The organism is Lentzea sp. CC55, from assembly GCF_021056325.1.
Taxonomy (GTDB): domain Bacteria; phylum Actinomycetota; class Actinomycetes; order Mycobacteriales; family Pseudonocardiaceae; genus Lentzea; species Lentzea jiangxiensis.
On the sequence record NZ_JAJCXE010000009.1, the window covers coordinates 1 to 56,533 of the forward strand.

Here is a 56,533-nt window from a genome sequence, read left to right on the forward strand (position 1 = left end):
CCGATGGCCGCCGGTGCCCCCGCGGCGGGCGGCCGCGACGACTCGCGGGAGCACAAGGCCGCGAGCTACCTGGAAGAGGACGACAACGTCTTCGGCCTGGACCGCAAGGCGGCCCCGCCGGTGATCGGTCAGTGAACGAACGCCAGTTCACGGTGAGCTCGCAGGAGTTCTTCCTGCTGTGGCAGGCCGTGCACGGCGAGGACCGCGTCGTGCCGCTCGGAACGCCCCACGTCGGGGCGACCCGGGCGGCGCGGCAGCGCCTCGTCGAGGAGAGCTCCCGGACGCTGCACGCTCGTCGTCTGGGCACGATCCAGCGTCCCGACCCCGACCTGAGGGCACTGGTCAGCGGCCTGGGCGAGTTCGACCGCGCATTGGAGATCGCGTACTTCAAAGGCACCGAACTGGCCCGCGGCATCGCCTGCGCGGGCTGGGGCGGTGCCTTCGCCGCCCGCGTGAACGACCAGGTGCACCTCTACCCGTTCCGGGCGAACGCGCTGGCCGCGGCCACGGTGTCGTCGTTGCCGGGCCTCGCGCCGGGGACCGGCCGTTCGGTCAACGTCCGCTGGGACGACTACGTGCGCGCGGGCCGGGCGGGGGAGCAGGAGGGCAAGCAGGCGTTCCTCGACGTCCTGCGCGACGCCGGCATCCGCGAGCCCGAGGCGCACAACCTGATGCGCATCGTCACGTCCCGCATCGGCGGCGGAGAGCTCGGCCTGACCGCCCGCAACCGCGACGGCGTGCCGCGCCCAACCGGTCGTTCGGTGTCGTGGCTCGACACGCGGGAGGGCCGGTACCTCCTGCGCAAGCAGGACGGCTGGCTCGTGCTGGCCCCGGCGGACGCGGCACGGCTGACCACCGCCGTCGACGAGTTGATCACCGCCGCGTAGGTCCACACCGGCGGGCTCGCGCAAGTCCGCCAATCACACATGGACGTGCGGTTGTGCCTCGATTAGACATTGGGGCATGACCGACACCGACGTCGAACTGCTGTGGCGCCCCGACCCCACGAGGGACAACGGGATGACCGCCTTCCGGACGTGGCTGCGCTCCGAACGCGGCCACGACTTCCCCGACTACGAGTCGCTGTGGGAGTGGTCCGTCTCCGACCTCGAGGGGTTCTGGGGCGCCGTGGCTTCGTACTTCGACGTCCGGTTCCACTCGGCCCCCGAGCGCGTGCTGGGCTCCGCGGACATGCCGGGCGCCCGGTGGTTCCCCGGCAGCACGCTCAACTACGCCGAGCACGCGTTGCGCCGTGGTGCCGACGACGACCTCGCCGTGATCTTCCATCGCGAAGACGGCATCGCTTCTTCTTTGACGTTCGGTGCGCTGCGTTTACGCGTGGCCGCTTTCCGGGCCGCGTTGGCCGCCCAGGGCGTCTCTCAGGGCGACCGGGTGGTGGCACTCGTCCCGAACGCCCCCGAGGCCCTGATCGCCTTCCTGGCGGCCGCCTCGCTCGGCGCCACGTGGTCGTCGTGCTCGCCGGACTTCGGCGCACGGGCCGTGGCCGACCGCTTCACCCAGATCGAGCCCGTCGTGTTCGTCGCCGTCTCCGGCTACGTCTACAACGGACGGTCGTTCGACTGCCGCCCGGTCGTCGAGGAGATCCGCTCGCAGCTGCCGGGCCTGCGCGCCACGGTCCTGATCGACTACCTCGACAACGGCGCCACCCTGCCGGACACCCTGTCGTTCTCCGAGCTGCTGGCCGCGCACGAGGGCGCTCCGCTGGAGTTCACGCCGGTGCCGTTCGACCACCCGCTGTGGGTGCTCTACTCGTCCGGCACCACGGGCCTGCCCAAGGGCATCGTCCAGGGCCACGGCGGCATCGTCCTGGAACACCTGAAGATGCTCGGCCTGCACAGCGACCTCGGCCCCGGCGACCGCTTCTTCTGGTTCACCACCACCGGCTGGATGATGTGGAACTACCTGGTGGGCGCCCTGATGGTCGGCACCACCATCGTCCTGTACGACGGCAGCCCGGCCTACCCGTCGTTGAACGCGTTATGGCACTTGGCAGAACAGCACCGCGTCACCTACTTCGGCACCTCGGCCCCGTACGTCCAGTCGTGCCTGAAGGAGGGCCTCGAGCCGTCGTCCACCTACGACCTGACGGGCCTGCGCGTCGTCGGCTCGACCGGCGCCCCCCTGACGCCGGAAGGCTTCCGCTGGATCGCCTCCGCCGTGGGCGACGACGTCCAGATCGCCTCGGTCTCCGGCGGCACCGACCTCTGCACGGCCTTCGTGGCCGCCTCCCCGGACCGCCCGGTCTGGCTCGGCGAGCTCTCCTGCCGGGCCCTGGGCGCCGCGGTCCACGCCTACGACGAAGCCGGCCGGGCCCTGGAGGACGAGGTCGGCGAACTCGTGATCACCAAGCCGATGCCGTCCATGCCGGTCTTCTTCTGGGGCGACGACGACGGCTCCCGGCTGCGCGACGCGTACTTCGACACGTACCCCGGCATCTGGCGCCACGGCGACTGGATCCGCATCACCCCGCGAGGCTCCGCGGTGATCTACGGCCGCTCCGACTCGACCCTGAACCGCGGCGGCGTCCGCATGGGCACCTCGGAGTTCTACCGCGTCGTGGAAGGCGTCGACGGCGTGGTCGACTCCCTCGTGATCGACACCTCCGGCGTCACCGAGGGCGAGCTGCTGTGCTTCGTCGTCCTCGACGGCGTCTCCCTGGCCGACGTGGAACCGTTGCTGCGCAGCGAACTCCGCTCGTCCCTGTCCCCGCGCCACGTCCCGAACCGCTTCGTGGCCGTGGCCGAGATCCCGAGGACCCTGAACGGCAAGAAGTGCGAGGTCCCGGTCAAGAAGATCCTCGCCGGCGCCGACCCCGACAAGGCCGTGAGCAGGGGCGCGCTGCGCAATCCGGAGTCCCTCAGGCCCTTCCTGGAACTCGCCTCGGAATGATCTAGGTCACTCCGTTCGCGCCGACCAGGCGTTTAACGCCCTCTTCCGGCCCTCTGAACATGCTCTGACCAGCACGTTTCGGGTTAGGAGGGGGGCGTTTTGCAAGTCGGTTGAGGACCTGTGTAACCTATGTCCCGTGGCCAAGGATGGTCCCGGGAGGCTTCGCCTAGTCTGGTCTATGGCGCCGCACTGCTAATGCGGTTTGGGGTAACCCCCCATCCCGGGTTCAAATCCCGGAGCCTCCGCAAGGCCGAGCCTCTAGGGGATCGGTTACAATTGAATAGCTTGCGCTCGTAGCTCAACGGATAGAGCATCTGACTACGGATCAGAAGGTTACAGGTTCGAATCCTGTCGAGCGCGCTCCACAAATCCCGCCGGACATCAGTCCGGCGGGATTTGTCGTGGTGGAGCGTTTTTCTCGTCCTCAGACTTCAGCAGCCGGGTGCTGGACTTGTGAGAGCGACCTCACAGTTCGCACCGCGATCGCAGCGAGCCGTCGTCTGCGCGAGTTGAAGGCATCCCAGCCCCGTGCAGCAACGGGACCCGCCGTCGCCGGATCAACCGGCCGTCCCGGGGTATCCGCCCGGATGCGCATCATGCGGGCGGACAAGCTCCCGGTCCACGAAGCCGTCACCCAGCTCCACGACAGAGCCGTCAACTACGACGTGGACGAGATCCGCGGATCCGAGTGGCACTTCGACCACCACCGGTTCGTGCTGGGCACCGACCCGCCGGGCCGTCCGCAGGAGGGCTCGGTGTGGTGGCACGCCTACAAGGAGGTGGCGGCGTACGCCTTCACGCCCGCCGAGCTGTTGCGCGCCCACTACCTGCGCGAGGCGCCGTTGCTCGGCAAGGACCTGCTGCTGGTGGGCCGGTTCGCCCTGGCGCGGTTCGTGATGGGGGTGCGGATCACCGAGACCGGGTTCGACGAGGACGGTGTGCGCTACTCGTGGGGCTGGAGCTACGAGACGCTGCAGGGGCACATCGAGCGCGGGCGGGTCGACTACCGGGTCGTCAAGGAGCTCGAGTCCGGTCTGGTGACGCTGGAGGTGAACAGCTACAACCAGGTCAACCCGCGCGCGCATCCGCTCATCAGGCTGGGCTGGTCGGTTTTCGGCCGGCGAGCGCAGCACCGGTTCTACCGGTCCGTCGGGGAGAACCTGCGTCGGCTCGCTCAGCAACCCGAGGTCACCGACACCCGGACGGGCACCGAGGACGTCGTCGAGGTGCCTCGCGGCATCGGTTCGGGCAAGGAACCGTTCTGGGCCATCGCTGTTCTCGACGGTGCGAGGGACCCCGACCGAACGCATACCGCCCCCTAGCCCGGGTACACGGCCCGGAACGGGGGACCAATGCGAGAAGAGGTCGATGGTGAAGGTTGTGATCACCGGGGCGTCGGGGAACGTCGGCACCGGTCTGGTCCGCGCTCTGGCGGCGGACAGCCCCGACCACGAGATCGTCGGCGTGTGCCGGCGTCCACCGCCGGCCGTGGCGCCGTACGACTCGGTGACGTGGCAGGCGTGCGATCTGGCGGCTGATGACGCGCCGGACGTCCTCGAGGACGTCATGCGGGGCGCCGACGCGGTGGTGCACCTGGCGTGGATGTTCCAGCCCGTCCGGGACGGGGCGCGGTTGCAGCGCACGAACTTCAAGGGCACCGCGGCGGTGCTCAGGGCGGCTCGGCGTGCCGGTGTCCCGCACGTCGTGCACGCGTCGTCGATCGCGGCCTACGGGTCCGCGCCGGCTTCGACCGTCTCCGAGGAGGCGCCGACCACGGGAATCGCCGGTTCGGCGTACGGGGAGGGCAAGTCCGAGGTCGAGGCCGAGGTGGCGCGGTTCGCCGCGGAGAACCCGGACATCGCGGTGGCGGTCGTGCGGCCCGCGCTGGTGGCCCAGGCCGGCGCCTCGGCGAGCTTCCTGGCGCTGTTCCTCGACCCGGTGGTGCCCCGGCAGGTGTTCGGCCTGATGCGTCGCGGACGGCTGCCGCTGCTGCCGTTGCCTTCGCCGCTGAGGGTGCAGCTGGTGCACGCCGACGACGTCGGTGACGCGATCGTGCGAATCCTGCACAGGCGCGCACGCGGGCCGTTCAACGTCGCCGCCGACGCGTTGGAGCTGGATGACCTCGCCGCCGCTGCCGGCGCGCGGGCCGTGCCCGTGCCCGTGCGGGCGGTGAAGGCGGTGGTCAGCGCGTTGTGGAGGCTGCGCGCCCTGCACATGTCGCCGGGGTGGTTCGACGTCGGCACGAAGTCTCCGCTCATCGACACCACCCGAGCCCGCGAGGAGCTCGGCTGGGCGCCGCGGAAGACCAGCGCGGAGTGCGCGCGCGAACAGATCGGCGGCATCGCCGACGCGACCGCGCTGCCCAGTCCCGTGCTGCGCCGCGACCGCTTCAAGACCGAGCCGACGGCCTCCGGCTCCCGGCGACGGGTGCGTCTCACGAGCCCGTGACCTCGTAAAACCAGTCGACTCCCTGCCTCGTCGAGGGAGGGCAAGGGTTCGTGGTCGCCGTGTCACGGCGGTGGCGCGCGCCGGAACGGGCGTAGCGCGAGTGGCACCGGGACCGGGCGGAGAACGACTTCGGGCTTGTGCCCGCATCGGGTGCGGGCTCGCCGGCGGCAGGTGGGAGCTGGTCGAGCCGCTCGTCGCGAAGGCGCTGCTCGTGCGGGACATCCCGACCACGGTGTACGACTTCGACTGACGCCGTTGGGGTGTCGGGAGGTGACGCGGCCACGCCCACGAGGCAGAGTGGCGGCGTGGACCAGCGGGAGATCATGCAGCGGGCGCTCGGCGTCCTCACGCTCACCTACGACGGCGCCGGGTCGAACGACTACCTGCGCATGGCCCTCAAGTCGTTGCAGGAGGGCGTGTTCAGCTACGAGGTCAAGGTCGACGGCGAGCTGAACGAGGCCGGTGCGCAGGCTCTCAAGCAGGCGATGGACCAGGTGTTGTCGCAGTTCGGGTGGTTCACCGCCGGCCTGCTGTACGCCTTCCACGGGGTGGCGCAGGCGTACGAGAACGACTACGAGGACGCCGACGTGCAGGAGATCCTGCGGCAGCTCGCTCTCAGGCTCGCCGACTGACCAGTTCCGCGCGGACGCCGTCGGAGAACGGCGTCCACGCCTCGACCGCCCACGGGCCGAAGCGCAGGTCGGTCAGGGCGACGCAGGCTGCGGAGATCTCCGGGTCGACCCACAGGAACGTGCCGGACTGGCCGAAGTGGCCGAAGGTGCGCGGGGAGAACGAGTTCCCCGTCCAGTGCGGCGATTTCGTGGAACGGATCTCGAAACCGAGACCCCAGTCGTTCGGCTTCTGCATTCCGTAGCCGGGCAGGACGCCGTTCAGGCCCGGGAAGACGACCGACGTAGCCTCGGTGACCAGCTCGGGCGAGACCAGCCGGGGGGAAAGCAGTTCCGCGGCGAAAAGTGCGAGATCGGCCGCGGAGGATTCGGCGCCGGCGCCCGCCGAGCCGACCAGGGCCGAGGATTTCATGCCCAAAGGCGCGAAAACGGCTTCGTGCAGATAAGTCGCGAACGGCATTTCGCACGCCTCGCCCACGAATGACGCCAGCACGTCGAAGCCCGCGTTCGAGTAGATGCGGCGGGTGCCGGGAGCGGCCTGCACCTCGGGCCTGTCGAACGCGTAGCCGGCGGTGTGCGCGATCAGGTGCCGCACGGTCGAGCCGGCGGGGCCGCAGGGCTGGTCCCACTCGACCGCGCCCTCCTCGACGGCGACCAGGACGGCGTACGACGTCAGCAGCTTCGTCACCGAGGCGAGCGGGAACACGCGCTCCTGGTCGCCCAGTGCGCCGACCACGCCGTCCGGGGACGACACGACGGCCACCGCCACGTTCTCGACGGGCCACGACGCTGCCACTTCGACGCTCTGCATGGGACAGACGTTAACGTCAGGGTGTGACAGTCCGGGAACTGATCGTCCTGGGAACGGCCAGCCAGGTGCCCACGCGCCAGCGCAACCACAACGGCTATCTGCTGAGGTGGGACGGCGAGGGCTTCCTGTTCGACCCGGGCGACGGCAGCCAGCGGCAGCTGCTCAGGTCGGGCGCGGCTGCGAGCGACATCACCCGGCTCTGCATCACGCACTTCCACGGCGACCACTGCCTGGGCGTCCCCGGCATCGTCCAGCGGCTGTCCCTGGACCGGGTCCCGCACACCGTCCACGCCCACTTCCCGAAGTCGGGCGCGCACTTCTTCGAACGCCTCCGGTACGCCAGCGCCTTCTACGACGCCGCGGACATCTCGGAGGAGCCGGTCGAACGCGACGGTCTCCAGGCCGAGGGGAGGTTCGGCAGGCTCGAGGCCTTCGCGCTCGACCACGGCATCGACAGCTTCGGCTACCGCCTGGTCGAGCCGGACGGCCACCGCATGCTGCCCGAGAAGCTGAGGGAACACGGCATCCAGGGCCCGGCGGTGCGCACGCTCCAGACGCAGGGCGAGCTCGACGGCGTCAGGCTGGAGGACGTCAGCGAGCCGCGGAAGGGCCAGCGGTTCGCGTTCGTCATGGACACCAGGCTCTGCGACAACGTCTACGAGCTCGCGGACAACGCCGACATGCTCGTCATCGAGTCGACGTACCTCGCGCGCGACACCAAGCTCGCCGGGGACCACGGCCACCTCACCGCCCAGCAGGCCGCCCGCGTCGCCAGGGACTGCCGGGTGCGCAAGCTGGTCCTCACGCACTTCTCCCAGCGCTACGACGACCCTGCCGAGTTCCACGCGGAGGCCGCCGCGGAGTTCGACGGCGAGATCGTCATCGCGAAGGACCTGGACCGGGTGCCGGTGCCGAAGCGCGCCACTGGTCGGTGACGATCTCGGTCAGCGAGGACGACCTCGGCTCCCAGCCCAGCGCGCGCAGCTTCGAGGCGTCGGCCCGCTGCGCGCGGACCTCGCCGGCGTGCGCGGGCTTCCAGTCGACGTGCACGGGCCGGCCGGTGACCTCCGCGACCGCCGACAGCACGTCCTGCACCGAGGCCGCGGTGGCGCCGACGTTGTAGACCGACGACGTGCCCACGGTGCAGGCCTCCAGAGCCACGACGAAAGCAGCAGCAACGTCGCGCACGTGCACGAAGTCGCGTACGGCCGTGCCGTCGCCGTAGACCTCCATGCCCGGCACGGTCCCGGCGGCGCACGCCACGGCGCGCGTGATCACCCGACTGGTGTCCGTGTCACCACCTCCAGCGACGTTGAACAAGCGGAGAGTGGTCGCGCCGATCCGTCCCGACCGCGCCGTCCACGCCACGAGGTCTTCGGCGGCTGCTTTCGAAGCGGCGTACGGGGAAGAGGGTTCGCGGACGGACTCCTCGGTCAGCGGGGCCTGTGACGGCCGGTAGACGGTGCCCGTCGAGGCGAGCAGGAACCGCTGGCCCCGCAGGGCTTTGAGCAGGTTGAGCGTCCCGCCCACGTTCGTCTCCCAGTAGGGCAGCGGGTCGAGGAACGACTCCCGGACGCGGGCCGCGGCCGCCAGGTGGATGACGGCGTCCACGTCGTGCAACTCGAACGGCTCGGAGAGGCGTTGACGGGACGGAACAGGCTCGTGGCCGTGAATCTGCAGCTCACGCACCACGGCACGACCGACATAGCCAGTGGCACCGGTCACCAGAACTCGCACGAGTTGACCCTAAAGGTCGATGTTGACTCGGCCGATAACACACGAGTGAGTTACCCCCATCGCGCTGTGCACACGAGCATCGCCGAGCTTCTGCACGACCACGCCGTGCACGAGTTCAAGCGGCAGGAGTTCCTGCGCAACGTGGCTGACATCGTGGGAGCCGCACCCGCGCCTCAGCCCGCCCCCGCCGGACTCACGGCACCGCTGCCCTCGATCAACCCCAGGCGCAGCTTCCTCAACCGGGTCGACCAGGTTCTCCGGGACGCGTCGCGCGCCCTCTGATCAGCGAGTTCGCCCGCTGATCCACCTGCCGCGGGACTCGCGCCGACAGGCCCGCCGCAAGATTCATCCGGCTGTTGCCGGACCGTGCTTCGACACACGTACCGGGTGGCTCTACGCTACGCGTCACCCGGCGATCGCCGGTCGCATCCTTCTGCTTCTCTCAAAGCGGGTTCTCGGCGATGAATCATGTTCTCGCAGCGCTCAACGAGCGCCTCGGCAGGTTGTTCGGTGACCGGCTCGTCGTGCTGGCCGGTGGCACGCGTCTGGCCAAGCGCGCCCAGGAGCTCCATACGCTCGGCGCTCGCCATACGCTCGTGCTCGATACCGACGATCATGCCCCGCTGCATGATTCCGTGATCGCCCGATGGGTCTCGCTGGGCATCAAGGGCGGCTTCGTCGCCGTCGAACAGCGCCGCCTGGGCAAGCTGCTGACCAAGCCGGGCGCCGAGGTGAGGGAGATCCTGCGGGACTTCGACGCCGACGGCGAAGCGGTCGTGATCAGCACGCCCTACAACGAGATCGGCACCTTCCAGGGCCGCCCGGTGATCAACGCCCGGCAGCACTCGTGGGTCGAGCTCGAGAACAAGACCACGATCGACGCGCTCTGGGACGAGCTCAGCGCCCGCCGCGCGCCCGCGATGGTGTTCGACCTCGACTTCGAACGCCTCTGGGGCGCCTCGGAGATCCTGGACCGCGGCGCGGGCGTCGTCTGGTCCGGTGACGGCCCGGCGATCAACGGCGGTGCCAACTTCGTGCGCCGCGTGCGGTCGTACGAGGAGGCCAAGCAGGCCTTCGACGTGCTCGCGCCCAAGTGCGAGCAGGTCCGCGTCATGCCGTTCCTGGAAGGCATTCCGGTGAGCGTGCACGGCATCGTCTTCCCCGACGGCACCGCGGTGCTGCGCCCGATCGAGATGGTCGTGCCGCGCCGCCAGGGCCAGGCCAAGTTCCTCTACGCGGGCTGCGCGTCGTACTACGACCCGCCCGTGTGGATCCGCGACGAGATGCGCAACCTGGCCCGCCGCGTCGGCGAGCACCTGCGCGAGACCGTCGGCTACCGCGGCACGTTCACGCTCGACGGCATCGCGACCGAGGACGGCTTCCTGCCGACCGAGATCAACACCCGCTACGGCGGCGCGATGGTCTGCTTCGAGGACGCCGTCCCGACGCTGCCGCTCGCGCTCGTGCAGGTCGCCCTGGTCGCCGGCTGGGACCTCGGCATCTCCTCGATGGAGTTCGAGGAGCTCGTCCTGCAGGCGGCGGACAACCACCGCGCCGGTGCCGTGGGCGCCAACGTGCGGGCCGTGCAGCCGACCGAGGTGGACGAGCGCCGGGTGATCTTCACCGGCTGGGCGTGCCGCCTCGCGCACCCCGAGGAGCCCGCGCACGCGACGCTGCGGCTCAGCCCGTCGCCGATCGGCGGCAGGCTGGACCTCGACCTGCACCGGGAGAACATGCCCGTGGGCGCTCCCGTGGCGGCGCTGACGGTCGCGGCGTTCGCGCTGGCGGACCAGGAGTGGGGGACGGGCCTCGGTGCCCTGGAGCCCGCCATCGCGGTCGAGGACAGCGTCCAGGCCGAGGAGACCTTCGAAGAGGCCGTGATCGCCTAGAGAGGCCTACCAGGCGCCCTCGTCGCCGTACGCGGAGATGAGGGCGAACCGGTAGCCCATCAGGGCGGCGGCGACCTCACGGGGCTGGTGCGCCGGGCGCACCAGCCCTTCGCCGAGCACCTTCGGCCGCGGCACGTCCGGGCCGAGCAGCTCGGGTGTTCCCTTCAGCAGCGCCACGGCGATCTCGGCGGCGTCGGCGAGCATCTCCTCGCCCGGCAGGTCCGTCATCTCCTGCATGAGCCCGTGCACGAACGCGGGCAGCCTCCCGGGCACCGCGCAGGCGAGGGCGACCAGGCACGCGACCCGTTCGGACGCGAGCGCCTCGAAGATCTTCGGCGCGCCCTGGGCGACGGCGTGCCGGGTCTGCGTCAGCCAGTCCGGTGCGGTGCGGGGCAGTTCGCGGCCGAGGGCGTTCCAGCGGCGGTGCGTGCGCCGTCCGTCCTCTGTGTACCCCTTGCCCGCCAGCGCGATGGCGGCCAGCAGGAAGACCACCCGGTCCCGCACGTCGCCGGCGACCTTGTACGAGGCCCCCAGCTCCACCAGGAACGGCACGGCGCAGAACGACGCCTCGGAGACCGTGTCGTCGGTCAGCAGCCGGTCGGCGAGCGAGCTGAACGCCTCCAGCCGGACGTCGGCGGCGGGGTCCACCAGGGAGCGCAGCAGACGGGGCACGCGACCGGCGCCACCCCGGCCGTCGTAGACCTCGCTCCAGGAAATCCTGTCGAGTCCGCGCAACGGGTCAGGCCGTTGCCAGGCACGCGGCAGCTCCATAGGCGGGAAAGGTACGGGATGTCAGGGAAAGCGCCTCGGCGCCTCGCCCGTACGATCTCGCCGTGTCCTTCTCGGTGGCCGACCTCTTCTCGGGTGCGGGCGGCATGAGCTACGGCTTCCACGCCCACCGCGACTTCCGGGTCGTCGGTGCCGCCGACGCGCAGATCGGCAAGCCCAGCTCGAAGCTCGGTTCGTTGCGCTGCAACGACACGTACCGCGCCAACATCGGCGTCGACCCGCTGGAGGTCGACCTCGCGAGGGTCTCGCCCGCGGCGTTGCGCGAGGTCTGGGGTCTGCGGCGCGGCGAACTGGACGTGCTGCTGGCGTGCCCGCCGTGCTCGGGCTTCAGCCGGATCACCTCGCAGAACCACCTGCGCGACGACCCGCGCAACTCCCTCGTGGGCCGGATCGCGGTGTACGCGCAGGAGCTGCGCCCGAAGGTCGTGCTGATGGAGAACGCCCGCGAGCTCGTCAAGGGCAAGCAGCGCCACCACTTCGACAGCCTCGCCGAAGAACTCACCCGAATCGGTTACAAGGTCTGGGGCGGCACGCACATGCTGTCCCGGTTCGGCCTGCCGCAGCTGCGCGAGCGGACGCTGATGGTCGCCGTCGACGGAGGGCTGCCGCTGCTCACGCTCGACGACCTGTGGGAGGGCAGGGTCGTCCGCCCGTCCGCCATCACGGTCCGGCGCGCGATCGGCAAGCTCCCGGTCGTGGAGCCCGGGGCCGCGGACCCGGACGACCCCATTCACGTCTCGCCGACTTTCTCGCAGGACCGCAGTCTCGAAAGAATGCGCGCCATTCCGGCAAATGGCGGATCGTGGGCTGATCTGCTCCGGTCACCGGAGACGGCCCGGTTGCTGAACCCCGCGCAACGCAAGATCGTCGAGCAGCAGAACTGGGGTTCGCACCCGGACGTCTACGGCCGGATGTGGTGGGACGAACCGGCCAGGACGATCAAGAGGGAATGCGGTCACGTCGGGAACGGGCGCTATGCCCACCCGGTCCAGCACCGGCTCTGCACCGTGCGCGAGATGGCGCTCCTGCAAGGGTTTCCACGCCAGTTCAGGTTCGACGTCTCGATTCTCGGGAACGCGTACCGGCACGTGGGCGACGCCGTTCCGCCGCTGATCGCCTACCAGCTGGCCGGACTCACGCGGTGGATTCTCACCGGTGACCGCCCCGAGCCGCGGGACATGTGCCTGCGCGGCACTTCACTGCGTCCGGGAGACATTCGTCCGGCAGAAGTTGTGGAATTGGTTGCCTGAGCGTTGAACCGCTCGTGGCGTTCATCCGTAGCGGGACGCGTGGACAGATAACTGTTCGGCAACGAATTTAACGTCACCTGACGGAATGAATGCATCGCAGCCCTATCCACTGTGGACACCCTGAGTGTGTTTGCGCTGTTCACGGTGGGTGTTGTGGGACTCCATACCTCACCCGTACGTGTGTCACCCCATCGGATAACGTCCCGCTCGCTTCCTGTCGGTTCAGTGTCGACGTCCGACGTGCCGACCGCCCCGACGGATGACTGACTTCCCGCCGCGTTCGGGCTAACTTCAGTGAGCAAGGAGACCCATGGCTTCCCGGTTGAGGATGGGCGCGGCGCTGCTCGGCGCCACCGCCCTTCTGTCGTTCTCGGCCCTTCCGGCCCACGCTGACGTGATCATCAAGCCGGACCGCGGCGGCCAGGAGGACGGCCACGACGTCCACCTCATCAACGGCGACCACCACCACCGCCAGAACACCGCGGTGATCAAGCTGCGCATCGAGGACGACGCCGAGCGTTCGAACGTCCTCACCTACTGCGTGGAGCTGCCGACGCCGCTCGAGGACCGGGACGCCCTCAAGGAGGTGCCGTGGGACAAGCACCCGAACCCGAAGACCAAGTTCAAGGTCAACGCGGGCAAGGTCCTGTGGATCCTCACGAACTCCTACCCCGGACAGCCCATGGACAAGGTCCAGGCGAAGTTCGGCAAGCAGTTCGACAAGAAGGAGACGATCGCCGCCACGCAGGCCGCGATCTGGCACTTCACCGATGAGGCCGAGCTCGACAGCAACAAGACGAACGCCGACGTCGTCAAGCTGTACGAGCGCCTGGTGAAGGACGCCGCGGCGAACGAGATCAAGGAGCAGCCGAAGCCGACGCTGGAGATCGAGCCCGCCTCGAAGTCCGGCAAGTCCGGCGAGAAGATCGGCCCGTTCAAGGTCACGACCACGGCTTCCGAGGTCAAGCTGACCGCGAACCTCCCCGAGGGCGTCACCCTCACCGACAAGGACGGCACGCCGCTCGCCCTGCAGAAGCAGGGTGACAAGGTCGCCGCCAAGTCCACGGGCGACAAGGTCTCCGAGTTCTTCGTGAACGTCCCGGAGAAGGCCCCGGCCGGCAACGCCGCGATCAAGCTCTCGGCCGAGGCCGAGCTCGCGATCGGCCGCCTGTTCGTCGCGCACAACAAGGACAAGGAAGACGTGGCGCAGTCGCTCGTCGTCGCGCAGCCGCAGAAGGCCAAGGTCGAGAAGGAGGCCAAGGCCGACTGGAAGGCCGGCGTCGTGCCGACCACCACGACCACGGCTCCGACCACGACCACGGCCCCGACCACCACCACGGCGCCGGAGACCACCACTCCGAGCACCACCTCCACCACGCCGGCCGCCCCGGCTCCCGGTGGTGGCGAGGACCTCGCCCAGACCGGTGCGTCGATCCTGTGGCCGCTCATCGGCGGTCTGGTCCTCGTCGGCGGCGGTGCGGCTGCGCTGTTCGCGGTCCGTCGCAAGAAGGCCGGCGCCTGATCTGAGGTAGCCGCCACCCAGACGAACGCCCCCTGGTTCCGCGCCGGAGCAGGGGGCGTTTGCCTTGTCCGGACCCGGTCAGCGGCGGCTGGTGCCCGCCACGCTGATGTCGCCGTCGGCGATGGCCACGTCCCGGTCGGACGACGCTCCGGAGAAGATCGCGCGGGCCGGGTCGCGGAAGTTCTCCACGACCTCGACGCGCTGCACCGGCTTGGCCGTCGGGATGACGGTCTCCGGCGTCCAGTGGCGACCGAACCGCACCAGGTAGGTGTTCACGTTCGGCTTGCCGTCCTCGGTCGCGTACACGCGCCAGGTGATCGGGTCGACCGGTTCGGCCTCACGGGTGCGCAGACCCCGTGCGACCTCCTTGGTCTCCCACGCGCGACCGTTCCACGTGGACAGGTGGTTGCGCAGCGGCCCGCCCGCCTCGTCGCCCGTGAACCACAGCACGAACGGCTTGCCCAGCGTCGTGCCCACCTGCTGGATGTAGTCCGGGGACTTCACGCCGTTCGGCACGGTCAGCGGGGTCTCGGCGACCTTGAGGTGCGCCTCCTGGTCGGCGTCGTCGACCTGGGTGCCCAGATCGCGGCCGGACGCCGAGTGGAAGTGCCGGGTCCGCGGGTCGAACCACGTGTAGTAGATGTTGCGGTGGTACCGGTCGTGCTTGTTGCCCTCGGGACCGCCGCCCGCGAGCGTGTAGACGATCCGCACGCGGCCGTCGTCCTCCTGGCGGAGCTGGCCGATGTAGATCTCGTTCATGTTGTCCGCGCGCGAGGTCGACCCGATCGCGAACCGGTCACCGGTCAGTTCGGTGGAGGTTTTCCACGTCCTGCCGTTGTCGTTCGACACGACGTACAGCATCGGACGCGTGTCCGTGGGCGTCGTGCCGTCGAGGTCGCGGGTCGTCTCCCGGTAGAAGACGTAGATCGTGCCGTCGCGCGTGACGAACGGCATCGGGTACGTGGCCGCGTTCTTCGAGATCAGCGTCTCTTCCCAGACGCCGTCCGCAGAGTGGGGCTCCGGCGAACGGGACATGCGCAGCTCGACGTTGTGCATGCCGCGGAAGACCAGCAGGTGCCCGTCGCGGGCCTGGACCACGGTCGGGTAGTTGTGCGCGTCGGAGTCGCCGTCGGCGATCCGGTTGGGCGCGGACCAAGCGGACTCGCGGTGGTCGTACGTCTGGACGTAGCTGTCCTCGTGCCGACCGGCCCACGAGATGAAGGTCTTCCCGGCCTTGCGGTCGTGCACCCCGCCGGCGACGGGCCGCCGGTCACTGCGAGCGGCGACGTTCGTGGCCGTGGTCGTCACCGTGAACTCCGCTTTCCCCCGCGAACCGGCCGTGGCGTTGGCCGGGGGGACAGCGACGAGCGGCAACAGCAGCACTGCGGACATAACTCCACGCAGGAGCCGTGTCATCGACTTCCTCCTGGTTCTGACCGCGTCGGCGGCCGACCCAGGCGGCGGCAGGGCACATCTTCGTCGTCGCCGAGCCGGCCTGTCCAGGCGGAAGAAGCGTGATCGCGGCTATCACCACGCGGGGCCTGCTCGGGTACCCTGCGTCAGGGACGAAGGAGCACCACATGAACTTCGACGAGATCAAGAGCAAGGCCATGGACCTCGCCGAGCAGCACCACGAGCAGGTCGACAAGGGCGTGGACGCCGCGGCGGACTTCCTCGCGGGCAAGTTCGGTCACGAAGAGCAGGTCGACTCGGTAGCCCAGAAGCTCAAGGACATCCTTCCAGGTGGATGAGTGAACTCCTCCAACGCCACTGACGCCGGGCGGGTCACCTCCGGGGAGACCCGCTCCACTTCTGCCCGCAAGCCGGAGATGTTCACCTGGCAGGGCATCCACGAGCCGCGGCTCGAGCAGGTCCGCCTGCTCATGTCGAGCGACCAGCGCCTGCGCGCCTCCGGTCGTCTCGTCGCCGCCGGCCCCGACGAGCAGTTCAACGCCTCGTTCGAGGTGTCCGTCGGCGAGAGCGGCCAGGTCACCAGGCTGCTCCTGCGCACGGCCACCGTGCTGGAGGAGCGCCAGTGCTCCCTCTCCCGCACCGAGGACGGCGCCTGGCTCGTCGACCACGGCCAGGGCAGCAAGCGCGAGACGTTCAACGACGCCCTCGACGTCGACGTCCAGTTCGCCGTGCTGTTCAACGCCATCCCGATCCGCCGCCTGGGCCTGCACCGCGAACCGGGCGAGCACGCCCTGCCCGTGGTCCGGGTGTCGCTGCCCGACCTGTCCGTCCGCGCCGTCACCCAGACGTACAAGACGGTGTCCGTGGCCGACGACGTCTCGGTCGTGCGGTTCAAGAGCGGCGGCTTCGAGCAGAACATCAAGGTCGACGCCAACGGGTTGGTCGTCGAGTACCCGCTGATCTCGAAGCGGATTTAGAGCCCGTCCAAGAAGTACTTCCTTCGTGGCGAGTCCCCGTCCGGCGGTGGAAGCGACCTGGCGCGGCCCTCTAGCGTCCGACCATGCCGAAACGGTTCTCGAGCGTGGTCGGCCGCTCGTTCGGTGATGGCGTCCGCGATGCCATCCAGTCCACCGGGATGACGCAGCGGCGGATCGCGGAGCTGCTCGACTGGGAAGAGGCCAAGGTCTCGGACCTGGTCAAGGGCAAGGGCGGGGTCACCGAGGTCGAGGTGGCGACGCTGCTCGGCCTGTGCCGGACGGAAGCGGGGGAGCTCCGGCGGTTGCTCGCGCTGTTCAAGGAGACGCGCGAGAAGGGCTTCCTCCAGTTCTACGAAGCCGGACTGCCAGGCCAGATCTGCACCTTGGCCGAGCAGGAGCGCCTCGCCACCAAGATCTTCGTGTGGTCGGCGACCTTGGTTCCCGGCCTGCTGCAGATCGATCCGTACATCCGCGCCGTCGTGGCGGCCACCCCGCTGGTGAAACCGGACTACCTCGATGAGGTGGTCGCGGCGAAGGCCGGGCGGAGATCTGTCTTCCACCGCAGCCGTGAGTTCACCTTCTACATCCACGAACAGGCGCTTCGGCTTCCGGTCGGCGGCCCTGCCGTGATGAGGGAGCAGCTGCGCCACCTGCTCGCGATGCTGGTGCGTCCCTACGTGACCATGCGGGTCGTGCCAACCAGGATCGGTGCGCACGGCGGCCTCGGCGGTTCGTTCACGCAGCTGAGGTACGAGAAGCACGAGCCAGCGGTGTTCGCGGAGACCGCCGATCCGGGCCTGGTCGTCGAGGACAAGGGTTCCGTCGCCGCTTACGACCTCGTGCTGGCGCAGCTTTCCCGGGAAGCCCTGGACGAGGTCGAGTCTCGGGAGTTGATCGCCGACCTTTTGGCGTGAGCCGAACTGTCAGACCTGCTTGAGACGATTGGAGTGGGGGCGCGCGTCCCCCTGGGGGCCGTCCAGCCTGTATCGATTCCGGGCCAAGCACGCGCCGACCGCCCCTGCCGGTGGCGGCAAAGGACGGCCGGCGATGCACCGATCGAGCTAGAGCATTTCTCCCAGCACCTCCGGGTCGATCAGGATCGGCGCCGGCCGGTACGCGGGCGGCTCGACCCCCATCAGCGTGCGGACCAGGAAGTCCCAGGCCTTGGTGCGCACGTACGTCATCCGGTCGATGAACAGGTGCTCGCACCCCGGCACGACCACCACCTCGCAGTCCTTGCCGGCCGCGATCACCGCGTCCGCCAGTGCCAGCGAGTGGTCCGGGTGCACGGTGTCGTCCAGCTCGCCGTGCACCAGCAGGAGCTTGCCCCGCAGCTGGTCCGCGATCTCGACGTTCGAGGCGCGCTGCCAGGCCTCCGGGTTGTCGGCGCCGTCGACGTTCTCCGCCCAGCCGAGGCCGATGTACCGGGCGTCGTGCGAACCTGACAGGGCGACGCCGGCGCGGTAGGTCTCCGGGAAGGCGAGCACCGCCCGTCCTGCCGCGAAGCCACCGCCGGAGTGGCCCATCACGCCCACTCGTCCCAGGTCCATCCACGGCCGTGACGACGCCAGCTGGTGCAGTGCCGCCACGTGGTCGACCAGGCCGCCCGCGTCGGCGAGGTTTCCCGCGAGGAACTCCGCCGAACGGCCCGGGGTGCCGCGTCCGTCGAGGGCCACCACGACGAAACCGAGTGCTGCCAACGGTTCCGCGTCGAGGCCCATGCCGCCGGGGTCGAAGCACGGGTCGACCCTCGTGACCTGCGGGCCGGGGTAGACGTTGTCCACCACGGGATAGCGTGAAGACGGGTCGAAGTCGTGTGGCTTGTAGAGCACGCCGTAGACGTCCGTGACGCCGTCGGCCGCCTTGACGCGGAAGCGTTCCGGCGCGGTCCAGCCCGTCGCGACCAGACGGCTGATGTCGGCAACTTCCAGTGACACCAGCACTTCGCCCGTCCACGAACGCACGGTCGTCACCGGAGGGGTGTCCACAGTGGATGCCGAGTCGACGAAGTACGAGCCGCACGGGGACACCGTGACGACGTGGTCCGAGGAGTCGTCCGTGACGACGGTGAAACCGGTGCCGTCCAAAGAAACCCGGCAGACGGTGCGGCGGTACGGGTCCTCGGCCACCAAGCCCGACGCGGTGAAGTGGACGACCCCGTCGGCGACGTGCAGGATTTCGCGGACCAGCCACTCGCCCGACGTGACCTGGCCCAGCGACTCGCCGGTGTGCAGGTCGTAGCGGTAGAGGTGACCCCAGCCGTCGCGTTGCGAGAACCACAGCACCTCGTCACCGACGACCCGCACCAGCGGCGGGCCGTACATGAACTGGTTGGGGCTCGTGCGGCCCGTTCCCGTCTCGGTCACCACGACGCGCACCTCGCCCGTGACGGAGTCCATGCGGTTCAACGTCAGGGTGCGCTGGTCGCGGGGGCGGGACAGGAAGTAGACGGCCGTGCTGTCCTCCGACCACCACGCCCAGCCCGCCGTGACCGGCGAGAACTCCGGCATCAGCAGCGGTTCGGCCGCCGCGAAGACCGTCGTGCCGGCCTCCACGTCGAACACGACCAGTTCGGCGAGCGGCACGGAGGGGTCGCCGGGGTAGGCGTAGTGCTGGGTGTGGGTGACCGGGCCGCCGCCACCGGCCGGGCGTGACTCGACCAGGTGGGTCTTGCGGACGTCGCGCTGGTCGGTGCGGTGGGCGAGGACCTTGGACGAGTCCGGGGACCACGCCAGGGCGGGCGGCAGGTGCGGCAGACCGAACTTGCGCATCAGCGTGCCGTAGCTCGTGGAGTCCGGGCCGTAGCCGTAGCCCAGGCCGGGAACGCCGTCGGTGGTCAGCGCCCACTCGCGGTCGCCGGAACGTGCCCACAGGTCGTGACCTCGGCGGGAGACGGCGGCCTCGCCGTCCGGCGACGCGACCTCCAGGGGGTTGCCCGGTGCCGCGATGAACGGCGTCGGGTCGAAGTCCGGCGTGCGGGTGCCCGCGGCCGGGTCGACCACCACGAACCGGCGGGAAGCGCCGTCGCGGACCTGGTACCAGAACCGGCGGCCGTCCTCGATCCACTGTGGACGGACCCGGTCGCCGACGACGAGCTCGCCGGGGGCGGCGGGGCGGCGGAGGAGTTGTTCTGCGGCTCGGTAAGCGGCGTCGGTGGTCATGGTGGTCTCCCCAGAGGTCGAGTGGTCAGAGGCCGCGGGCGGTGATGTCGCCGTACGACGTGGTGGCGCGGATGGTCACCGCGTCCGAGCCGTCGTTGCGCAGCGAGTTGGTGATGCGGCCGCAGGTGGTGCCGGCGTCGAGCGAGGCGGAGCGGTCGGTGGCGACCGTGATGTGGCCCTTGAGCGTGGTGATCTCGGCCGAACCGGTGAGGCGGCCGATGGTCACGTCGCTGGCCTGCGTCGACAGCCGGACGTGCGCGGCCTCGTCGATCTTGATGTCGCTCTGCGCGGCCTCGAAGGCGATGTCACCGAGCCGGCCGACGCCGCGGAACTCCGCGCTCGCGGCCTTGGCCTCGACCCGCGACCCGGCGGGCAGCTGGACGGTGATCTCGACCGCGCCGGACGACCCGAGGAGCTTGCCGCCGGAATCGGCCTCGATGCGCAGGACCCCGTCGGCGAACGCGACCGAGACCTTCTCGGCGGCCTTCACGTCGCGGCTCTTCGAGGCGTCGACCGGCAGGACCTCGACGGCGGCGTCGGCGCGGTCGGAGGCGATGAACTGGACGCGCCCGGCGGGGAGGTCGAGCAGGGCGGCGATCGGGGCGGTGGTGGCGAAGGTCTGCATCTCTGGCTCCTGTGGCTCGTTGTTTCCGATGAGGGAAAAGCTACGTTGCGTTTCCATATTCGGCCAACAACTTCGTTGCGTAGAAGTCGAGTAATCGCAGATCAAACCACCAAAATCGTTGCAACCGCATCTGAATCTAACGCAACGCTTGTTGCAATGAACTGAAGGTGAAGGCTATGCTCGCGGCATGCCAGGAGGCCGGCTCACCCAGCAGGAACGCCGTCAGATCGCCCTCGGCCTCGCCGACGGCCTCGCGTACGCGGAGATCGCGCGGGGCCTCGGCCGGCCCACCTCGACGATCACCCGCGAGGTCCTGCGCAACGGAGGTCCCGCGGGCTACAAGCCCGACATCGCCCAGCTCTCCACCGAACGCCGGGCACAGCGCCGCAAGCCGGCGTCACCGAAGGGCCGCCGGGCCGCCGAACGCACCGACGGGCGCGACCCGGAGGCCGTGCGGGAGTTCGAGGAGGTGTTCTCGGGCATCTTCATGGGCCAGGGCCTGCCCAGGATGACGGCGCGGACGCTCGCCAGCCTCTACGCCACCGACTCCGGCAGCATGACCGCGCAGGAACTGGTGTCGCACCTGCAGGTCAGCCCGGCCTCGGTCTCGAAGGCCGTGGCGTACCTGGAGGGCCAGGGCCTGATCGGCCGCGTGCGCGACGAACGCCGCCGCGAGCGCTACGTCGTCGACGAGGGCGACATCTGGTACCGGTCGATGATCGCGAGCGCGCAGGGCACGACGACGCTCGCCGGGGCCGCGCGCCACGGCGTCAGCAGCCTCGGCCCCGGCACGCCCGCGGCCGTCCGGCTGGAGAACATCGCGCGGTTCCTCGACTTCGTCAGCGAGGCCATCACCCGCGCCGCCGAACAGGCGCGGGACGTCCTGCACACCAAGCCCTAGACGCGGACCGCGACCGCCACGCCCTGGCCGACGCCGACGCACGCCGCCGCGATGCCCACACCGCCACCGCGCGCCCGCAGGTGGCGGCACAGGTCGATGATCACGCGCGGCATCGAGGCGCCGAGCGGGTGCCCGTAGGCGATGGCGCCGCCGTGCACGTTGACCTTCTCCCTGTCGATCCCGGGGAGGTGGTGCACGACCGACAACGCCATCGCGGCGAACGCCTCGTTGATCTCCCAGAGGTCGACCTGCTCGGCGTCGAGGTGCAGGCGCCGCAACAACTTCCGGATCGCCGGGACGGGCGCGACCGTGAACCGGTGCGGCTCCTCGCCGGTCGTCGCGCTGCCCAGCACCTCGCCCAGCGGCTCGACGCCCAGCTCCGCCGCGATCGCCTCCGTGCCGAGCAGGGCGGCCAAGGCGCCGTCGTTCATCGGTGACGCGTTGCCCGCTGTCACCGACCCGTTCTCCGAGAACGCCGGCTTGAGCTTCGCGAGCTTCTCGATGCTCGTGTCCGCGCGGACGTTCTCGTCGCGCCTGACCGCCGTCCCGTCCGGCAGCTGCACGGGAAATGCGAAACCCTCGTGCACGCCCGCGTCCCACGCTGCCGCGGCGCGGCGGTGCGAGCGCAGCGCGAAGTTGTCCATCTGCTCGCGCGTGATCCCCAGCTCGTGGGCCACCTTCTCGGCGGCCAGTCCCAGCGGAACGGTGTAGTGCTTGGGCATGCGCGGGTTCACGAGCCGCCAGCCGAGCGCCGTCGAGACGGTCTCCAGGCGGTCCGGGAACGCCTTGTCCGGGCGGGCCGTCACGAACGGCGCCCGCGACATCCCCTCGACACCGCCCGCGACGACCAGGTCCGCGTCCCCGGTGATCAGCGCGCGGGCGGCCTGGATGATCGACTCCCCGCCCGAGGCGCACAGCCGGTTCAGCGTCACGCCCGGCACGGAGACCGGCAGTCCCGCCAGCAGCGCGGCCATGCGGGCCACGTTGCGGTTGTCCTCGCCGGCGCCGTTCGCGTCACCCAGCAGCACGTCGTCGATGCGGGCCAGGTCGAGCGACGGGTAGCGGCGCAGCAGGTCGACGATCGGCAGCGCGGCGAGGTCGTCCACGCGGATGCCGGAGAGGCCTCCGCGGTACCTGCCGAACGGCGTGCGGGCGGCGTCGATGATCAATGCGCGAGCCATGCCCCCATCTTGGGCCAATCAGGGCTTGAGCAAAAAAGGAATGTAACCCGTTTCGGGGTGCACTCCTTGATCGGTGCTGAACGCCTTCACCTCGACCGCGTGGGCGCCGGGGCTCAGCGCCGCCGTGTTGAGGGAGATCCGCCACCGGCCCGCGGCGGCGGGACCGTCGGCCGTGGTGGGGACGGTGGCGATGTGCGTGCCGTCGAGCCTGACCTCGAACCCGGCGAGGCCCGCCACGGTCGCGTCCAGGGCGTTGACGCGGACCTCCAGCACCACGCGGCCCCGGTTGAACGCGGCACCGTTCCCGATGGGCTGCCCACCGGCGTCCAGGACCTCGGGGACGGGATCGGCGAGCGCCGGTTTCGCGTCGACCAGAGGGGTCGAGTCCTCGCGCTGGGCGATGCCCTGCGGGCCGGTCAGCTCGACGTCGGTGTGGGTGACCTGGATGCGCTCCTGCGTCACCAGCCGCACGTCCACGGTGTCGGTGAACGCCTCCCGCGGCAGGTCGGCGACGGCCGGGTACTCCGCGCCGGGCTTCCACGGCGTGCCCTCGACCGCCGGCCTGATCGGCACCTCGACGCCGTTGACCCTCACCGCCGGGACGGGCGCGCCTTCGCGGGACGGGATGAGCGCGAGGCGCAGCTGACCCGCGGTGACGCCCGCCAGGGGGCTCGCGCCGGTGCTCGCCGGGCCGTCCACGCGCACCTGCGGCGTCGGGCCCGTGGGCGGGGCGTCGGCCCTGGCGGTCCGGTAGCCGATCAGGTCGACGCCCGCGCGGATCCGGTCGCCCGCGAGCGCCGCGAAGCCGACCAGCGCCGTCGCCTCACGCCACTGCGGCACGAACGACGAGGTGGCGACGACGTCACCGTCGCGCACGACCTGGACGCCCGCGGAGGTCAGCACGACCTCCCAGCGCACGGTCACGCCCGGCAGCGCGGGCGGGAGCGGCTTGGCGGCGGCGCCGTTCGGCACCAGTTCGACGACCGAGTTGCCGGCGACGTCGGTCGAGACCGTGGCGCGGACGGTGTTCGGCGGCACCGGGTCGCCCTGGACGCTGACCGGGCCGGGCACTAGGTCGAGCAGCAGCTTGCCGCCGGTGCTCGGAGCGTCGGTCTCGACCACGAGCCGGCTCTCGTCGTCACCGCGGACGAACGGCGTGCGCGCCCTCAGCGTCACGGCGCGGGTGCCGCAGCTGCTGCCGACCACGAGCCGGTCGTGGTCTTCCCCGTCGCCCGAGGTGGCGCGGGCGCAGTCGGTGCGCTTGGAGAGCCGCCACCGCCGCGGGTCGGGTTCGGCGGGGCTGTCGAACCGGTCGACGAACGTGTACGGGGCGTTGTCCGCGCGCGGGGTCGCCCTGGTCCTCGCGGGCTGCGACCGCTGGCCGAAGGAGTCGACCGCGCGGATCTCGACCTCCTGCTCGCGGTCGTTCGCCAGGCCGTTGAGCTGCGTGCCCGGCCGCGTGACGAGCTTGGTCTTCTCGCCCCACCGCACCTCGTACGCGGGCGCGTCGCCGGACCAGGTGAGCTGGATCCGGTGGTGGCCGGCGCGCGCGACCACTTTCGAGGGCGTGCCCGGACGGCCCTGCGGGCCCGACACCAGCACCTGCTCCGCCGCGTACGCCCTGAGCTTCGTCGGCGGCGGGGGAGCGGTGGGCAGGGTCGAGTCGCTCCCGCCGGTGTCGCGCAGCACGAGCACGCCCGCCACCAGCGCGAGGCCCGCGACAGCGAAGGCGACCCGCTTCATAGCGGTCACGCTAGGGCGTTCACCCCAGTGCGAACACGGTTTCCGCGATAACGGGTTCGCCACCGTCCGCCGGAAGGACGCCGAGCCTGAGCCGAGCGCTCGACCCGATCCCCAAGGCCGCGGTGTCGAGCCAGAACTCGTGCCTGCCGGGGACCGCGGAGCCCTGCTCGTCGGTGGGCAGCGCGGCGATCCGCTTCCCGTCCAGCTCGAGCTCGATGCCGCGGTGCCCGATCGCGTTCACCTCGGCGGTGACGAGGACACGGCCCTTGCGCGGCAACGGCTGCGGCGGCTTCGTGCCGTCCTCGTGCACCACGTGCAGCCGTGGCGCCCCGGTCTTCATGCCGCCGGAGCGGTCGGAGAGCCGGGGGAGGGCCTGGGGACGGCTCTCGGGCTTGCGGATGACCACGAGCCGGGCCCGCTGCGCGGCGGCGACCTTCCCGGTGGTCAGGGGCAGGTCGGAGACCGTGACCTGGCGGCCGGGCACCGACGAGACGAGCTTCGCCGCGACGGCGTCCGGCGGCAGTTCGACGTCCTCGTCGAGCGGGATGACCTCGGTGGGCACGACCCGTTCCGGCACGCCGCCGACGCCGAACGCGTCGAGGAACCCGCCGCCGTCGATGCGGATCCGCGGGTGCACCAGCCGTTCGGTGATCGCGACGGGCTCGTAGGCGACCACGACACCGTCCCGCAGCGCCACGACGGCGTCCGGCAGCACCCGCATCTCCCACCGGTGCCGCACGCCCGCGACGAGCCCGGTCGTCTGCGAGTCGCCGAGGGTGATCTGCCTGCCGGTGCGGGGCAGGTCCGGGTCGGCGATGATCCGCGTGCCCTGCGTCGTGACGTCGAGGCTGACCGAGCCCCTCGGCTGCGCGTCGGTCTCCTCCAGGTACTGCCACGGGTCGGGCAGCAGCGTCAGCCGCACGTGGCTCGACTCGACCGCGCCCGCGACGCTGACGACCGCGCGGCCGGTGGCGCCGTCCGCGGCGGGCATCCCGAACCGGACGGGCGTGTTCGACTGGAAGGCCGCCGTCGGGCAGTCGACGTCGATGCGCCTGGCCTGCCCGAACGGCCGCAGCCCGAGGCACTCCGGTTCCGCCTGGACCCGCCACTTGCGCGGGTCCAGCGCCTCCGGTCCGTCGAACCTGTCGACCTGGCCGACGAGCTGGTCGTCCCACCGGTCGTCGTAGAGGTCCCCGGGCGTCGCGCTGATCAGGAGCGGCTCGGACCGCCTGCCGGTCGCGCTCACCGCGCGGACCTCGACGGACGTCTCCGCGCGGGGGTCCAGCCCCGGCAGCTCCACCTCGGGGGTCGGGACGAGCTGCACGTTGCCGTTCCAGCGCACCTCGTACGCCGACGCCGAGCCGTTCCAGGCGACCTGCAACGCGTCCACGTCCAGCGCCCGCGTCCGCGGGTTGGCGGGCTTCACCGGCTCCTGCGACGCGACGACCTCGACGCCGTCCGCGATCTCCCGCTCGAGCGTGCCCGGCGCGTCAACGGTCCGGAGCGCCACCACGGCGGCTACGACGAGCGCGAGACCACCGAGCCCACCGGCGAGGGTCCGTCGATCCACCCGGAGACCCTACGACGTTTCCGCGACGGCGGTGCTGCCGTCCAGCCCAACCACGCGCCCGCCGCGCGACCCGAGGTTCCGCAACGCCGCCAGTGCGCCCGGCTTGGTCAGGTCGATCGTGACGCCGGTCCGCCGCGGCTGGTCGACCAGCGCGTTCCTGCCCTCGTGACCCGCCTCGATCGTCTTCGCGAGGCCACCGGTCGACGCGAGCGAGCCGCGTGCCGCGCCGAGCCTGCCGAGGGCGTCGTCGACGGCCATCAGCAGCGCGTCCCTGTTGCCCTCGCACATCGCGCGGACCAGTTCCGGCCTGCTCCCGGCGACGCGCGTGCCGTCCCCGAAGCTGCCCGCCGCGAGGGCCATCGCGAGAGGTCCGCCGTCGGCCCCGACCGCCGCGAGGACCGCCGCCATGATGTGCGGCAGGTGGCTGATCCGCGCCACCGCCTCGTCGTGCTCCTCCGGCGTCGTGGGCACGACGTGCGCTTTCAGGTCGAGCGCGAGCCGCATGACGTCGTTGAGGTGGTCGTCGGCCTCCTCGGGCGTGACGACCCAGGCGGCGTTCTCGAACAGCGTGGCGCTGCCCGCGTCCCAGCCGCTCCTGCTCGTGCCGGCCATGGGGTGCCCGCCGACGAACCGCGCGTGCGGCGCGTACCGGTGCACGGCGTCGTGGACGGGGCCCTTCACGCTCGTGACGTCCGTGAGCCGCGTGCCCGCGGGGACCTTGCGCAGCAGGTCCGGCAGCGCGGGCAGCGGCACGGCGAGGACGACGAGAGCTTCCCGGTTGCGGCCGAGGGCCTCGTCCACCGTCGTGATGTCGAAGCCCTCGGCGCGCGCCTTGTCCGCGTCTTCCCTGCTCGCCGTCGCACCCCACACCGTGCGCCCGGCAGCTTTGGCGGCCCGCAGCACGGAGCCGCCGATCAGTCCCAGTCCGATCACGCACACGTCTCGCACGGCGCTCATCATTCCGTGCCGCACGTGTGCGGCGAACTACCGGAGGGCGTCCAGCGCGAACGCCGCGTACATCGCGACCCCGTGCTCCATCGCGGCCTCGTCGAACAGCACCCGGTTCGAGTGGTTCGGCGCGGCCTCCTCCAGGTCGATCCCGCGCGGGCACGCCCCGAGGAACGCCATCGCCCCCGGCACCCTCTGCAGCACGTACGAGAAGTCCTCCGCGCCCATCAGCGGGTACTCCATCGGCTCGCTCCACGAGGCGCCCATCGCCCGGGCCGCGAGGTCGACCACGTGGTTGCCGACGGCGTCGTCGTTCACCGTCACCGGGTAGCCGGGGACGATGCTGACCTCGGCATGGCACCCGTAGGCGGCGGCCGTGTGCTTCACGGCCTGCTTGAGCTCCTTGTGCACGAGCGCGCGCGCCGCCTCGGACAACGTCCTGATCGTCCCGTCCAGGGTCGCGACCTCGGGGATGATGTTCGTGGTCGTGCCGGCGTTGATCTGCGCCACTGTCACCACCGCGGGCTCGTGCACGCTGATCCGCCGGCCGAGCATGGTCTGGATCGCACCGACCATCGCCGCCGCCGCGGGCACCGGGTCGAGCGCGTTGTGCGGCATCGCGCCGTGGCCGCCGCGGCCCTTCACGTGCACGTGGAACGTGTCCGCGGACGCCATCATCGGGCCGGGCCGGCACGTCACCACGCCCGACTTGAGCGTGGACGTGATGTGCAGGGCGAACGCCTTCTCCACGCCGTCGTCGAGCAGGCCTTCCTCGATCATGTACCGGGCGCCGTGGTGGCCCTCCTCGCCCGGCTGGAACATGAAGAGCACGCGCCCCTTGAGCGCGTCCCGCCGGTCCGCGAGCAGCCGTGCGGACGAGGCCAGCATCGCGACGTGCGTGTCGTGGCCGCAGGCGTGCATGTTGCCGTCCACTTCGGACGCGTACGGCAGCCCGGTGTCCTCCTGCAGCGGCAGCCCGTCCATGTCGCCGCGCAGCAGCACGGTCGGCCCCGGCTGGTCGCCCTCGAGCACCGCCACGACGGAGGTCGTCGACTCGCCCGTCGTGACCTCGAGCGGCAGCCCGTCCAACGCGTGCAGGATCGCCGCCTGCGTCTTGGGGTTCTGCAGGCCCTGCTCGGGGTGTTTGTGGATCTGACGGCGCAGCGCCACCGTGCGGGGCTGGAGCGCGCGCGCCCCTTCGAGCAGTCCGGCGAGACGGGGGTCCGGCGTAGTTGTGCTCATCCACCGATGGTGCCACCACCTCGGCTACCGGGAAGGTCGTCTGGGCCCTACGGTGTGCTCATGACACAGCAGGAGCCGGTCAACGGCTTCGCGGTCGCGGTGGTCCGGGAGGACGGCCGCTGGCGGTGCAGCAGGATGGACAGCTCCGCGCTGTCGGAACTGGACGCGGCGATCACGGAGCTGCGCCGGCTGAGGTCGACGGGAGCCGTGTTCGGGCTCCTCGCCGTCGACGACGAGTTCTTCATCATCCTCAGGCCCGTGCCGGGCGGCGTGGCGCTGCTGCTCTCGGACGCGGCCGCCGCCCTCGACTACGACATCGCGGCCGACGTGCTCGACCTGCTGCGCGTCGACCCCCCGGACGAGGAGGACAACGAGCTCTGGCCGGAAGGCGACCTCGGCGTCCTCTCCGACCTCGGCATGCCCTCGCACGAGCTCCAGGTCATCGTCGACCAGGTCGACCTCTACCCGGACGAGCAGCTCCAGATGATCGCCCAGCGCATCGGCTTCATCGACGAGTTCACGAAGCTGCTCGACACGATCGAAGCGTGACCACCTCGGAGGACATGGTCCGCGCGGCCCTGCGCGCGGCCTCGGCGTCGGGCGCGGACGTCCCCATCGGCGCCGTCGTCTACGCACCGGACGGCACGGTGCTCGCCGAGGCCTGCAACGCCCGCGAAGCCCTGGGCGACCCGACCGCCCACGCCGAGGTCCTGGCCCTGCGCGAGGCGGCCTCCCGCCACGGCGACGGCTGGCGCCTCGACGGCTGCACCCTCGCGGTCACCCTGGAACCGTGCACGATGTGCGCCGGCGCGCTGGTCCTGGCACGTGTCTCCCGTCTCGTCTTCGGCGCCTGGGAGCCCAAAACGGGGGCCGTCGGCTCGCTCTGGGACGTCGTGCGCGACCGCCGGCTCAACCACCGCCCCGAGGTCCAGGGCGGCGTGCTGGAGCAGGAGTGCGCTGACCTGCTGGAACGCTTCTTCCGGACCCAGCGTTAAGCCCGTGGATCGGGCTGTGTATTGTTCTTACCGGTGGCGTGTCCGAGCGGCCGAAGGAGCACGCCTCGAAAGCGTGTGAGGTGCAAGCCTCCGTGGGTTCAAATCCCACCGCCACCGCTGCTCAGAGCCCCGGTTGCCGATCATGGCAACCGGGGCTCTGACGTTTCGTGGCATTCGTGGCGGCGATCAGGCCTGCCGGGCGCAGCAGCGGAAGCTCTCTCGCGCAGTACCTCTCCTGAGATGAGAGCCACGACCGGTTCACCCACATCGACGACAGCGGCCGCGCGCCGTTGCGGGAGAAGTCGATCTCCGGAAGTCTGTCGCGCAGCACCGAGGCGGCCCAGCGGTGGACGGTGCCGAAGTGGCCGAGCGGCCGGTTGAGCGTCCAGTCCAGGGCAACGGCACCTGAAAGCGCAGGTCAGCAGGGGATCGGGGCGGACGCGGGCGGCGAAGTCCGGTTGACGATCTCGGCGCAGCGGCGCTCGTGGCCGGAATCCCCACTCCGGGAGTTGTAGGGACGCCGGCCGGTGCCTGGGAGGGGCCCACAGGCCGGCGTTCCGAGATCGAGCATACACCATGATCGAACACTTGTTCGAGTGATGATTGATGGGCCAACCGGTTAACCGTTAGTAACAACGGCTACCAAAGCTCACACGATCGGGGAAAGATGCGTCGGTCCGCCGCATCCCCTGGAGGAAGTTTTGAGACCCACCCTGCCGGTCGTCGGCACAGCGGTGGCGGCACTCGTGCTCGCCGCCGCCCCGGCCGTCGCCGCACCCAGCACCGACGCGTTGATCTCCGAGGTCTACGGAGGCGGCGGCAACTCCGGCGCCACGCTGACGCAGGACTTCGTCGAGCTGGCCAACAAGGGCGCCGCCCCGTTCGCCCTCGACGGCTTCAGCGTCCAGTACATCTCGGCGAGCCCCGGCACGACCACGCAGTGGGGCGTCACGCCGCTGACCGGTTCGATCGCGCCGGGCAAGACGTTCCTCGTCGCTCAGGCCAAGGGCACGGGCGGCACGGTCGAGCTGCCGGCCCCGGACGCCACCGGCACGATCGCCATGAGCGGCGCCAACGGCACCATCGCGCTGGTCAGCGGCACCGCGCCGCTCACCTGCAAGACGGCCGCCGACTGCGCCGCCGACACGCGGGTCAAGGACCTCGTCGGCTACGGCTCGGCCGCCGTCCGCGAGGGCACCGCGACGGGCGCCCTGGGCAACACGACCTCGGCGTCGCGCAGCGCGGGTGACACCGACGACAACGCCGCCGACTTCACCGTCGGCGCGCCCACCCCGACCAACTCCAAGGGCGAGACCCCGGGCGGCGGCAACCCGGATCCCGACCCGGACCCCACGCCCGGCGACAAGCGCATCCACGACGTCCAGGGCGTCACGCGCGTCTCGCCGCTGGTCGGCCAGAAGGTCACCAACGTCCCCGGCGTCGTCACCGGCACGCGCGCCACGGGTGACCGCGGCTTCTGGATCCAGGACGTCACCGGCCAGGACGACGACCCGCGCACCAGCGAGGGCGTCTTCGTCTACACGGCCGGCGCCGCGCCGACCGTGGCCGTCGGCGACAGCGTGCTCGTCAGCGGCACGGTCGCCGAGTACCGGCCGGGCGGTGAGACGGGCTCCAACCAGACCCTCACCGAGATCACCTCGCCCACCACGATCACCGTGTCGAAGGGCAACCCCGTCCCGGCGCCGGTCGTCGTGAAGAACGTCCCGGCCGGCTACCTGCCCGCTCCGGGCGGCAGCATCGAGCAGCTCCCGCTGGAGCCCGCCCGGTACGGCCTCGACCACTTCGAGTCGCTCGAGGGCACGCTGGTCCAGGTCGACGACGCCCGCGTGGTCGGCCCGAGCAACTCCTTCGGCGAGGTCTGGGTCACGGTCAACCCCGACCAGAACCGCAACCAGCGCGGTGGCACCACCTACACCGGCTACGACCAGCCCAACAGCGGCCGCCTGAAGATCAAGGCCGTCGGCACGCTGCCCGCCGCGAACGTCGGTGACGTGTTCGCCGGCGCGACCGTCGGTGCGCTCGAGTACACGAACTTCGGCGGCTACACGCTGGCGGCGCTCACGCTCGGCACGCACACGTCCTCCAACCTGCAGCGCGAGATCACCGCGCAGCAGAGGCAGACCGAGCTCTCGGTCGCGACCTACAACGTCGAGAACCTCGACCCGTCCGACCCGCAGGCGAAGTTCGACCGCCTCGCGGACGGCGTCACGACCAACCTGCGCGGCCCGGACGTCGTCGTGCTGGAGGAGATCCAGGACAACAACGGCGCCACCAACGACGGTGTCGTGGCGGCGGACCAGACGCTGCGGAAGTTCTCGGACGCGATCGTCGCCAAGGGCGGCCCGCGCTACGAGTGGCGCCAGATCGACCCGGAGAACCTCAAGGACGGCGGCGAGCCCGGCGGCAACATCCGCGTCGGCTTCTTCTTCAACCCGCAGCGGGTGTCCTTCGTGGACCGCCCGGGCGGCGACTTCAAGACACCGGTCGAGGTCGTGAAGAAGAACGGCCGTGCGGCGCTTTCCGTGTCACCCGGCCGGATCGACCCGCTGAACGACGCGTGGGCGAACAGCCGCAAACCGCTCGCCGGCGAGTTCAAGTTCCGCGGCCGCACGGTCTTCGTCGTGGCGAACCACTTCAACTCCAAGGGTGGCGACGAGGCGATCCACGGCCGCAACCAGCCGCCGAACCGCTCGTCCGAGGTGCAGCGCGGCAAGCAGGCCGCGGCGCTGAAGGCGTTCACCGAACAGATCCGCGCGGTCGACAAGGGAGCCAACGTCGTCCTCGCGGGCGACCTGAACGACTACCAGTTCTCGCCGGCGCTCAAGACGCTCACCGGCGACGGCAACCTCAAGGCGCTGATCGACACGCTGCCCGCCACCGAGCGGTACAGCTACGTCTTCGAGGGCAACTCGCAGACGCTCGACCACCTCGTGGTGAGCAAGAACATCACGCGCTTGAGCTACGACGTGGTCCACATCAACGCCGAGTTCGCCGACCAGGCGAGCGACCACGACCCGCAGATCGTCCGCGCCCGCCCGTCCACGGGTGACGCGAACGTCGACCGGGTCGTGTTCGCCCTCGAGGACATCCTCGACTGCCTGGAGAGCTGACGGTTCGACCGCTGCCGTCGCCGCGTCAGCCAGACGACGCGGCGGCGGCAGCCGCCGTCGCGGCCACCACCCCGGCCCCGATCGCCTCGACGGCCCTGCGCACGGCGTCGCCCGCCCAGTGGCCGGCGGAGATCTCCTTGGCCCGTCTGGTCAGATCGCGCTTCTCGCCCTTGACCACCTTGTGCACGGCCTTCACCGCGTACAGCAACGTGATCAACGACCCCATGCGCGCATCCGCACCCCGGTACCCGAGCGCGACCTCGCCGACGGCCTTGCGCACCGCGTCGGCCCCCGGCTCGTCGGTGATCACGTAGCTCTTGCCGGGGAAGATCCCGAGCACCTTCCGCGGTTCGACCCGCACGGCACCACGGCTCTCCAGTTGCGCGATGACGTTGTCGCGCACCTTCTTCCGCAGGCGCTCGACCGCCTTCTGCGGCTTCATCGGCTTGTCGATCCTCGCCAGCGACTCCCGCAACAGCGGGTCCCGGGGCGGCGTCGGGTCGACGACCTGGAGCTTCTTGCCGTTCGGCTCGAACGCGATACGCCCCGAGTTCACCAGCTCGATCAGCACGGCTCCCGCGAGCGCGTTCTCCGCCGACGCCGAGTCGACGTGCAGCTTTCCGTTCTGCTGGTTGATGAACAGCAGCATCAGCTCTTCGGGCAGCATCATGCAACGGTAACGCCAGAAGGGCGCCGAACGGTGAACGTTCGGCGCCCTTCGAGCGAGCGGAGGATACGGGATTTGAACCCGTGAGGGGGTGAACCCAACACGATTTCCAGTCGTGCGCACTAGGCCGCTATGCGAATCCTCCGTGGAGAACCTTACCGGACGGGTGTTCCGGGGCCCAAAACGGGGGTCGCCGGAAAAAGTCCGGCGGCCGTGTCGATCTGGCGGGGACCCGCTCGTCGTGATCCCGTAAGACCGAACCCAGGAGGTAACCGTGAAGTACATGCTGTTGATCCACGCGGCCGCTGACCAGCAGTCGAGCTGCACCGTCGAGGACTGGATCTCCTACGAGAAGGAGATGAGGGACGCGGGGGTCCTGGTGTCCGGGCACTCGCTCGCCGACCTCGTCACCGCGACCACCGTCCAGGTCGGACCGGACGGCAGGCGGACCGTCACGGACGGGCCGTTCGCCGAGACCCGCGAGGTGCTCGGCGGCTACAACGTCATCGACGTGCCCGACCTCGACGCGGCGCTCGAGTGGGCGGCGAAGTGCCCCGGCTCGCGGGACGGCGGGGCTGTCGTCGTGCGGCCGATCGCCGAGTTCGACTTCTGATCCCGTGAACGTCGAGCAGGTGTTCCGGGAGGAGCGCGGCAGGCTGCTCGCGACGCTGGTCAAGCGCTTCGGCGACCTCGACCTGGCCGAGGAGGTCACCTCCGACGCGATCGAGGCGGCGCTGCGGCACTGGCCGGTGGACGGGGTGCCGGACCGGCCCGGCGCGTGGTTGCTCACGACCGCGCGCCGCAAGGCCGTCGACCGCCTGCGCCGCGACCGGGTGTACGCGGCGCGGCTCGCGTTGCTGCAGGTCGAGTTCTCGCGGGCGGACGCGCCGGCGGGGGAGTCGTTGCCGGACGAGCGGCTGGAGCTGTTCTTCACGTGCGCGCACCCGGCGCTGGCGGAGGAGGACCGCGGCGCGCTGGTGCTGCGGTGCCTGGCCGGCTTCACGACGCCGGAGGTCGCGCGGGCGTACCTGGTGCCGGTCACGACCATGCAGCAGCGGATCGTGCGGGCGAAGAAGAAGATCAAGCAGGCCCGCATCCCGTTCCGCGTGCCGGACCCGCACGAGCTCCCGGAACGCCTGCCCGGTGTGCTGCAGGCCCTCTACTCGATCTTCACCGAGGGCTACGCGGCGCAGCGGGCCGACCTCGCCGACGAGGCGGTCCGGCTGGCGAGGATCCTGCGGAACCTGTTGCCGGACCGCGAGGTCACGGGTCTGCTGGCGTTGATGCTGCTCGTCCACGCGCGCCGGGACGCCCGTCCCGCGCTGCTGGAGGACCAGGACCGTTCGCTCTGGGACCGCGACATGATCGCCGAGGGCAGCGCATTGGCCGAGCGCGCACTAACGGGTGGATACGGTCCGTACGGCGTGCAGGCGGCCATCAACGCGTTGCACGACGAGGCGCCGGACTTCGCCGGCACCGACTGGCCGCAGATCGTGGCGCTCTACGACGTGCTGGCCGGGCTGACGCCGTCGCCCGTCGTCGCGCTCAACAGGGCCGCCGCGATCGCCATGCGCGACGGGGCGGCGGCGGGGCTCGCGCTGCTCGACGCGCTGGCCGACGAGCCCAAGCTCCGCGACTACCACCCGTACCGGGCGGCCCGCGCCGACCTGCTGCACCGCCTGGGCCGCGACGCCGAGGCCGCGCAGGCCTACCGCGAGGCCATCGCGCTCGCGGGCACCGGCACCGAACAGGACTTCCTGCGCCGCAGGCTGGCCGCCGTCGAAGGGCGATCATGATCATGAAGTGGCTGGAGGCCGAACGCCTGGGCGTCGCCGACCTCCTCGACGACCTGACCGACGACGAGTGGCGCCGGGAGACGCTCTGCGCGGGCTGGACCGCGCAGGAGATGGCCGCCCACCTGACCACGTCGACCCGCACGGGCTGGCGCGACGTGCTCACCGGGGTGGTGAGGGCGCGCTTCGACTGGGAGCGCATGGAGGACACCAGGGCCCGTGAGATCGCCGCGCGGTTCACCCGGCAGGAGCTGATCGCGCGGATCCGCGCGACCGCCGCCTCTCCGAAGCGCGCTCCGATGGCGTCCCCGATCGACCCGCTGGTCGACTTCCTCGTGCACGGCCAGGACGTCGCCCGCCCGCTGGGCCGCGTCCGCGAGATGCCGCCCGAACCGGCCGAGGCCGCCCTGGAACACGTGCTGAAGAGCCCGTTCTGGGGAGCGCGCAAGCGTTTTCGGGACACCGGAATCCCCGATCTACCGGTCGCCGACCTGCTGATGCTCGCCACCGGGCGGAAGTTGTCCACAGGTGGGGACAACGCTGTGGGTAGATCGAACATGCGTTCGAAGTAGAGGGTTCGCTACACTTGCGTCGGACCTCGTGCGGCACACATCTCGCGAATCTCCCCAGGGCCGGAAGGCAGCAAGGATAAGCGGGCTCTGGTGGGTGCACGGGGTCCCCTTTTTGTGTCGGGGTCCACCGGTACTGTCTGCGGCGTGGCGCTCGCTCTGTATCGCAAGTACCGACCGGCCACGTTCTCCGAGGTCGTCGGCCAGGAGCACGTGACCGACCCCCTGCGCACCGCGCTGGCGGCGGGCCGGGTGAACCACGCGTACCTGTTCAGCGGCCCCCGGGGCTGCGGCAAGACCTCGTCGGCCCGCATCCTGGCGCGCTCGCTGAACTGCGCGAAGGGCCCGACCCCCGACCCGTGCGGCGAGTGCAACAGCTGCATCGGCCTCGCTCCCAACGGCAGTGGCAGCGTCGACGTCGTCGAGCTCGACGCGGCGTCGCACGGCGGTGTGGAGGACGCCCGCGACCTCCGCGACAAGGCCTTCTACGCCCCGGCCGAGTCCAAGTACCGCGTCTTCATCATCGACGAGGCGCACATGGTCACCACGCAGGGCTTCAACGCCCTGCTGAAGATCGTCGAAGAGCCGCCGGACCACCTGATCTTCATCTTCGCCACCACCGAGCCGGACAAGGTCCTCCCGACCATCCGCTCGCGCACGCACCACTACCCGTTCCGCCTGATCCCGCCCGGCGTGATGCGCACCCTGCTCGAACGCAACTGCGCCGCGGAGGGCGTGGCCGTCGAACCGGCCGTCTTCCCGCTGGTCATCCGCGCGGGCGGCGGCTCGGCCCGCGACACCCAGTCGGTCATGGACCAGCTCCTGTCCGGCGCGGGCCCGGACGGCGTGAAGTACGAGCGGGCCATCACGCTCCTCGGCGTCACGGACTCGGCTCTGATCAACGACGTGGTCGACGGCCTCTCCGCGGGCGACGGCGCGGCGGTCTTCGGCACCATCGACCGCCTGGTGGACGCGGGCCACGACCCCCGCCGCTTCGCGAGCGACCTCCTGGACCGCCTCCGCGACCTGGTCCTGCTCTGCGCCGTCCCGGACGCCGCGGACCGCAACCTGGTCAGCGCCCCGGAGGACGAGCTGGCCACGATGGCGGCCCAGGCGGAACGGATCGGCCCGGCGACGCTGACCCGCTACGCCGAGATCGTGCACCAGGGCCTCGTCGACATGCGAGGAGCCACGGCCCCGCGCCTGCTCCTCGAACTGCTCGTCTCCCGCATGCTCCTGCCGTCGGTGAGCCAGTCCGAAGCGGCCCTGCTCCAGCGCCTCGAACAACTGGAACGCCGCCCCCCGGCCGCCATCGCGGCCGGTTCGGGCGACGGCGCCGCCCCCGCCGGCGGCCCGGTCTTCACCCGCAGGTCCCAGCAGGCAGCGGAACCGGCACCCGCGGACCCCCCGAGGCAGCCGGAGCCGCAGCGCCCGGCGCCCCAGCCCGCCGCCGTGATCCCGGCCCCGGCCCCGGTCCCGGCCCCGGTGGCAGCCCCGGTGCAGGCACAGCCGACCGCGCCGGTCGCCACCGCCGCGCCTTCCACGCCTTCCGCTCCTGTCGCGGCACCCGCTCCGGCCCCCATCGCGGAAGCCGGTGCGATGGACGCGACGGCGGTCCGCCGGATCTGGTCCGAACTGCTGGCCGCGGTCCGCGCCAGCAGCCGGAGCACCGAGGCGATGCTGACCAACGCCGTGGTCAGCGAGGTGGACGGCAACGTCGTCACCATCACCCACACCTCGGCCCCCCTGGCCCGCCGCCTGGCGGAGCCGCGCAACACCGAGGCCATCGCCGCGGCCCTGTCGACGGTGCTGGGTGGCACCTGGCAGGTCCGCTGCACCCACGGAACCCCTGGCGCCACCCCCCAGGCCGCTGCCCCGGCCAAGGCGTCCCGCCCGGCCCCGGTCCGCCCGAGCCAGGCGCAGAACGCCCGGCAGCCGGAACCCCGGCAACGCCCGGCACCGCGCCCGCCGGTGGACGACGTCCCACCGCCGCCGGAACCGCCCGAGCCCGACGACCCGCTGCCGCCGGAACCGGACGACGAAGAGGCGATGCTGGCCGAGGCCGCCCGCCCGGCGGACCCGGACAGCACCCCCGAGGCGAAGGACCCGGAATCGGTGATGCTGAAGCTCCTGGCGGACGAGTTGGGCGCCCGGCCGCTCAAGAAGGCCTGACGGCCCGAACGAGGCCGCCGGAGCGATAGCCGTGCCATCGACCCGGCGAACGGCACCCGTACGCTGGACGCGACCCACGGAAGACCAAGTACCACCCACCGAGAGGACCAGCGGTGCAACCCGGTCAGTTCGACATGCAGGCCCTGCTCCAGCAGGCCCAGAACATGCAGCAGCAGATGGCAGAAGCCCAGCAGCAGCTGGCCGAAACCGAGATCACCGGCAACGCGGGCAACGACCTCGTGAAGGCCACCGTCACCGGCGGCGGCGAGCTCGTGAGCCTCACCATCGACCCGAAGATCGTGGACCCGGAGGACGTCGACACCCTCCAGGACCTGGTGATCGCCGCGATCAAGGACGCCAACACCAAGGCGCAGCAGCTGGTCGAGCAGAAGCTCGGCCCGCTCGCCCAGGGTGGCCTCGGCGGACTGCTCGGCTAACACCATGTACGAGGGCCCGGTACAGGACCTGATCGACGAGCTGGGCAGGCTCCCGGGCGTCGGCCCGAAGAGCGCGCAGCGGATCGCCTTCCACCTCCTCGCCACGGAACCCGCTGACATCGAGCGGCTCCAGCACGCGCTGCAGAAGGTCAAGGAGGGCGTGGTCTTCTGCGACGTCTGCGGCAACGTCTCCGCCGAGACGAGGTGCCGGATCTGCCGGGACCCCAAGCGGGACCTGAGCCTGGTCTGCGTGGTCGAGGAGCCGAAGGACGTCCAGGCGATCGAGCGGACCAGGGAGTTCCGGGGGCGCTACCACGTCCTGGGTGGCGCGCTCGACCCGTTGAGCGGGATCGGGCCCGACCAGTTGCGCATCCGGCAGCTGCTCAACCGGATCGGCACGGCGACCGACGGGGTCGACATCTCCGAGGTCATCATCGCCACGGACCCGAACACCGAGGGCGAGGCGACGGCCACCTACCTGGTCCGGATGCTCAGGGACTTCCCGGGGCTCACCGTCACGCGGCTCGCCAGCGGGCTGCCGATGGGCGGCGACCTGGAGTTCGCCGACGAGCTCACGCTGGGGCGTGCGCTATCTGGTCGCCGCAGCATGTGACAGCGGCCCCACCGCGGCTGGGCGGCACACGCCTGGTCGCGGTGGACGGCCCGTCGGGCGCGGGCAAGTCGACGTTCGCGAGGCAGCTCGCCGAGGAGATCGGCGCGCAGCTGATCAGCACCGACCACTTCGCCACGTGGGACGACCCGACGACGCGGTGGTGGCCCCGGCTGTGGCGGGCACTCGACGCCGTGGCGAGCGGCTCACCCGGCCGCTACCGGAAAACCGACTGGTCCCAAGGGTTTCCGTGCATCGGCGAAGGCGACGAAGTCACGATCGCTCCACACGGGACGGTCATCCTGGAGGGGTTCTCCTCGGCCAGGAAGGCGAACACCCGCCTGAGCTGCGCGATCTTCGTCGACCACCCCGACGGACGGGTGAGGCTGGAGCGGGCCGTCGCCCGTGACGGCGAGGAGCACCGCGAGCACTTCGTGCGCTGGCAGCAGTACGAAAGGGGCTGGTTCGCGGTCGACGAGACCAGGGCCAGGGCTGACTACGTTGTCACGTCGAGCAGCTGAGCCCGCACGACGGAGGCTTCGGGCGTCCCGATCGCGCTGAACACCTCCAGCGCGGAGGACCAGTGCGCACGGGCGGCGGCATAGTCGCCCAGCGCGGAGGAGGCGTCGCCGGCCAGCTGCAGGGCGCGTCCGAACACCCACCGGTGGCCTGAGTCGGATCCGGCCGCGGCGGCACGCAGCGCGCAGTCGAGGGCGGCGGACACGTCCGAGGTGTCGAGGTGGGTGCGGCCGAGAACGAGCAGCACCTCCATCTCGGCCAGGCGGAACTGCGACCGGCCCGCCTCGTCCAGCGCCGAGGTGGCCGTCGCCAGGGCTTCCTCGTAACGGCCGAGAGCGCGGTACGTCGACGCGAGGCCGCGGCGGGCCGAGCAGATGCCCCACGAGTAGCCGGTCTCGACCGCGATGGTGAGCGCCGACGAGAACTGCTCCAGGGCCTCCTCGTGGCGGCCGGCGCCCTCCAAGGCGCGGCCGAGCAGGTTCCGGGCGTCGCAGACGCTCTTCACGTTCTCCAGGTCCTGCGCGATCCGCATGGCGGCGGACGCTTCGACGGCCGCCTCCTCGTAGCGGCCGCGCATGATCAGCGTGATGGCCATGCCCTCGTGCATGGTGTGGCCGAAGTTGCGGGCTGCCGCACGTTCGTACAGCTCGCTCGCGCGCACGAAGTACGACGCACCCAGCTCCGGCTCACCGCGTGACGCGTAGACCTCGCCGAGGGCACGCATCGAGTTCGCCTGCGTGATCCACGAGTCGATGCGCGTGCCGGCTTCCAGTGCCTCCTCGAACGTCGCGGCGGCGCGGTCGAGCTGGCCGAGCTGCATGTAGACGCCGCCGAGGTTGAACAGGGCGTTCGCGAGCACCTGCAGCGCACCGACCCGGCGGGCGATCACCAGGGCGCGTTCGAGGTGGTCGGCGGCCTGCTCCAGCTCGCCCAGGTCGATGTGGACGCTGCCCGCGTTCGACAGCACGGCCGCCTCGGCCTCCGGCAGGTCGATGCTCTCCTGCAACGCGATGGCCTGCTGGTAGTGGCCCAGCGCGTTGCGGTGCCGGCCGGTCACCCAGTACAGCGTGCCGAGCGACGACTGCATCGCGAGCTGGCCGAGCTCGTCGCGGGGCGCGCGGGCGCCGAGCAGGCCCGCCTTGGCCGTCTCACGCCACTCCGCGGTGAGGCCCTGCGTGTAGAAGTAGCCGCGCAGGGCGTCGGCCAGCTGCCACGGCGAGTTCTCCGGGTCGCGCTCGACGCAGTGGGCGACCAGGGCGACGAGGTTGGCGCGCTCGCAGTCGAGCCAGGCCAGGGCCTCGGTGCTGGTGCTGAACGTCCGCGGCACCACGCCGTCCAGCGGTGCGGGGCGCGGGAACCGGAAGAGCGTCGACTTCATCGCCGCCGTGGCGTTGTCGACCGACCGCACCGCCCAGTCGAACAGCCGCCGCAACGCGAGCAGCGAGTCGGCGCGGCCCTCCTCGAACGCCAGGCGCTCGGCCGCGTAGTCGCGCAGCAGGTCGTGGAACTGGTAGCGCGACGGCGCGTGGTTCGAGATCAGGTTCGCGGTGGCCAGGCGGTCGAGGCGCCGGCGGGCGTCCTGCGTGGTCAGACCGGACAGGGCGGCCGCCATCTCGGGCGTGAAGTCCGTGCCGGGAACCAGCGACAGCACCCGGAACATCTGCGCGAGCTCCGGCTTCAGCGCCGTGTAGGAGAGGTCGAACGCCGCGTGCACCGCCACCCGTTCGTCGCCTTCGACGGCCAGGGCGGCGAGCCTGTTGCCCGCCCTCAGCTCCTCGACGTAGTCCGCGATGGACAGTTCGGGGCGCGACACGAGGTTGGCCGCTGCGATACGCAAAGCCAATGGCAGATGGGCGCACAGGGCCGCCAGCTCCAGCGCGGCGTCCTCTTCGGACGCGACTTCGTCCGCACCCAGGATGCCTGCGAGGAGTGACTTCGTCTCGTGCCAGTCGAGGACGTCGAGCCGCACGTTCGACGCCGCGTGCGAGACGGCCAGGCCGCGCAACGTGTCCCGCGACGTCACCAGCACCGCGCACCCCGGCGACCCCGGCAGCAGCGGCCGGATCTGCTCGGCGGACGACGCGTTGTCGAGCAGCAGCAGCACGCGCTGGCCGGTCAGCGTGGACCGGAACATCGCCTCCTGCTCGTCCTGGTCCAGCGGCACCTGGTCGGGCTCGGTGCCGAGCGCGCGGAGGAACCGCGGCAGCACGTCGACGGCGCTGAGCGGCGGGCCGGGGGCGTAGCCGCGCAGGTTGACGTAGAGCTGGCCGTCCGGGAAGTCCGCGCGCATCCGGTGCGCCGCGTGCACGGCCAGCGCCGTCTTGCCCACGCCCGGAGGCCCGGCCAGTGTGACAACCGGCACACCCTGCGCGGTCCGCAGCAGCGCCACGATCAGCGACACGGCCTCGTCGCGGCCCACGAAGTCCGGGATGTCCGCCGGGAGCTGCGACGGGACCACCCGTTCGGGCTTCGCGGCGACCGGCACACCCGAGACCGCCGTGGTCACCGCGCCGATCGAGCCGGACAGCACCTGGCTGTGCACGCGCCGCAGCTCGTCGCCGGGGTCGATGCCCAGCTCGTCGCCCAGGAGCCGGGAAACGCGCTGGTAGGCGGCCAGCGCCTCGCTCTGGCGGCCCGAGCGGTACAGCGCCACCATCAGCTGCGCCCAGAACCGCTCGCGCAACGGGTGGTCGCTCGTCAGCCGGGACAGCTCCGCGACGAGCTCGCCGTGCCGGCCGAGCTCCAGGTCGACCTCGACGCGGCGTTCGAGCACGTGCAGGCGGCGTTCGTCGAGCCTCGGCACCTCGTCGCGGTGCAGGACCTCCGACGGCACGTCGACCAGCGCCGGGCCTCGCCAGAGCCCCAGCGCGGCGGTGAACGCGGCCGACGCGGCCTGCAGGTTCCCGGCGGCGCGCTCCTGTTCGCCCTGGTCGATCAGCGGCTCGAAGCGCATCAGGTCGATGGTCTTCTCGTCGACGTCGATCAGGTAGCCGTCGGGCACGGTCCTGATCGGCACGGACGGTCCGAGCAGCTGCCGGAGCCTCATCACGTACGTCTGGAGGGTCGCGCGCGCCCGAGCGGGCGGATCGTCTCCCCACACGTTGCCGGCGAGCTCGTCCACGGACACCGAGGTGCCGACGCGCAGCAGCAACGACGCCAGCAGCGCGCGCTGCCGACCGGCCCTGACCAGCAACGGGTCGGAGTCGAGGAGGACCTGGAGGGGGCCGAGCACGCGGAACTCGACCTGCTTGCCCATACGACCTCCTCCGCGTGTCGTTGTCGTTTCTACAGCCTAGGAGAGCGTCCGACCCATCTGCCGTGCTCACGTTGGGTCAGCGGCCGTGCGCCGGACGTATCAGAATGCCTGGTCTAGTGGCCGGATCGTGACCTGAGTAACCCCGGACGGGGTATCTACAACGGTTATGGTCGGCGACCACACCGTGAGATGTGCGGATTGTCCAAGGGGTGTTTGATGGTCCACTCAGTAACGGCTCGCCGCCGTTGGGTTGCCGCGATCGGCTTCCTCAGCGTCAGCGCGCTCGCCCTGTCCGGTTGCGCGCAATCCCAGCGCGACTCAGGCGGCGGCGGCAAGGAAGGCGGCACGCTGACCTTCGGCGCCGCCGGCGCGCCGAAGCTCTTCGACCCGTTCTACGCGACTGACGGCGAGACCTTCCGGGTCTCCCGCCAGATGTTCGAGGGCCTGGTCGGCTTCAAGCCGGGTACCGCCGAGGTCGAGCCCGCGCTCGCCACGAAGTACGAGCCCTCCGCGGACGGCAAGACGTGGACGTTCACCCTCAAGGAGGGCGTGAAGTTCCACGACGGCACGGACTTCAACTCCGAGGCCGTCTGCTTCAACTTCAACCGCTGGTACAACCAGAAGGGCGCCGGCCAGTCCGACGCCGTCTCGCAGTACTGGCTGGACAACTTCGGCGGGTTCGCGACCACGCCGGACAAGCCCTCGCTGTACAAGTCCTGCACCGCCAAGGACCCGAAGACCGCGGTCATCGAGCTGAACGAGGTCACCTCGCAGTTCCCGTCGGTCCTCGGCTTCACGTCGTTCTCCATCTCCAGCCCCGAGGCGCTGAAGAAGTACGACGCGGACAACGTCCAGGCCGCCGGTGACGCGTTCACCTACCCGGCGTACGCGAACGAGCACCCGACCGGCACGGGCCCGTTCAAGTTCGGCAAGTACGACAAGGCCAACAACACCGTGGAGCTCGTGCGCAACGACGCCTACCACGGCACCAAGGCCAAGCTGGACAAGATCGTCTTCAAGATCATCCCGGACGAGACCGCCCGCAAGCAGGCGCTCAAGGCCGGCGACATCGACGGGTACGACCTGCCGAACGCCGCCGACTGGGCGGGCCTGAAGCAGGACGGCTTCAACGTCGCGATCCGCCCGGCGTTCAACGTGTTCTACCTGGGCATCAACCAGAAGAACAACCCGAAGCTCGCCGACCTCAAGGTCCGCCAGGCCCTGATGTACGCGATCAACCGCGAGCAGCTCGTCAAGTCGCAGCTGCCCGAGGGCGCCAAGGTCGCGACGCAGTTCATGCCGGACACCGTCAACGGCTACAACAAGGACATCAAGGCCATCGGCTACGACGTCAACAAGGCCAAGTCGCTGCTGGCCGAGGCCGGTGCCTCCGACCTGACGCTGAAGTTCTACTGGCCGTCCGAGGTCACGCGTCCGTACATGCCGTCCCCGAAGGACCTGTTCGGCGCGATGTCCGGTGACCTGCAGGCCGCCGGCATCAAGCTCGAGGTCGTCACCAAGCCGTGGAACGGCGGTTACCTGACCGACGTCGACCAGGGCATCCCGGACCTGTTCCTGCTCGGCTGGACCGGTGACAACGGCACCGCGCACAACTGGGTCGGCACGTTCTTCGGCCGCACCGACAACCGCTTCAACACCGGTGTGTCGGCGTGGGGCAACACCCTGAAGGACGACCTGGCCAAGGCCAACTCCGAGCCGGACGAGGCCAAGCGCACCAAGCTCTACGAGGACGTCAACAAGCGGATCATGGAGGAGTACCTCCCCGCGATCCCGATCTCGCACTCCCCGCCCGCTCTGGTGTTGAAGTCGGACATCAAGGGTGTCGTCCCGAGCCCGCTGACCGACGAGAGGTTCGGCCCGGCCTCGAAGGGCTGAGCTCGAACCAGCTCCCACCACAAGAGAACAACGGGGTAGCTCAAAGTGCTCCGCTACACCATTCGACGGCTGGTCCAGCTGATCGGCGTGGTGCTGGTGCTCTCGATGTTGCTCTTCGCGTGGTTGCGACTTCTCCCAGGAGGGCCGGTTTCGGCCCTCCTGGGAGAACGCGCTACGCCGGAGTCGCGCGAAGCCCTCACCAAGCAGCTCGGCCTCGATCAGCCGATCTTCGTCCAGTACTTCAAGTTCCTCGGTCGCGCGGCGACCGGTGACTTCGGCGTCTCCACCGGTGTCCAACCCGGTGACTCGGCGCTCGACATCTTCCTCCAGCGGTTCCCCGCGACGATCGAGCTCAGCTTCTTCGCGATCCTGATCGCGATCGCGGTCGGCGTCCCGCTCGGGTACCTCGCCGCGAAGCGCCGCGGCGGCTGGTTCGACAACCTCAGCGTCATCGGTTCGCTGATCGGTGTCGCGGTGCCGGTGTTCTTCCTGGCCTACCTGCTCAAGGACGTGGCGTCGTCGGCGCTCGGCCTGCCCTCGCAGGGCCGCCAGGACGCCATCGACGCCACCCGCGTCACCGGGTTCTTCACCCTCGACGGCCTGATCACCGGCGAGATCGACGCGACGATCAACGCGCTGGAACACCTGATCCTGCCGGCGATCGCGCTCGCCACCATCCCGTTCGCGGTGATCTTCCGGATCACCCGCGCCGCGGTGCTGGACGTGCTCGACGAGGACTTCGTGCGCACCGCCGAGTCCAAGGGCCTCACCGCACCGGTGATCCGCCGCCGGCACGTGCTGCGCAACGCGATGCTGCCGGTCGTCACGACGATCGGCCTGCAGACCGGTGCGCTGCTGTCCGGCGCGGTGCTCACCGAGAAGGTGTTCTCCTTCGCCGGTGTCGGCCAGGCGCTCGCCATCGGGTTCGAACGGCGTGACTACCCGGTGCTGCTGCTGTTGATCATCATGGCCACGATCGTCTACGTCGTCGTGAACCTGCTGGTCGACCTCTCGTACGCGCTCATCGACCCGCGCATCAGGACGAGGTGAGCCCGGTGGCACTCGGAGTTTCCAAGAAGGAAAAGATCGACGGCCTCGCCGAGTCCGCGGGCGTCTCGCTCGCGGCGAGCGCGTGGAAGAGGCTCCGCCGCAGCCCGGTGTTCCTCACCGGCGCGGTGATCATCGGCATCTTCATCGTGCTGTCGCTGCTGTCGCCGTGGCTCGCGCCGCAGGACCCGTCCGTGCCGATGCTGATCGACCAGGTCGTGAAGGCGCGCAACGAGATCCCGCCGCCCCAGCCGGGCCACCTGCTCGGTGGTGACCTGCAGGGCCGCGACTTCTTCTCGCGCCTGCTCGTCGGTTCCCAGCAGACGCTCATCGTGGGTGTCGGCGCGACGATCATCGGCCTGACCGGTGGCCTGATCCTCGGCACGCTCGCGGGCGCGCTCGGCGGCTGGGTCGACTCGATCGTCATGCGCATCGTCGACGTCATGCTCTCGCTGCCGTCGCTGCTGCTCGCGTTCTCGATCGCGGCGATGTTCGCGCGGCCCAGCCAGTTCACCGTGATCCTGGCGGTCGCGATCGTGCAGATCCCGGTGTTCGCGCGGTTGCTCAGGGGCTCGATGCTCGCGCAACGGCACAGCGACCACGTGCTGGCGGCGACCGCCCTGGGCGTGAAGAAGGGCGCGATCGTGTTCCGGCACATGCTGCCGAACTCGCTCAGCCCGGTGATCGTGCAGTCGACGCTCGTGCTGGCCACCGCGATCATCGAGGCGGCCGCGCTGTCGTTCCTCGGCCTCGGCAACCCGGACGACCGGCTGCCGGAGTGGGGGCAGATGCTCGGTGACGTGCAGAACGTCTTCGACACGCACCCGCACCTCGCCGCGTGGCCCGCGATCTGCATCATCATCGTCGCGCTCGGTTTCACCCTCATGGGCGAGACGCTGCGCGAAGCCCTCGACCCGAAGAACAGGCGGTGAGTCGTCGTGGCACTGCTCGAAGTACGTGACCTCACCGTCGTGTTCCAGCGCAAGGGCGAGGAGCCGTTCCACGCCGTCGACGGCGTCAGCTTCGACGTCGAGCCCGGCCAGACGGTCGGCCTCGTCGGCGAGTCGGGCTGCGGCAAGTCGGTGACGTCGCTCGCGATCATGGGTCTGCTGCCCAAGCGCGGCGCCAAGATCAGCGGCACCGTCACCTACGACGGCACGGACCTGCTGAAGCTGTCCGACAGGGAGATGCGCGACCGCCGCGGCCGCGACCTCGGCATGGTCTTCCAGGACCCGCTGTCGTCGCTCAACCCCGTCGTCCCGATCGGCCTGCAGGTCACCGAGGTGCTGGAACGGCACCGCGGCATGCCCCGCAAGGAGGCCATGATCGAGGCGAAGGACCTGCTCGACAAGGTCGGCATCCCGGACCCGAACCGGCGGCTCAAGGAGTACCCGCACCAGCTCTCCGGCGGCATGCGGCAGCGCGCGCTCATCGCGATCGCGCTGGCGTGCCGGCCGAAGCTGCTGATCGCGGACGAGCCGACGACGGCGCTGGACGTGACCATCCAGGCCCAGATCCTCTCGCTCATGAAGGAACTGGTGCAGGACCTCGGCACCGCGCTCGTGATGATCACCCACGACCTGGGTGTCGTCGCGGGCCTGTGCGACGAGGTGAACGTGCTGTACGGCGGCAAGGTGGTCGAGAAGGCCATGCGGCACAAGCTCTTCGCCGAGCCGCGCCACCCGTACACGCACGGCCTGCTCGCGTCCATCCCGCGTCTCGACGCCCCGCGCGGCGAGAAGCTCACGCCCATCCGCGGTTCCGTCGCGGACAACATCCCGTGGACGAGCGCCTGCGCGTTCGCCCCGAGGTGCCCGAACGCGCTGGACGTCTGCCGTGCGGAGACGCCCGCGGAGGTCGACAAGCTGGGCCGCCTGCTGCGCTGCCACAACCCGGTGGTGCCGGGAACTCCCGCCGCCGAGGAGGTGCAGGTATGAGCGAGACCCTGGTTTCCGTCCAGGACATGAAGGTGCACTTCCCGATCAAGCGGGGCGTGTTCTTCGACCGCACCGTCGGCCACGTCTACGCGGTCGACGGCGTCGACCTCGAGATCAAGCGTGGCGAGACGTACGGGCTGGTCGGCGAGTCCGGCTGCGGCAAGTCCACCCTCGGGCGGGCGATGCTGCGGCTCAACGAGCCGACCGACGGCAAGATGATCTTCGACGGGCAGGACTTCTCGACCCTGAAGGGCGAGGAGCTGCGCAAGATGCGGCGCCGGATCCAGATGGTGTTCCAGGACCCGCTGTCGTCGCTCGACCCGCGCCAGTCCGTCGAGTCCATCCTGGTCGAGGGCCTGCGGGCGCACGACCTGGACGAGGGCAAGGAGTCCACGGCGAAGCGGCTGCGCGAGCTGCTGGCCGCCGTCGGCCTGCCGTCCACCGCGCTGCGCAAGTACCCGCACGAGTTCTCGGGCGGTCAGCGGCAGCGCATCGGCATCGCCCGCGCCCTGGCGCTCAACCCGGACCTGATCGTCGCGGACGAGCCGGTGTCCGCGCTCGACGTGTCGGTGCAGGCGCAGGTCGTGAACCTGCTGGAGGAGCTCCAGGAGAAGTTCGGCCTGACCTACCTGGTGATCGCGCACGACCTCGCGGTCGTGAAGCACATCTCCGACCGGGTCGGCGTGATGTACCTCGGCGGGCTGGTCGAGGAGGCCACCTCCGAGGACCTCTACGACGAGCCGCTGCACCCGTACACGCGGGCGCTGCTGTCGGCGATCCCGGTGCCCGACCCGCAGGTCGAGGACCGGCGCGAGCGGATCCTGCTCGCGGGTGACCTCCCGTCGCCCGCGAACCCGCCGACCGGCTGCCGGTTCCACACCCGGTGCCCGTGGCGGCAGGCCACGAAGTGCGACACCGAACGGCCGGCGCTGCGCGAGCTCAAGCCCGGTCACAAGGTGGCGTGCCACTGGGCGGAGCAGATCCGCTCCGGCGAGATCCAGCCGCACGAGGTGAAGCCGGTCCTGGTGGAGGAGGGCGACGGCCTGTCGCCCGACGTGCCGCTCGTGGGTCCGGCGTCCGTCACCGAGGCGCTCAACCCGTAGCACCCGCTCGTCCGGCCGGGGCCACCTCACTTCGAGGTGGCCCCGTTCGTTTCTCCAGGGACCTCCGCTGTCCTCGCTGGATGGACAGTCGTGGCTCGATCCTGCTGAGAGCGGCCGAGATCGCCTCCGTCGACGGCCTGGAGGGCGTCACGATCGGACGGCTCGCGGTCGAGCTCGGCATGAGCAAGAGCGGGGTGTTCTCGCACTTCGGCGCCAAGGAGGAGCTGCAGCTCTCGACGGTCCACAAGGCCGCCGAGATCTTCGCGCGCGAGGTGGTGGCGGCCGGGGGCTCCCTGCTCGACCTGAGCGAGCGCTGGCTCGACTACTCGAAGCGCCGGGTGTTCCCCGGAGGCTGCTTCTTCGTCGTGACCCGGTCGGAGTTCGCCGCCAGGCAGGGGCGCGTGCGGGACGCGCTGGTGCTGTTCACCCTGCGCTGGACCTCACTGCTGGAACGGCTCTGCGGCGACGCCCAGATGGCGTTCGAGGTGGACGCCCTGCTGACGGCCGCGGACCGGTTCGCGGTGCTCTACGACGACGCCTCGGCGTACGAGAGGGTGCGGTTGGCGTTGCGCGCACGGATCGCCATGCCGACCGGGATGGAGAGGAGCGTGGCCACGCCGAACGACAACAGCATCGCGAGCCACGCCTCGTCGACGATCTGGCCGCCGATGTAGCCCACGGTCGCGGGGTAGAGGCTCCACAGCGCCGAGCCGATCGCCGCGACGGGCAGGAACCGGCGCAACGGCCACCTGAGCGCTCCGGCGAGCAGCGCCCCGACGATGCCGCCCGCGGGCAGGAACCTCGCCGCGACGAGGATCGTCTCGCCCTTGGAGCCGAGCTGGTCGGCCGTCCACACGACCATGGCCCGCGCCCTGGCGTTCCGGTTCACCCTGTCGAGGGCGCGCATGCCCATGCGGCGGCCGGCGGTGAAGTTGATCATGTCCGCGACCAGGCACCCGGCCGCGGCGACGAGCACCACGAGGTACAGCGGGACCTCGCCGGAGGCGGCGAGGACGCCGGCGCCGATGAGCACTGCCTCCGTGGGCGCCAGGGGCACCACGGCGACCAGGAACAGCACGACGAGGCTGGTGGCTGTGGTGCTCATGACCGGTGAACGTACGTGAGCCAGATGAACAATCCCGACCAGGCCGTTTCTTCAGCGCGTCCACAGGTGGCACGCCCCGGCTCCGCCGAACGGCCCTGGTCGCTGTCCGAAAGGGCACGACCGCACCGCGGTTCCGAACGCGTCCACGCCTCCTGTCGTGCCGCCTGCCAGGTGTGATCCAGGCCATCCACGCCGCGGTGCCGTCGCCCGGGTTCGACCCCCGTCGTTGACCTGCTCGTTCGGGCGCCGTTAGCGTCCGAACTCAATTGGAAAGCTTGTTAACCAATCCTTCGAGCCGCCGCCTGTGCCCAGGAGGAACGAAGTGATCAGAAAGCACACCAGGACCGGTGTCGCGCTAGCCCTGCTGGCGCTCGTGGTGCCGCAGATCGCGGCGTCCGGCACGGCCAACGCGGCCGATTCCCTGCTGTCGGCGAACAAACCCACCACCGTCTCGTCCGTCGAGGCCGCGACCTTCGGCGGTGCGAACGCCGTCGACGGCAGCTCCACGACCCGCTGGGCGAGCCTCGAGGGCGTCGACCCGCAGTGGATCGCCGTCGACCTCGGCGGCAACGCCACGATCTCGCGGGTCAAGCTCAACTGGGAGGCCGCGTACGCGTCCGAGTACAAGATCCAGACGTCGAGCGACGGCTCGTCGTGGAGCACCAAGAAGACCCTGACCGGTCAGAACGGCGGCATCGACGACGTCGCCGTCTCGACGAGCGGCCGCTACGTGCGGATCTACGGCACCAAGCGCGGCACGTCCTACGGCTACTCGCTGTGGGAGATCGAGGTCTGGGGCAGCACCGCGAACGGGGACACCACGGCCCCGACGGCGCCGTCCGGGCTCGCGAGCACCGGCACCACGTCGAGCACGGCCGGTCTGCGGTGGACGGCCTCGACCGACAACGTCGGCGTGACCGGCTACGAGGTGCTGCGCAACGGCAGCGTCGTCGGCACGCCCACCGGGACGGCGTTCACCGACTCGGGCCTCGCGTCCGGGACGGCGTTCACCTACACCGTCCGCGCCCGTGACGCGGCGGGCAACCTCTCCGCGGTGAGCAACGCGGTGCAGGTGACGACCCTGCCCGCCGGGCCCGGCGACACCACCACGATCGTCGCCGCCGGTGACATCGCGTCGCTGACCAACAGCGAGCACTACGAGACCGCGAAGCTCATCGACCAGATCAAGCCGGACCACATCCTCACGGTCGGCGACAACCAGTACGACAGCGGCACCCTCAGCGAGTTCAAGGCGCACTACGACAAGTCGTGGGGCCGCTACAAGAGCATCACCCACCCGGCGACCGGCAACCACGAGTGGGAGGACGGCCTCAACGGCTACAAGGCGTACTTCGGCGCCCAGGCCTACCCGGCCGGAAAGCCCTACTACAGCTGGGAAGCCGGTGAGTTCCACTTCGTGTCGTTCGACTCGCAGAAGCTCTACGACACCGGTGACGACTCCACGCAGCTGAACTGGCTCAAGGCCGACCTGGCGGCGAACACCAAGCCGTGCGTCGTCGGCTACTGGCACCACCCGCGGTTCAACTCGGGCGAGTACGGCGACAAGTCCGTGATGGCGCCGCTGTGGAACGCGTTCGCGGACGCCAAGGCCGACCTCGTGCTCAGCGGTCACGACCACCACTACGAGCGGCTCAAGCCGCTCGGCAAGAGCGGTGCGGTGGACACGACCAACGGCATGCGCGCCGCGATCGTCGGCATCGGCGGTGACTACCTCTACAAGGACGTCACGCCGCGTGCGGGCGTCGAGAAGTGGTTCGCGGACAGCCACGGCGTCATGAAGATCACCCTGTCCGGCCGGACCTACTCCTGGGAGGTCATCGACACGGCCGGCACGGTGCGCGACAAGGCCGGTCCCTTCACCTGTCGCTGACCACACCTGGTTGTTGATCGGAGGCCGTCGTGTACATCGCAACCGCAAGACGAGCGCCGGCGGCGGGTGGCACCGGCAGGGTGGCGGGGAACGTCCTCGCGCTGGGCGCGGTGTCCCTGCTGACGGACGTCTCGTCCGAGATGGTCACCGCCGTCCTGCCGCTCTACCTCGTGCTGGGGCTGGGTTTCTCCCCGCTGCAGTTCGGTGTGCTGGACGGCGTGTACACCGGTGTGACAGCACTGGTCCGCGTCGCCGGCGGTCATGCGGCTGACCGCTGGCAGCGCCGCAAGCTCGTGGCCGGTCTCGGGTACGGGATCTCGGCGCTGGGCAAGCTCGGCCTGCTCGCCGCCGGGACCTCGGCCACCGCGCTGGGGCTGGTGCTCGCCGGGGACCGGACCGGCAAGGGGCTGCGGACCGCGCCGAGGGACGCGCTGATCACGTTGAGCAGCGAGCCCTCGGCACTCGGACGCGCCTTCGGTGTCCACCGCGCCATGGACACCGTCGGCGCGTTCCTCGGCCCGTTGGTGGCGTTCTGCCTGCTGTGGACGCTGCCGGCGCGCTACGACGTGGTGTTCGTGGTGAGCTTCTGCTTCGCCGCGGTGGGTTTCCTGGTCCTCGTGCTGTTCGTGCGTGATCACCGCGATGTGCTGCCACGCGTCGCGGTGTCGCTCCGCGCCGCGTTCGGGTTGTTGCGGTCCGGGCCGTTCCGCCGGATCTGCCTGGTCGCGTGCGGGCTCGGGTTCCTGACGCTCGGCGACGGGTTCGTCTACCTGTTGCTGCAGAAGAAGCTCGACGTCGAGCTCGCCTACATCGCCCTGCTGCCCCTCGGCACGGCCGGTGTGTACCTGCTCGCCGCCGTGCCGCTGGGGTCGCTCGCCGACCGCGTGGGCCGGTGGAGGATCTTCCTGGCGGGCCACCTCGCGCTGCTCGGCGCGTACGTGCTGCTGGCGGGAGCGTCCGGGATCCCGCTGCTCGTCGGCGTTCTGGTGCTGCACGGGCTGTTCTACGCGTGCACCGACGGCGTGCTGATGGCCGTTGCCGGACCGATGGTCCCCGACGAGCTGCGGACGTCCGGTCTGGCCCTGCTCCAGACCGGGCAGGTGCTGGCCCGTGCCGCCTCCTCCGTTCTGTTCGGCGCCCTGTGGACGTGGTTCGCGTGGTGAGGGTCCTGGTCGTCGTCCTCGCGGTGGTCGCGCTGGGCGCGGGTGCCACCGCCTACGCCCTGCGCGCTCCGGACGCGGTGTCCGTCGCCGTGGAGGCCGGTCCGGTCGAGCTGTCGGCCGGGAGGCTGGTGTTCGTGGACGACGTGAGCGGCAAGGTGGCGTCGGTGCCGCTGTCCGACCCCTCCGGGCCGCGGCGGGTGAGCTCGTTGTCCTGCAAGCGGTTCTACACGGCCGCGCAGCAGGGCGTCTGCCTCGCCGACCGCTCCGGCCCGCTGCCGGGATCGGTCTCGGTCTTCGTCGACCGGTCGCTGACCGAGACCCGCCGCGTCGACGTCGCCGGCGTGCCGAACCGCGCGAAGCTGTCGGCGGACGGGCGCATGGCGTCGTGGACGACGTTCGTGACCGGTGACTCCTACGCCCAGGCGGGCACGTTCTCGACCCGCACGGCGATCTTCGACCGGCAGAGCGAGGTGTACTCCAGCAACATCGAGGGCACGCGCGTCGCCGGGATGAAGACCACCAACGACATGAACTTCTGGGGCGTCACGTTCGCGTCGGACGACCGCACGTACTACGCGACCCTCAGCACCGCGGGGAAGACGTACCTGGTCCGGGGAGACGCCTCCGAGGAGTCGGCGACACCGTTGCGGGAGAACGCCGAATGCCCGTCGCTCTCACCGGACGGCAAGCGCCTGGCGTTCAAGAAGCGCGTGCCCGGCGACGGCGCACGGCCGTGGCGGCAGCACGTGCTGGACCTGACCACGATGGTGGAGACACCCCTGGCCGAGACGCGGGGGATCGACGACCAGGTCGTGTGGCTCGACGACGACACCATCGCCTACGGCCTGCCGGGTGAGGGCATCTGGGCCGTTCCGGCGAACGGGGAGGGCGCGCCGCGGCAGCTGGTGCCGCACGCGTCCTCCCCGTCGCTCGCGTCCTAGCGGTTGGCCCGGTTGACCGCGCTCACGATCGCGCGGAACGACGCGGCGACCGTGGAGGAGTCGATGCCCACGCCCCACAGCACGCGGTCGCCCACCGCGCACTCGAGGTAGGCGGCCGCGCGGGCGTCGTCACCGGCGGACAGCGCGTGCTCGGCGTAGTCCAGCACCCGCACGTCGTAGCCGATGGACGCGAGCGCGTCGACGAACGCGGCGATCGGGCCGTTGCCCGAGCCCGTGATCTCCTGCTGCTCGCCGTCGACCAGCAGCGTCGCGATGATCTCCTCGTGGCCGCTGCCGTCCGACGACGCCTTGTGCTTGAGCAGGTACATCGGCACCCGGCCGTGCAGGTACTCCTCCGCGAAGGCGTCCCACATCTCCTTCGGGCCGATCTCGCCGCCCTGCGTGTCGGTGACCTCCTGGATCACCTTCGAGAACTCGATCTGCAGGCGCCGCGGCAGGTCCAGGTGGTGCTCCTGCTTCATCAGGTACGCCACGCCGCCCTTGCCGGACTGCGAGTTGACCCGGATGACGGCCTCGTAGTTGCGGCCGACGTCCTTCGGGTCGATCGGCAGGTACGGGACCTCCCACGGGAAGTCGTCGACGTGCTGGCCCGCGTCCTTGGCGTCGGCCTCCAGCGCTTCGAAGCCCTTCTTGATCGCGTCCTGGTGCGAGCCGGAGAACGCGGTGAAGACCAGGTCACCGCCGTACGGGTGCCGCTCGGGCACCGGCAGCTGGTTGCAGTACTCGACCGTGCGGCGGACCTCGTCGATGTCGGAGAAGTCGATCTGCGGGTCGATGCCCTGGCTGAACATGTTCATCGCGAGCGTCACCAGGCAGACGTTGCCGGTGCGCTCGCCGTTGCCGAACAGGCAGCCCTCGATGCGGTCCGCACCGGCCAGGTAGCCCAGCTCCGCCGCCGCGACACCCGTGCCGCGGTCGTTGTGCGGGTGCAGGCTGAGGATGATCGCCTCGCGGTTGTCCAGGTTGCGCGACATCCACTCGATCGAGTCGGCGTAGACGTTCGGCGTCGCCATCTCGACCGTCGCCGGCAGGTTGACGATCAGCGGCTTCTCGGGCGTCGGCTGGATGACCGCCTGGACCGCGTTGCAGACCTCGACCGCGTAGGACAGCTCGGTGCCGGTGTAGGACTCAGGGCTGTACTCGTAGCGGAAGTCGGTCTCGGGGTAGGCCTTCTCCTGCTCCTTGGCGAACTTCGCCGCGTCCGTCGCGATCTTCTTGATGCCGTCCCGGTCGGAGCGGAACACGACGCGGCGCTGCAGGATCGAGGTCGAGTTGTAGAAGTGGACGATCGCCTTGCTCGCGCCGCGCAGCGACTCGAACGTGCGGGCGATGAGCTCCTCGCGGCACTGCGTCAGCACCTGGATCGTGACGTCGTCCGGGATGGCGCCGTCCTCGATGATCTCGCGGACGAAGTCGAAGTCGGTCTGGGACGCGGCAGGGAAGCCGACCTCGATCTCCTTGAAGCCCATCCGGACCAGCAGGTCGAACATCTTCCGCTTGCGCGCGGGCGACATCGGGTCGATCAGGGCCTGGTTGCCGTCACGCAGGTCCACCGCGCACCACAGCGGGGCCTTCTCGATCCGCTTCGTCGGCCACGTGCGGTCCGGTACGTCGACGACCTCGACCAGCTCGTGGAACGGGCGGTAGCGGTGGAACGGCATGCTGCTGCCCAGCTGGCGGTTCCAGGACTGCTGGGACTCCGGGGCGGGGCGGCTCGGCTTGCGGATGCGACTGGTGCCCGCGCTGTACGCGTCGGCCGAGTCGTAGGCGTTGGTCGTGGTGAAAGCCTCGTTGGAGGTCATCTTCGGTGCTCCTGCGGGTCGTCAGCGGGGAACGACCGGCGGCAACGCTGAAGCCCGCGACGGGGGGCCGGTCTGATCAGACCCCGTCACGGCAGCGAAGCAGGAGGGAACGCCACACGGGGGACAGAGTAGCCACATGTCGGGGACAGGTGGAACTCGACGACCGGATCGTGGGATGTCCGAGGGTGTCGGGGGTGCTGGGTAGGTTGTGTTGCGAGGGGTCCTGAGGGTGGGGGGACGCCTGCGTCAGCTTGCGGTTTGTGCTGGGTGTGGCGGGTTTCGGGTGGGGCGCGGCCTGGTGGTGTTCGCCTGTTGTGTGCGGCCTGGGTGCGTTTCCGCTGTTGCGGCGGCTTGGTCGTGTTCGCCGTGATGGGTGCGGCTTGAGGGCGTTTCCGCTGTTGCGGCGGCCTGTTGTGTTCCCGCTGTTGCGTGCGGCCTGGTCGCCTTGCGTGCTTCCCCCTGGGGGCGCTGCCCCCAGACCCCCGGCAATCTGATCAGGGGCCCGCGCCTTGAGCGGGTTGATGGCACGCCTGTTTGTGTTGGGCGGCTGCCGGTGGCGTTCGTTGTGGGTGGGGCCGCCTGAAAAGCCAAGAGCCAAAGCCAAGACGGCTCGGCTTCGCCTTTGCACTGGTAACGGGTTCATAAGCAGGTCAACTTGCACGTTTTGCGAGCCGGATACCCGGGAAAAGTTCATGTATGTCCAGATTACGTACGACCAGTGGCCGCGGCACGGCTTCCCGCGTGATCAGCGGCATCGGCGCGCTCTTCGCACTCATTGAGGTGCTCTACATCCTGATGATCGTGTTGGGTGCCAACCAGGCCAACGCGTTCTTCAAGTTCGTCCAGTCCCTCGCCGAGCCTCTCGCGTTGTTCTTCCCCGGCCTCTTCGCCACCGGGAACTACAACCTCGACGTCTTCCTCAACTACGGTCTGGCCGCCGTGTTCTGGCTGGTCGTGACCGGTTTGCTGGCGCGTGCGGTTTCGCGCTACTGAGCTACTGGGTAGTAGATTTCGGTGGTATGCGGACACGCGTGGTCGGTATCGCCGCCGGGATCGTCAGTTGGGTCGGCCTCGCGCTGGCGGTCGTGCTCGTCGTTCACGTCGTGCTCACCGTCGGCGGGGCCAACCCCGGCAACCCCATCACCACCTCCGTCAAGGCGGTGGCCGAGCCCGTGGCTCTGGCGTTCAGGGATTTGTTCAGCCCCGAGGACGCGAAGCTGCGGGTGATCGTCAACTTCGGGCTCGCCGCGGTTTTCTGGCTGGCCGTTCGAGCGATCGTCCTCAAAGTCGTGAGGCGCCTGAACTAGGTTCGGTGGTATGGCGCGAGACGACTTCTGCAACAGCTGCGGCACCGGGTACGCGGACACGTCCGGCTACCCGCGGAAGTGCCTTGCCTGTGGGCACGTGGTCTGGGCGAACCCCTCGCCCGTCGTGGTGTTGCTCGTGCCCGTGAAGGACGGGTCCCGCACCGGGTTGCTCACCGTGCGCCGGGCCATTCCGCCGGTGGGGCGGCTGGCGTTCGTCAGCGGGTTCATGGACCGCGGGAAGTCCTGGCAGCAGAGCGCCGTGCGGGAGCTGGAGGAAGAGGCCGGCGTGCGGATTCCGCCGGAGGACCTGCGGCCGCTGCACTTCGTGTCGACGCCGGACGGGGAGACGGTGCTGATGTTCGCCGCCGCGCCCGCCGTCAACGCCGAGGACCTGCCCCCGTTCGTGCCGAACGAGGAGGCTTCCG

General features: G+C 70.4%; 50 protein-coding genes, 4 tRNA genes, 1 other RNA gene and 2 pseudogenes (1 of these 57 cut by a window edge). 40 read left to right on the forward strand and 17 right to left on the reverse strand.

Annotation, left to right across the window (positions count from 1 at the left end):
* The first annotated feature begins 131 nt into the window (after positions 1-131).
* The 8 genes from L6E10_RS06470 (at position 132) to L6E10_RS06505 (ending at position 5,990) form a co-directional block, all read left to right on the forward strand.
* The gene (locus L6E10_RS06470) at positions 132-887 is read left to right on the forward strand and encodes an ESX secretion-associated protein EspG (RefSeq protein ID WP_236217773.1); all 756 of its coding nucleotides are present in this window, start codon (positions 132-134) and stop codon (positions 885-887) included.
* A 76-nt stretch (positions 888-963) separates the two neighbouring features.
* Entirely contained in the window at positions 964-2,910 is a 1,947-nt protein-coding gene (locus L6E10_RS06475) for an acetoacetate--CoA ligase (RefSeq protein ID WP_236217776.1), read from the forward strand.
* Positions 2,911-3,065: 155 nt separating this feature from the next.
* Positions 3,066-3,155, forward strand: a tRNA-Ser gene (locus L6E10_RS06480).
* A gap of 42 nt (positions 3,156-3,197) precedes the next feature.
* A tRNA-Arg gene (locus tag L6E10_RS06485) sits at positions 3,198-3,270 on the forward strand.
* 227 nt (positions 3,271-3,497) lie between these two features.
* Positions 3,498-4,232, forward strand: coding sequence for a DUF1990 family protein (locus L6E10_RS06490; protein WP_236217778.1), 735 nt, complete (start codon positions 3,498-3,500; stop codon positions 4,230-4,232).
* Between the two features lie 46 nt (positions 4,233-4,278).
* Positions 4,279-5,358: an NAD-dependent epimerase/dehydratase family protein gene (locus L6E10_RS06495; protein WP_236217780.1), complete on the forward strand. Its 1,080-nt coding sequence runs from the start codon at positions 4,279-4,281 to the stop codon at positions 5,356-5,358.
* Positions 5,359-5,458: 100 nt separating this feature from the next.
* Positions 5,459-5,608, forward strand: a complete 150-nt coding sequence (locus L6E10_RS06500) for a hypothetical protein (RefSeq protein ID WP_236217782.1) — start codon at positions 5,459-5,461, stop codon at positions 5,606-5,608.
* Between the two features lie 55 nt (positions 5,609-5,663).
* Positions 5,664-5,990 carry a hypothetical protein gene (locus L6E10_RS06505; protein ID WP_090097679.1) on the forward strand — a complete coding sequence of 109 codons (327 nt, stop codon included), beginning with the start codon at positions 5,664-5,666 and terminating at the stop codon, positions 5,988-5,990.
* Here L6E10_RS06505 and L6E10_RS06510 read toward each other — a convergent pair.
* Complete coding sequence (locus L6E10_RS06510; RefSeq protein WP_236217784.1) at positions 5,974-6,798, reverse strand: serine hydrolase; 825 nt, start codon at positions 6,796-6,798, stop codon at positions 5,974-5,976. The two genes, L6E10_RS06505 and L6E10_RS06510, sit on opposite strands and share 17 nt — an antisense overlap.
* 23 nt (positions 6,799-6,821) lie before the next feature.
* Between L6E10_RS06510 and L6E10_RS06515 the strand changes: the two genes are divergently transcribed.
* Positions 6,822-7,733, forward strand: coding sequence for a ribonuclease Z (locus tag L6E10_RS06515; RefSeq protein WP_236217786.1), 912 nt, complete (start codon positions 6,822-6,824; stop codon positions 7,731-7,733).
* On the opposite strand, the gene L6E10_RS06520 is transcribed toward L6E10_RS06515, so the two are convergent.
* Positions 7,678-8,535, reverse strand: coding sequence for an NAD-dependent epimerase/dehydratase family protein (locus L6E10_RS06520; RefSeq protein WP_236217788.1), 858 nt, complete (start codon positions 8,533-8,535; stop codon positions 7,678-7,680). The genes L6E10_RS06515 and L6E10_RS06520 overlap by 56 nt on opposite strands.
* 66 nt (positions 8,536-8,601) lie before the next feature.
* Here L6E10_RS06520 and L6E10_RS06525 point away from each other — a divergent pair, with 66 nt between their 5' ends.
* Complete coding sequence (locus L6E10_RS06525) at positions 8,602-8,817, forward strand: hypothetical protein (RefSeq protein ID WP_236217790.1); 216 nt, start codon at positions 8,602-8,604, stop codon at positions 8,815-8,817.
* A gap of 116 nt (positions 8,818-8,933) precedes the next feature.
* Here L6E10_RS06525 and L6E10_RS06530 read toward each other — a convergent pair whose 3' ends face one another.
* Complete coding sequence (locus tag L6E10_RS06530; RefSeq protein ID WP_236217792.1) at positions 8,934-9,152, reverse strand: hypothetical protein; 219 nt, start codon at positions 9,150-9,152, stop codon at positions 8,934-8,936.
* A gap of 18 nt (positions 9,153-9,170) precedes the next feature.
* Between L6E10_RS06530 and L6E10_RS06535 the strand changes: the two genes are divergently transcribed.
* A complete protein-coding gene (locus tag L6E10_RS06535; protein WP_236217793.1) occupies positions 9,171-10,424 on the forward strand; it encodes a hypothetical protein in 1,254 nt (417 codons plus the stop codon).
* A 6-nt stretch (positions 10,425-10,430) separates the two neighbouring features.
* Here the strand turns inward: L6E10_RS06535 and L6E10_RS06540 are convergent, their stop codons facing one another.
* Positions 10,431-11,195 (reverse strand): hypothetical protein, encoded by a 765-nt coding sequence (locus L6E10_RS06540; protein WP_236217795.1) that lies wholly within the window; start codon positions 11,193-11,195, stop codon positions 10,431-10,433.
* 62 nt (positions 11,196-11,257) lie between these two features.
* Here L6E10_RS06540 and L6E10_RS06545 point away from each other — a divergent pair, with 62 nt between their 5' ends.
* Entirely contained in the window at positions 11,258-12,463 is a 1,206-nt protein-coding gene (locus L6E10_RS06545) for a DNA cytosine methyltransferase (protein WP_236217796.1), read from the forward strand.
* A 310-nt stretch (positions 12,464-12,773) separates the two neighbouring features.
* Positions 12,774-13,985, forward strand: a complete 1,212-nt coding sequence (locus L6E10_RS06550) for a thioester domain-containing protein (protein ID WP_236217798.1) — start codon at positions 12,774-12,776, stop codon at positions 13,983-13,985.
* Positions 13,986-14,063: 78 nt separating this feature from the next.
* Here L6E10_RS06550 and L6E10_RS06555 read toward each other — a convergent pair whose 3' ends face one another.
* The gene (locus L6E10_RS06555; RefSeq protein ID WP_236217800.1) at positions 14,064-15,377 is read right to left on the reverse strand and encodes a BNR-4 repeat-containing protein; all 1,314 of its coding nucleotides are present in this window, start codon (positions 15,375-15,377) and stop codon (positions 14,064-14,066) included.
* A gap of 188 nt (positions 15,378-15,565) precedes the next feature.
* Here L6E10_RS06555 and L6E10_RS06560 point away from each other — a divergent pair, with 188 nt between their 5' ends.
* The 3 genes from L6E10_RS06560 to L6E10_RS06570 all read left to right on the forward strand — a co-directional run bounded on the left by L6E10_RS06560 (position 15,566) and on the right by L6E10_RS06570 (position 17,289).
* A complete protein-coding gene (locus tag L6E10_RS06560) occupies positions 15,566-15,736 on the forward strand; it encodes an antitoxin (protein ID WP_236217802.1) in 171 nt (56 codons plus the stop codon).
* A complete protein-coding gene (locus L6E10_RS06565; RefSeq protein WP_236217804.1) occupies positions 15,737-16,375 on the forward strand; it encodes a putative glycolipid-binding domain-containing protein in 639 nt (212 codons plus the stop codon).
* Positions 16,376-16,458: 83 nt separating this feature from the next.
* A complete protein-coding gene (locus L6E10_RS06570) occupies positions 16,459-17,289 on the forward strand; it encodes a DUF5753 domain-containing protein (protein ID WP_236217806.1) in 831 nt (276 codons plus the stop codon).
* A gap of 147 nt (positions 17,290-17,436) precedes the next feature.
* Here L6E10_RS06570 and L6E10_RS06575 read toward each other — a convergent pair whose 3' ends face one another.
* Both L6E10_RS06575 and L6E10_RS06580 read right to left on the reverse strand, forming a co-directional pair.
* Positions 17,437-19,536: a DPP IV N-terminal domain-containing protein gene (locus L6E10_RS06575; RefSeq protein WP_236217809.1), complete on the reverse strand. Its 2,100-nt coding sequence runs from the start codon at positions 19,534-19,536 to the stop codon at positions 17,437-17,439.
* Between the two features lie 25 nt (positions 19,537-19,561).
* Complete coding sequence (locus L6E10_RS06580) at positions 19,562-20,161, reverse strand: DUF4097 family beta strand repeat-containing protein (RefSeq protein WP_236217810.1); 600 nt, start codon at positions 20,159-20,161, stop codon at positions 19,562-19,564.
* Between the two features lie 187 nt (positions 20,162-20,348).
* Here L6E10_RS06580 and L6E10_RS06585 point away from each other — a divergent pair, with 187 nt between their 5' ends.
* On the forward strand, positions 20,349-21,062 hold the full coding sequence (locus tag L6E10_RS06585) for a helix-turn-helix domain-containing protein (protein WP_236217812.1): 714 nt from the start codon (positions 20,349-20,351) through the stop codon (positions 21,060-21,062).
* Here L6E10_RS06585 and L6E10_RS06590 read toward each other — a convergent pair.
* The 5 genes from L6E10_RS06590 to L6E10_RS06610 are packed head-to-tail and all read right to left on the reverse strand — an operon-like array spanning position 21,059 to position 27,746.
* The gene (locus tag L6E10_RS06590) at positions 21,059-22,243 is read right to left on the reverse strand and encodes a thiolase family protein (RefSeq protein ID WP_236217815.1); all 1,185 of its coding nucleotides are present in this window, start codon (positions 22,241-22,243) and stop codon (positions 21,059-21,061) included. The two genes, L6E10_RS06585 and L6E10_RS06590, sit on opposite strands and share 4 nt — an antisense overlap.
* Positions 22,244-22,261: 18 nt before the next feature.
* Positions 22,262-23,986 (reverse strand): hypothetical protein, encoded by a 1,725-nt coding sequence (locus L6E10_RS06595; RefSeq protein WP_236217817.1) that lies wholly within the window; start codon positions 23,984-23,986, stop codon positions 22,262-22,264.
* Between the two features lie 19 nt (positions 23,987-24,005).
* On the reverse strand, positions 24,006-25,556 hold the full coding sequence (locus tag L6E10_RS06600; protein WP_236217819.1) for a hypothetical protein: 1,551 nt from the start codon (positions 25,554-25,556) through the stop codon (positions 24,006-24,008).
* 9 nt (positions 25,557-25,565) lie between these two features.
* Positions 25,566-26,504 carry a prephenate dehydrogenase gene (locus L6E10_RS06605; RefSeq protein WP_236217821.1) on the reverse strand — a complete coding sequence of 313 codons (939 nt, stop codon included), beginning with the start codon at positions 26,502-26,504 and terminating at the stop codon, positions 25,566-25,568.
* A gap of 36 nt (positions 26,505-26,540) precedes the next feature.
* On the reverse strand, positions 26,541-27,746 hold the full coding sequence (locus L6E10_RS06610; RefSeq protein WP_236217823.1) for a M20 family metallopeptidase: 1,206 nt from the start codon (positions 27,744-27,746) through the stop codon (positions 26,541-26,543).
* A gap of 60 nt (positions 27,747-27,806) precedes the next feature.
* On the opposite strand from L6E10_RS06610, the gene L6E10_RS06615 reads away from it, so the two are divergent.
* The 4 genes from L6E10_RS06615 (at position 27,807) to L6E10_RS06630 (ending at position 31,872) form a co-directional block, all read left to right on the forward strand.
* Complete coding sequence (locus tag L6E10_RS06615; protein WP_236217826.1) at positions 27,807-28,295, forward strand: tRNA adenosine deaminase-associated protein; 489 nt, start codon at positions 27,807-27,809, stop codon at positions 28,293-28,295.
* A gap of 14 nt (positions 28,296-28,309) precedes the next feature.
* Positions 28,310-28,741, forward strand: coding sequence for a nucleoside deaminase (locus tag L6E10_RS06620; RefSeq protein ID WP_236217962.1), 432 nt, complete (start codon positions 28,310-28,312; stop codon positions 28,739-28,741).
* A gap of 32 nt (positions 28,742-28,773) precedes the next feature.
* Positions 28,774-28,858 (forward strand) — tRNA-Ser (locus tag L6E10_RS06625).
* Between the two features lie 584 nt (positions 28,859-29,442).
* Entirely contained in the window at positions 29,443-31,872 is a 2,430-nt protein-coding gene (locus L6E10_RS06630) for an endonuclease/exonuclease/phosphatase family protein (RefSeq protein WP_240010190.1), read from the forward strand.
* 25 nt (positions 31,873-31,897) lie between these two features.
* On the opposite strand, the gene L6E10_RS06635 is transcribed toward L6E10_RS06630, so the two are convergent.
* Positions 31,898-32,539, reverse strand: coding sequence for a GPP34 family phosphoprotein (locus tag L6E10_RS06635; RefSeq protein ID WP_236217828.1), 642 nt, complete (start codon positions 32,537-32,539; stop codon positions 31,898-31,900).
* Between the two features lie 60 nt (positions 32,540-32,599).
* Positions 32,600-32,684: transfer RNA gene (locus L6E10_RS06640), tRNA-Ser, on the reverse strand.
* Between the two features lie 129 nt (positions 32,685-32,813).
* Here L6E10_RS06640 and L6E10_RS06645 point away from each other — a divergent pair.
* The 8 genes from L6E10_RS06645 to L6E10_RS06680 all read left to right on the forward strand — a co-directional run bounded on the left by L6E10_RS06645 (position 32,814) and on the right by L6E10_RS06680 (position 38,641).
* Positions 32,814-33,152: a YciI family protein gene (locus tag L6E10_RS06645; protein WP_236217830.1), complete on the forward strand. Its 339-nt coding sequence runs from the start codon at positions 32,814-32,816 to the stop codon at positions 33,150-33,152.
* A 4-nt stretch (positions 33,153-33,156) separates the two neighbouring features.
* Entirely contained in the window at positions 33,157-34,335 is a 1,179-nt protein-coding gene (locus L6E10_RS06650) for an RNA polymerase sigma factor (RefSeq protein ID WP_236217831.1), read from the forward strand.
* The gene (locus tag L6E10_RS06655; RefSeq protein ID WP_236217832.1) at positions 34,332-34,904 is read left to right on the forward strand and encodes a maleylpyruvate isomerase family mycothiol-dependent enzyme; all 573 of its coding nucleotides are present in this window, start codon (positions 34,332-34,334) and stop codon (positions 34,902-34,904) included. Before L6E10_RS06650 ends, L6E10_RS06655 begins: the two co-directional genes overlap by 4 nt.
* A gap of 17 nt (positions 34,905-34,921) precedes the next feature.
* Positions 34,922-35,018, forward strand: an RNA gene (ffs, locus tag L6E10_RS06660) — signal recognition particle sRNA small type.
* A 30-nt stretch (positions 35,019-35,048) separates the two neighbouring features.
* Positions 35,049-37,073, forward strand: a complete 2,025-nt coding sequence (locus tag L6E10_RS06665) for a DNA polymerase III subunit gamma and tau (RefSeq protein ID WP_236217834.1) — start codon at positions 35,049-35,051, stop codon at positions 37,071-37,073.
* Positions 37,074-37,207: 134 nt separating this feature from the next.
* Entirely contained in the window at positions 37,208-37,510 is a 303-nt protein-coding gene (locus tag L6E10_RS06670; protein WP_090097788.1) for a YbaB/EbfC family nucleoid-associated protein, read from the forward strand.
* Positions 37,511-37,514: 4 nt separating this feature from the next.
* Positions 37,515-38,123 (forward strand): recombination mediator RecR, encoded by a 609-nt coding sequence (recR, locus tag L6E10_RS06675; RefSeq protein WP_090097787.1) that lies wholly within the window; start codon positions 37,515-37,517, stop codon positions 38,121-38,123.
* Entirely contained in the window at positions 38,120-38,641 is a 522-nt protein-coding gene (locus L6E10_RS06680) for an AAA family ATPase (RefSeq protein WP_236217836.1), read from the forward strand. The genes recR and L6E10_RS06680 overlap by 4 nt, the downstream gene beginning before the upstream one ends.
* On the opposite strand, the gene L6E10_RS06685 is transcribed toward L6E10_RS06680, so the two are convergent.
* Entirely contained in the window at positions 38,617-41,895 is a 3,279-nt protein-coding gene (locus tag L6E10_RS06685; RefSeq protein WP_236217838.1) for a BTAD domain-containing putative transcriptional regulator, read from the reverse strand. The genes L6E10_RS06680 and L6E10_RS06685 overlap by 25 nt on opposite strands.
* 216 nt (positions 41,896-42,111) lie before the next feature.
* On the opposite strand from L6E10_RS06685, the gene L6E10_RS06690 reads away from it, so the two are divergent.
* The 6 genes from L6E10_RS06690 to L6E10_RS06715 all read left to right on the forward strand — a co-directional run bounded on the left by L6E10_RS06690 (position 42,112) and on the right by L6E10_RS06715 (position 48,552).
* Positions 42,112-43,791 (forward strand): ABC transporter substrate-binding protein, encoded by a 1,680-nt coding sequence (locus L6E10_RS06690; RefSeq protein WP_236217840.1) that lies wholly within the window; start codon positions 42,112-42,114, stop codon positions 43,789-43,791.
* Positions 43,792-43,836: 45 nt separating this feature from the next.
* The gene (locus tag L6E10_RS06695; protein ID WP_090097650.1) at positions 43,837-44,841 is read left to right on the forward strand and encodes an ABC transporter permease; all 1,005 of its coding nucleotides are present in this window, start codon (positions 43,837-43,839) and stop codon (positions 44,839-44,841) included.
* A gap of 5 nt (positions 44,842-44,846) precedes the next feature.
* Positions 44,847-45,770: an ABC transporter permease gene (locus L6E10_RS06700; protein WP_236217842.1), complete on the forward strand. Its 924-nt coding sequence runs from the start codon at positions 44,847-44,849 to the stop codon at positions 45,768-45,770.
* A 6-nt stretch (positions 45,771-45,776) separates the two neighbouring features.
* Positions 45,777-46,775, forward strand: coding sequence for an ABC transporter ATP-binding protein (locus tag L6E10_RS06705; RefSeq protein ID WP_236217844.1), 999 nt, complete (start codon positions 45,777-45,779; stop codon positions 46,773-46,775).
* On the forward strand, positions 46,772-47,878 hold the full coding sequence (locus L6E10_RS06710; RefSeq protein WP_236217846.1) for an ABC transporter ATP-binding protein: 1,107 nt from the start codon (positions 46,772-46,774) through the stop codon (positions 47,876-47,878). The genes L6E10_RS06705 and L6E10_RS06710 overlap by 4 nt, the downstream gene beginning before the upstream one ends.
* A gap of 80 nt (positions 47,879-47,958) precedes the next feature.
* Positions 47,959-48,552, forward strand: coding sequence for a TetR/AcrR family transcriptional regulator (locus L6E10_RS06715; RefSeq protein ID WP_236217848.1), 594 nt, complete (start codon positions 47,959-47,961; stop codon positions 48,550-48,552).
* Positions 48,553-48,608: 56 nt separating this feature from the next.
* On the opposite strand, the pseudogene L6E10_RS06720 reads toward L6E10_RS06715, so the two are convergent.
* Positions 48,609-48,983, reverse strand: a pseudogene (locus L6E10_RS06720) (DedA family protein); the annotation flags it as partial.
* 322 nt (positions 48,984-49,305) lie between these two features.
* On the opposite strand from L6E10_RS06720, the gene L6E10_RS40205 reads away from it, so the two are divergent.
* Positions 49,306-50,874, forward strand: a complete 1,569-nt coding sequence (locus tag L6E10_RS40205; protein ID WP_308102676.1) for a discoidin domain-containing protein — start codon at positions 49,306-49,308, stop codon at positions 50,872-50,874.
* 29 nt (positions 50,875-50,903) lie between these two features.
* Positions 50,904-52,108 (forward strand): annotated as a pseudogene (locus tag L6E10_RS06740) (MFS transporter); the annotation flags it as partial.
* A gap of 866 nt (positions 52,109-52,974) precedes the next feature.
* Here the strand turns inward: L6E10_RS06740 and leuA are convergent.
* Positions 52,975-54,801, reverse strand: a complete 1,827-nt coding sequence (gene leuA / locus L6E10_RS06750; protein WP_236217854.1) for a 2-isopropylmalate synthase — start codon at positions 54,799-54,801, stop codon at positions 52,975-52,977.
* Positions 54,802-55,497: 696 nt separating this feature from the next.
* Here leuA and L6E10_RS06755 point away from each other — a divergent pair.
* The 3 genes in view from L6E10_RS06755 to L6E10_RS06765 are tightly spaced (at most 26 nt apart) and all read left to right on the forward strand, a layout consistent with a single transcriptional unit that may run on beyond the window.
* On the forward strand, positions 55,498-55,794 hold the full coding sequence (locus L6E10_RS06755) for a hypothetical protein (protein ID WP_090097643.1): 297 nt from the start codon (positions 55,498-55,500) through the stop codon (positions 55,792-55,794).
* A gap of 26 nt (positions 55,795-55,820) precedes the next feature.
* Positions 55,821-56,108, forward strand: a complete 288-nt coding sequence (locus L6E10_RS06760) for a hypothetical protein (protein ID WP_236217856.1) — start codon at positions 55,821-55,823, stop codon at positions 56,106-56,108.
* Between the two features lie 10 nt (positions 56,109-56,118).
* On the forward strand, positions 56,119-56,533 hold the 5' portion of the coding sequence (locus L6E10_RS06765; RefSeq protein ID WP_236217858.1) for an NUDIX domain-containing protein. 86 nt of this gene lie beyond the right edge of the window; 415 of the gene's 501 nt are visible here — the first part of the coding sequence; its start codon is at positions 56,119-56,121; its stop codon lies beyond the right edge, outside the window.

Coding starts and splice junctions, on each gene's coding strand:
- L6E10_RS06760 (WP_236217856.1), top strand. CDS start 55,821: ATGCGGACACGCGTGGTCGGTATCGCCGCCGGGATCGTCAGTTGGGTC.
- L6E10_RS06585 (WP_236217812.1), top strand. CDS start 20,349: ATGCCAGGAGGCCGGCTCACCCAGCAGGAACGCCGTCAGATCGCCCTC.
- leuA (WP_236217854.1), bottom strand. CDS start 54,801: ATGACCTCCAACGAGGCTTTCACCACGACCAACGCCTACGACTCGGCC.
- L6E10_RS06555 (WP_236217800.1), bottom strand. CDS start 15,377: ATGTCCGCAGTGCTGCTGTTGCCGCTCGTCGCTGTCCCCCCGGCCAAC.
- L6E10_RS06560 (WP_236217802.1), top strand. CDS start 15,566: ATGAACTTCGACGAGATCAAGAGCAAGGCCATGGACCTCGCCGAGCAG.
- L6E10_RS06755 (WP_090097643.1), top strand. CDS start 55,498: ATGTCCAGATTACGTACGACCAGTGGCCGCGGCACGGCTTCCCGCGTG.
- L6E10_RS06490 (WP_236217778.1), top strand. CDS start 3,498: ATGCGCATCATGCGGGCGGACAAGCTCCCGGTCCACGAAGCCGTCACC.
- L6E10_RS06670 (WP_090097788.1), top strand. CDS start 37,208: ATGCAGGCCCTGCTCCAGCAGGCCCAGAACATGCAGCAGCAGATGGCA.
- L6E10_RS06580 (WP_236217810.1), bottom strand. CDS start 20,161: ATGCAGACCTTCGCCACCACCGCCCCGATCGCCGCCCTGCTCGACCTC.
- L6E10_RS06575 (WP_236217809.1), bottom strand. CDS start 19,536: ATGACCACCGACGCCGCTTACCGAGCCGCAGAACAACTCCTCCGCCGC.
- L6E10_RS06710 (WP_236217846.1), top strand. CDS start 46,772: ATGAGCGAGACCCTGGTTTCCGTCCAGGACATGAAGGTGCACTTCCCG.
- L6E10_RS06495 (WP_236217780.1), top strand. CDS start 4,279: ATGGTGAAGGTTGTGATCACCGGGGCGTCGGGGAACGTCGGCACCGGT.
- L6E10_RS06510 (WP_236217784.1), bottom strand. CDS start 6,798: ATGCAGAGCGTCGAAGTGGCAGCGTCGTGGCCCGTCGAGAACGTGGCG.
- L6E10_RS06590 (WP_236217815.1), bottom strand. CDS start 22,243: ATGGCTCGCGCATTGATCATCGACGCCGCCCGCACGCCGTTCGGCAGG.
- L6E10_RS06540 (WP_236217795.1), bottom strand. CDS start 11,195: ATGGAGCTGCCGCGTGCCTGGCAACGGCCTGACCCGTTGCGCGGACTC.
- L6E10_RS06690 (WP_236217840.1), top strand. CDS start 42,112: ATGGTCCACTCAGTAACGGCTCGCCGCCGTTGGGTTGCCGCGATCGGC.
- L6E10_RS06610 (WP_236217823.1), bottom strand. CDS start 27,746: ATGAGCACAACTACGCCGGACCCCCGTCTCGCCGGACTGCTCGAAGGG.
- L6E10_RS06655 (WP_236217832.1), top strand. CDS start 34,332: ATGATCATGAAGTGGCTGGAGGCCGAACGCCTGGGCGTCGCCGACCTC.
- L6E10_RS06595 (WP_236217817.1), bottom strand. CDS start 23,986: ATGAAGCGGGTCGCCTTCGCTGTCGCGGGCCTCGCGCTGGTGGCGGGC.
- L6E10_RS06635 (WP_236217828.1), bottom strand. CDS start 32,539: ATGCTGCCCGAAGAGCTGATGCTGCTGTTCATCAACCAGCAGAACGGA.
- L6E10_RS06715 (WP_236217848.1), top strand. CDS start 47,959: ATGGACAGTCGTGGCTCGATCCTGCTGAGAGCGGCCGAGATCGCCTCC.
- L6E10_RS06685 (WP_236217838.1), bottom strand. CDS start 41,895: ATGGGCAAGCAGGTCGAGTTCCGCGTGCTCGGCCCCCTCCAGGTCCTC.
- L6E10_RS06530 (WP_236217792.1), bottom strand. CDS start 9,152: ATGATCGTCGGTATCGAGCACGAGCGTATGGCGAGCGCCGAGCGTATG.
- L6E10_RS06570 (WP_236217806.1), top strand. CDS start 16,459: ATGCCGAAACGGTTCTCGAGCGTGGTCGGCCGCTCGTTCGGTGATGGC.
- L6E10_RS06550 (WP_236217798.1), top strand. CDS start 12,774: ATGGCTTCCCGGTTGAGGATGGGCGCGGCGCTGCTCGGCGCCACCGCC.
- recR (WP_090097787.1), top strand. CDS start 37,515: ATGTACGAGGGCCCGGTACAGGACCTGATCGACGAGCTGGGCAGGCTC.
- L6E10_RS06615 (WP_236217826.1), top strand. CDS start 27,807: ATGACACAGCAGGAGCCGGTCAACGGCTTCGCGGTCGCGGTGGTCCGG.
- L6E10_RS06620 (WP_236217962.1), top strand. CDS start 28,310: ATGGTCCGCGCGGCCCTGCGCGCGGCCTCGGCGTCGGGCGCGGACGTC.
- L6E10_RS06475 (WP_236217776.1), top strand. CDS start 964: ATGACCGACACCGACGTCGAACTGCTGTGGCGCCCCGACCCCACGAGG.